This window comes from Flavobacterium sp. RSSA_27 (assembly GCF_051547125.1).
Taxonomy (GTDB): domain Bacteria; phylum Bacteroidota; class Bacteroidia; order Flavobacteriales; family Flavobacteriaceae; genus Flavobacterium.
The window spans coordinates 1-57,671 of sequence record NZ_JBPTTN010000002.1 but is presented as its reverse complement, the minus strand read 5'-3'; the positions used below and the strand labels follow the sequence as shown (position 1 = coordinate 57,671).

General features: G+C 35.6%; 57 protein-coding genes (1 of these 57 running past the window's edge). 31 read left to right on the top strand and 26 right to left on the bottom strand.

All coding sequences use genetic code 11. From position 1 onward, the window contains the following. On the bottom strand, nucleotides 1-806 hold the 5' portion of the coding sequence (locus ACSVH5_RS03170) for an MFS transporter (protein WP_438060015.1). 478 nt of this gene lie to the left of the window's left edge; only the first 806 of its 1,284 coding nucleotides appear in the window; its start codon is at nucleotides 804-806; the stop codon falls past the left edge of the window. Nucleotides 807-928: 122 nt separating this feature from the next. On the opposite strand from ACSVH5_RS03170, the gene bshC reads away from it, so the two are divergent. The 3 genes from bshC (at nucleotide 929) to ACSVH5_RS03155 (ending at nucleotide 4,329) form a co-directional block, all read left to right on the top strand. After that, entirely contained in the window at nucleotides 929-2,518 is a 1,590-nt protein-coding gene (gene bshC / locus ACSVH5_RS03165) for a bacillithiol biosynthesis cysteine-adding enzyme BshC (RefSeq protein ID WP_438060014.1), read from the top strand. A 14-nt stretch (nucleotides 2,519-2,532) separates the two neighbouring features. After that, entirely contained in the window at nucleotides 2,533-3,801 is a 1,269-nt protein-coding gene (locus tag ACSVH5_RS03160; protein ID WP_438060013.1) for an acyltransferase family protein, read from the top strand. Between the two features lie 108 nt (nucleotides 3,802-3,909). Further along, complete coding sequence (locus tag ACSVH5_RS03155; RefSeq protein WP_064715300.1) at nucleotides 3,910-4,329, top strand: nucleoside-diphosphate kinase; 420 nt, start codon at nucleotides 3,910-3,912, stop codon at nucleotides 4,327-4,329. Nucleotides 4,330-4,518: 189 nt separating this feature from the next. Here ACSVH5_RS03155 and ACSVH5_RS03150 read toward each other — a convergent pair whose 3' ends face one another. Both ACSVH5_RS03150 and ACSVH5_RS03145 read right to left on the bottom strand, forming a co-directional pair. Further along, nucleotides 4,519-4,815 carry a DUF721 domain-containing protein gene (locus tag ACSVH5_RS03150; RefSeq protein WP_438060012.1) on the bottom strand — a complete coding sequence of 99 codons (297 nt, stop codon included), beginning with the start codon at nucleotides 4,813-4,815 and terminating at the stop codon, nucleotides 4,519-4,521. Continuing rightward, nucleotides 4,796-5,236, bottom strand: a complete 441-nt coding sequence (locus tag ACSVH5_RS03145; RefSeq protein WP_438060011.1) for a lipocalin family protein — start codon at nucleotides 5,234-5,236, stop codon at nucleotides 4,796-4,798. The genes ACSVH5_RS03150 and ACSVH5_RS03145 overlap by 20 nt, the downstream gene beginning before the upstream one ends. Before the next feature lie 236 nt (nucleotides 5,237-5,472). Here ACSVH5_RS03145 and ACSVH5_RS03140 point away from each other — a divergent pair, with 236 nt between their 5' ends. After that, complete coding sequence (locus ACSVH5_RS03140; RefSeq protein ID WP_438060010.1) at nucleotides 5,473-6,546, top strand: serine hydrolase domain-containing protein; 1,074 nt, start codon at nucleotides 5,473-5,475, stop codon at nucleotides 6,544-6,546. Between the two features lie 168 nt (nucleotides 6,547-6,714). Here the strand turns inward: ACSVH5_RS03140 and ftsY are convergent, their stop codons facing one another. The 12 genes from ftsY to ACSVH5_RS03080 all read right to left on the bottom strand — a co-directional run bounded on the left by ftsY (nucleotide 6,715) and on the right by ACSVH5_RS03080 (nucleotide 15,721). Continuing rightward, nucleotides 6,715-7,668: a signal recognition particle-docking protein FtsY gene (gene ftsY, locus ACSVH5_RS03135; RefSeq protein WP_438060009.1), complete on the bottom strand. Its 954-nt coding sequence runs from the start codon at nucleotides 7,666-7,668 to the stop codon at nucleotides 6,715-6,717. Nucleotides 7,669-7,786: 118 nt separating this feature from the next. Continuing rightward, entirely contained in the window at nucleotides 7,787-7,939 is a 153-nt protein-coding gene (locus ACSVH5_RS03130) for a DUF4295 domain-containing protein (RefSeq protein ID WP_066310049.1), read from the bottom strand. Between the two features lie 47 nt (nucleotides 7,940-7,986). Next, on the bottom strand, nucleotides 7,987-8,169 hold the full coding sequence (gene rpmG, locus ACSVH5_RS03125; protein ID WP_017495179.1) for a 50S ribosomal protein L33: 183 nt from the start codon (nucleotides 8,167-8,169) through the stop codon (nucleotides 7,987-7,989). A gap of 28 nt (nucleotides 8,170-8,197) precedes the next feature. After that, entirely contained in the window at nucleotides 8,198-8,434 is a 237-nt protein-coding gene (rpmB, locus tag ACSVH5_RS03120; RefSeq protein WP_024980263.1) for a 50S ribosomal protein L28, read from the bottom strand. A 71-nt stretch (nucleotides 8,435-8,505) separates the two neighbouring features. Continuing rightward, nucleotides 8,506-9,759 (bottom strand): CinA family nicotinamide mononucleotide deamidase-related protein, encoded by a 1,254-nt coding sequence (locus ACSVH5_RS03115; RefSeq protein WP_438060008.1) that lies wholly within the window; start codon nucleotides 9,757-9,759, stop codon nucleotides 8,506-8,508. Between the two features lie 48 nt (nucleotides 9,760-9,807). After that, on the bottom strand, nucleotides 9,808-10,461 hold the full coding sequence (locus tag ACSVH5_RS03110; protein WP_438060007.1) for a hypothetical protein: 654 nt from the start codon (nucleotides 10,459-10,461) through the stop codon (nucleotides 9,808-9,810). Nucleotides 10,462-10,469: 8 nt separating this feature from the next. After that, on the bottom strand, nucleotides 10,470-11,180 hold the full coding sequence (locus tag ACSVH5_RS03105) for a hypothetical protein (protein ID WP_438060006.1): 711 nt from the start codon (nucleotides 11,178-11,180) through the stop codon (nucleotides 10,470-10,472). 10 nt (nucleotides 11,181-11,190) lie between these two features. After that, a complete protein-coding gene (locus tag ACSVH5_RS03100; protein WP_438060005.1) occupies nucleotides 11,191-11,535 on the bottom strand; it encodes an Hpt domain-containing protein in 345 nt (114 codons plus the stop codon). Continuing rightward, nucleotides 11,535-12,146: a fumarylacetoacetate hydrolase family protein gene (locus ACSVH5_RS03095; protein WP_438060004.1), complete on the bottom strand. Its 612-nt coding sequence runs from the start codon at nucleotides 12,144-12,146 to the stop codon at nucleotides 11,535-11,537. Before ACSVH5_RS03095 ends, ACSVH5_RS03100 begins: the two co-directional genes overlap by 1 nt. A 76-nt stretch (nucleotides 12,147-12,222) precedes the next feature. Continuing rightward, nucleotides 12,223-12,993, bottom strand: coding sequence for an exonuclease domain-containing protein (locus tag ACSVH5_RS03090; protein ID WP_438060003.1), 771 nt, complete (start codon nucleotides 12,991-12,993; stop codon nucleotides 12,223-12,225). A 170-nt stretch (nucleotides 12,994-13,163) separates the two neighbouring features. Then, entirely contained in the window at nucleotides 13,164-14,474 is a 1,311-nt protein-coding gene (locus ACSVH5_RS03085) for a dihydrolipoamide acetyltransferase family protein (protein WP_438060002.1), read from the bottom strand. An 83-nt stretch (nucleotides 14,475-14,557) separates the two neighbouring features. Next, a complete protein-coding gene (locus ACSVH5_RS03080) occupies nucleotides 14,558-15,721 on the bottom strand; it encodes a glycosyltransferase family 2 protein (RefSeq protein ID WP_438060001.1) in 1,164 nt (387 codons plus the stop codon). 115 nt (nucleotides 15,722-15,836) lie between these two features. Here ACSVH5_RS03080 and ACSVH5_RS03075 point away from each other — a divergent pair, with 115 nt between their 5' ends. The 11 genes from ACSVH5_RS03075 to secA all read left to right on the top strand — a co-directional run bounded on the left by ACSVH5_RS03075 (nucleotide 15,837) and on the right by secA (nucleotide 29,993). Next, on the top strand, nucleotides 15,837-16,751 hold the full coding sequence (locus ACSVH5_RS03075; RefSeq protein ID WP_438060000.1) for a T9SS C-terminal target domain-containing protein: 915 nt from the start codon (nucleotides 15,837-15,839) through the stop codon (nucleotides 16,749-16,751). Between the two features lie 228 nt (nucleotides 16,752-16,979). Beyond that, nucleotides 16,980-18,836 carry an ABC-F family ATP-binding cassette domain-containing protein gene (locus ACSVH5_RS03070; protein WP_438059999.1) on the top strand — a complete coding sequence of 619 codons (1,857 nt, stop codon included), beginning with the start codon at nucleotides 16,980-16,982 and terminating at the stop codon, nucleotides 18,834-18,836. 158 nt (nucleotides 18,837-18,994) lie between these two features. Then, the gene (locus tag ACSVH5_RS03065; protein WP_438059998.1) at nucleotides 18,995-19,456 is read left to right on the top strand and encodes an FKBP-type peptidyl-prolyl cis-trans isomerase; all 462 of its coding nucleotides are present in this window, start codon (nucleotides 18,995-18,997) and stop codon (nucleotides 19,454-19,456) included. A 147-nt stretch (nucleotides 19,457-19,603) separates the two neighbouring features. Beyond that, on the top strand, nucleotides 19,604-20,176 hold the full coding sequence (locus ACSVH5_RS03060) for a hypothetical protein (protein ID WP_438059997.1): 573 nt from the start codon (nucleotides 19,604-19,606) through the stop codon (nucleotides 20,174-20,176). A gap of 84 nt (nucleotides 20,177-20,260) precedes the next feature. Then, complete coding sequence (locus ACSVH5_RS03055) at nucleotides 20,261-21,037, top strand: O-methyltransferase (RefSeq protein ID WP_438059996.1); 777 nt, start codon at nucleotides 20,261-20,263, stop codon at nucleotides 21,035-21,037. A 17-nt stretch (nucleotides 21,038-21,054) separates the two neighbouring features. Next, nucleotides 21,055-21,684 (top strand): carbonic anhydrase, encoded by a 630-nt coding sequence (locus ACSVH5_RS03050; RefSeq protein WP_438059995.1) that lies wholly within the window; start codon nucleotides 21,055-21,057, stop codon nucleotides 21,682-21,684. A gap of 121 nt (nucleotides 21,685-21,805) precedes the next feature. Continuing rightward, the gene (locus tag ACSVH5_RS03045; protein ID WP_438059994.1) at nucleotides 21,806-22,492 is read left to right on the top strand and encodes an ABC transporter ATP-binding protein; all 687 of its coding nucleotides are present in this window, start codon (nucleotides 21,806-21,808) and stop codon (nucleotides 22,490-22,492) included. A gap of 24 nt (nucleotides 22,493-22,516) precedes the next feature. Further along, nucleotides 22,517-25,444: a M16 family metallopeptidase gene (locus ACSVH5_RS03040; protein WP_438059993.1), complete on the top strand. Its 2,928-nt coding sequence runs from the start codon at nucleotides 22,517-22,519 to the stop codon at nucleotides 25,442-25,444. A 99-nt stretch (nucleotides 25,445-25,543) separates the two neighbouring features. Continuing rightward, complete coding sequence (locus ACSVH5_RS03035) at nucleotides 25,544-26,113, top strand: cob(I)yrinic acid a,c-diamide adenosyltransferase (protein WP_438059992.1); 570 nt, start codon at nucleotides 25,544-25,546, stop codon at nucleotides 26,111-26,113. A gap of 227 nt (nucleotides 26,114-26,340) precedes the next feature. Continuing rightward, a complete protein-coding gene (locus tag ACSVH5_RS03030; RefSeq protein WP_007138072.1) occupies nucleotides 26,341-26,562 on the top strand; it encodes a DUF2795 domain-containing protein in 222 nt (73 codons plus the stop codon). An 86-nt stretch (nucleotides 26,563-26,648) separates the two neighbouring features. After that, on the top strand, nucleotides 26,649-29,993 hold the full coding sequence (secA, locus tag ACSVH5_RS03025; protein WP_438059991.1) for a preprotein translocase subunit SecA: 3,345 nt from the start codon (nucleotides 26,649-26,651) through the stop codon (nucleotides 29,991-29,993). Nucleotides 29,994-30,121: 128 nt separating this feature from the next. On the opposite strand, the gene ACSVH5_RS03020 is transcribed toward secA, so the two are convergent. From ACSVH5_RS03020 to ACSVH5_RS03005, 4 genes are all read right to left on the bottom strand, one after another. Then, nucleotides 30,122-30,784 (bottom strand): TrmH family RNA methyltransferase, encoded by a 663-nt coding sequence (locus ACSVH5_RS03020; protein WP_438059990.1) that lies wholly within the window; start codon nucleotides 30,782-30,784, stop codon nucleotides 30,122-30,124. A 106-nt stretch (nucleotides 30,785-30,890) separates the two neighbouring features. Then, the gene (locus ACSVH5_RS03015; RefSeq protein ID WP_438059989.1) at nucleotides 30,891-31,565 is read right to left on the bottom strand and encodes a copper homeostasis protein CutC; all 675 of its coding nucleotides are present in this window, start codon (nucleotides 31,563-31,565) and stop codon (nucleotides 30,891-30,893) included. Between the two features lie 251 nt (nucleotides 31,566-31,816). After that, on the bottom strand, nucleotides 31,817-32,812 hold the full coding sequence (locus ACSVH5_RS03010; RefSeq protein ID WP_438059988.1) for an isoaspartyl peptidase/L-asparaginase: 996 nt from the start codon (nucleotides 32,810-32,812) through the stop codon (nucleotides 31,817-31,819). Between the two features lie 122 nt (nucleotides 32,813-32,934). Continuing rightward, nucleotides 32,935-33,942, bottom strand: coding sequence for a 3-oxoacyl-ACP synthase III family protein (locus tag ACSVH5_RS03005; RefSeq protein ID WP_438059987.1), 1,008 nt, complete (start codon nucleotides 33,940-33,942; stop codon nucleotides 32,935-32,937). 225 nt (nucleotides 33,943-34,167) lie between these two features. Between ACSVH5_RS03005 and ACSVH5_RS03000 the strand changes: the two genes are divergently transcribed. Further along, nucleotides 34,168-36,576, top strand: coding sequence for a prolyl oligopeptidase family serine peptidase (locus tag ACSVH5_RS03000; protein ID WP_438059986.1), 2,409 nt, complete (start codon nucleotides 34,168-34,170; stop codon nucleotides 36,574-36,576). Between the two features lie 76 nt (nucleotides 36,577-36,652). Here ACSVH5_RS03000 and ACSVH5_RS02995 read toward each other — a convergent pair whose 3' ends face one another. The 3 genes from ACSVH5_RS02995 to ACSVH5_RS02985 all read right to left on the bottom strand — a co-directional run bounded on the left by ACSVH5_RS02995 (nucleotide 36,653) and on the right by ACSVH5_RS02985 (nucleotide 38,930). Further along, complete coding sequence (locus ACSVH5_RS02995; protein WP_438059985.1) at nucleotides 36,653-37,597, bottom strand: ABC transporter ATP-binding protein; 945 nt, start codon at nucleotides 37,595-37,597, stop codon at nucleotides 36,653-36,655. A 130-nt stretch (nucleotides 37,598-37,727) separates the two neighbouring features. Then, a complete protein-coding gene (locus ACSVH5_RS02990; RefSeq protein ID WP_438059984.1) occupies nucleotides 37,728-38,417 on the bottom strand; it encodes an OmpA family protein in 690 nt (229 codons plus the stop codon). A gap of 12 nt (nucleotides 38,418-38,429) precedes the next feature. Further along, complete coding sequence (locus tag ACSVH5_RS02985; protein WP_438059983.1) at nucleotides 38,430-38,930, bottom strand: lipocalin family protein; 501 nt, start codon at nucleotides 38,928-38,930, stop codon at nucleotides 38,430-38,432. A gap of 179 nt (nucleotides 38,931-39,109) precedes the next feature. On the opposite strand from ACSVH5_RS02985, the gene htpG reads away from it, so the two are divergent. The 4 genes from htpG to ACSVH5_RS02965 all read left to right on the top strand — a co-directional run bounded on the left by htpG (nucleotide 39,110) and on the right by ACSVH5_RS02965 (nucleotide 43,582). Further along, the gene (gene htpG, locus ACSVH5_RS02980) at nucleotides 39,110-40,996 is read left to right on the top strand and encodes a molecular chaperone HtpG (RefSeq protein WP_438059982.1); all 1,887 of its coding nucleotides are present in this window, start codon (nucleotides 39,110-39,112) and stop codon (nucleotides 40,994-40,996) included. Nucleotides 40,997-41,149: 153 nt separating this feature from the next. Further along, a complete protein-coding gene (locus ACSVH5_RS02975) occupies nucleotides 41,150-42,097 on the top strand; it encodes an MASE1 domain-containing protein (RefSeq protein ID WP_438059981.1) in 948 nt (315 codons plus the stop codon). 121 nt (nucleotides 42,098-42,218) lie between these two features. Further along, entirely contained in the window at nucleotides 42,219-43,052 is an 834-nt protein-coding gene (locus ACSVH5_RS02970) for a hypothetical protein (protein WP_438059980.1), read from the top strand. A 98-nt stretch (nucleotides 43,053-43,150) separates the two neighbouring features. Then, nucleotides 43,151-43,582 carry a DUF2721 domain-containing protein gene (locus ACSVH5_RS02965; RefSeq protein ID WP_438059979.1) on the top strand — a complete coding sequence of 144 codons (432 nt, stop codon included), beginning with the start codon at nucleotides 43,151-43,153 and terminating at the stop codon, nucleotides 43,580-43,582. Here ACSVH5_RS02965 and ACSVH5_RS02960 read toward each other — a convergent pair. The 4 genes from ACSVH5_RS02960 to ACSVH5_RS02945 are packed head-to-tail and all read right to left on the bottom strand — an operon-like array spanning nucleotide 43,555 to nucleotide 46,613. Beyond that, nucleotides 43,555-44,517, bottom strand: coding sequence for a sodium-dependent bicarbonate transport family permease (locus ACSVH5_RS02960; protein WP_438059978.1), 963 nt, complete (start codon nucleotides 44,515-44,517; stop codon nucleotides 43,555-43,557). The genes ACSVH5_RS02965 and ACSVH5_RS02960 overlap by 28 nt on opposite strands. 16 nt (nucleotides 44,518-44,533) lie before the next feature. After that, on the bottom strand, nucleotides 44,534-45,490 hold the full coding sequence (locus ACSVH5_RS02955) for an L-threonylcarbamoyladenylate synthase (protein ID WP_438059977.1): 957 nt from the start codon (nucleotides 45,488-45,490) through the stop codon (nucleotides 44,534-44,536). A 3-nt stretch (nucleotides 45,491-45,493) separates the two neighbouring features. Next, nucleotides 45,494-46,351: a DUF6671 family protein gene (locus tag ACSVH5_RS02950; protein WP_438059976.1), complete on the bottom strand. Its 858-nt coding sequence runs from the start codon at nucleotides 46,349-46,351 to the stop codon at nucleotides 45,494-45,496. Further along, complete coding sequence (locus ACSVH5_RS02945) at nucleotides 46,329-46,613, bottom strand: hypothetical protein (RefSeq protein ID WP_438059975.1); 285 nt, start codon at nucleotides 46,611-46,613, stop codon at nucleotides 46,329-46,331. The genes ACSVH5_RS02950 and ACSVH5_RS02945 overlap by 23 nt, the downstream gene beginning before the upstream one ends. A gap of 282 nt (nucleotides 46,614-46,895) precedes the next feature. Between ACSVH5_RS02945 and ACSVH5_RS02940 the strand changes: the two genes are divergently transcribed. The 11 genes from ACSVH5_RS02940 (at nucleotide 46,896) to ACSVH5_RS02890 (ending at nucleotide 57,325) form a co-directional block, all read left to right on the top strand. Then, nucleotides 46,896-47,819, top strand: a complete 924-nt coding sequence (locus ACSVH5_RS02940) for a LysR family transcriptional regulator (RefSeq protein ID WP_438059974.1) — start codon at nucleotides 46,896-46,898, stop codon at nucleotides 47,817-47,819. Between the two features lie 55 nt (nucleotides 47,820-47,874). Then, nucleotides 47,875-49,257 (top strand): DUF1800 domain-containing protein, encoded by a 1,383-nt coding sequence (locus ACSVH5_RS02935; protein ID WP_438059973.1) that lies wholly within the window; start codon nucleotides 47,875-47,877, stop codon nucleotides 49,255-49,257. A 9-nt stretch (nucleotides 49,258-49,266) separates the two neighbouring features. Continuing rightward, entirely contained in the window at nucleotides 49,267-50,436 is a 1,170-nt protein-coding gene (locus ACSVH5_RS02930) for a DUF1501 domain-containing protein (protein WP_438059972.1), read from the top strand. Between the two features lie 71 nt (nucleotides 50,437-50,507). Further along, nucleotides 50,508-51,401 carry an EamA family transporter gene (locus tag ACSVH5_RS02925; protein WP_438059971.1) on the top strand — a complete coding sequence of 298 codons (894 nt, stop codon included), beginning with the start codon at nucleotides 50,508-50,510 and terminating at the stop codon, nucleotides 51,399-51,401. A gap of 74 nt (nucleotides 51,402-51,475) precedes the next feature. Further along, nucleotides 51,476-51,832, top strand: coding sequence for a DoxX family protein (locus ACSVH5_RS02920; RefSeq protein ID WP_438059970.1), 357 nt, complete (start codon nucleotides 51,476-51,478; stop codon nucleotides 51,830-51,832). Between the two features lie 49 nt (nucleotides 51,833-51,881). After that, nucleotides 51,882-52,589: an aquaporin Z gene (aqpZ, locus tag ACSVH5_RS02915; RefSeq protein ID WP_438059969.1), complete on the top strand. Its 708-nt coding sequence runs from the start codon at nucleotides 51,882-51,884 to the stop codon at nucleotides 52,587-52,589. 68 nt (nucleotides 52,590-52,657) lie between these two features. Further along, nucleotides 52,658-53,260, top strand: coding sequence for an alpha-ketoglutarate-dependent dioxygenase AlkB family protein (locus ACSVH5_RS02910; RefSeq protein ID WP_438059968.1), 603 nt, complete (start codon nucleotides 52,658-52,660; stop codon nucleotides 53,258-53,260). A gap of 26 nt (nucleotides 53,261-53,286) precedes the next feature. Next, the gene (locus ACSVH5_RS02905) at nucleotides 53,287-54,114 is read left to right on the top strand and encodes a sterol desaturase family protein (RefSeq protein ID WP_438059967.1); all 828 of its coding nucleotides are present in this window, start codon (nucleotides 53,287-53,289) and stop codon (nucleotides 54,112-54,114) included. Between the two features lie 117 nt (nucleotides 54,115-54,231). Continuing rightward, on the top strand, nucleotides 54,232-54,510 hold the full coding sequence (locus ACSVH5_RS02900; protein ID WP_159686937.1) for a DUF2805 domain-containing protein: 279 nt from the start codon (nucleotides 54,232-54,234) through the stop codon (nucleotides 54,508-54,510). A 123-nt stretch (nucleotides 54,511-54,633) separates the two neighbouring features. After that, nucleotides 54,634-56,493 (top strand): peptidase M61, encoded by a 1,860-nt coding sequence (locus ACSVH5_RS02895; protein WP_438059966.1) that lies wholly within the window; start codon nucleotides 54,634-54,636, stop codon nucleotides 56,491-56,493. A 121-nt stretch (nucleotides 56,494-56,614) separates the two neighbouring features. After that, nucleotides 56,615-57,325, top strand: coding sequence for a DUF4369 domain-containing protein (locus tag ACSVH5_RS02890; RefSeq protein ID WP_438059965.1), 711 nt, complete (start codon nucleotides 56,615-56,617; stop codon nucleotides 57,323-57,325). Nucleotides 57,326-57,671: the final 346 nt, after the last annotated feature.

The following is a 57,671-nucleotide window of genomic DNA, read 5'->3' as shown; positions in this document are numbered from 1 at the left end:
GTTGCCCAACTTAAAGTAAATACCGTCATTAAATAAAAAACCAAAAAAGTAGTCACTGCTGCCAATGTTCCAAAAATCAATTGATTCTTGTAAGAGGTAAGCAAGGTGAAAAACGGAATTTTTACTTCTTTTGCTACTTTTTTAGCCTGCTCAAAAGAAGGCGTTTCAGAAATTTTAGTTCGAATATAAAAACCAACTACGACCAAAAGCGAACTGGCTATAAAGGGAATTCGCCAACCATAATTCATGAAATCTTCGTTGGACATACTATCCGTTAAAAGCAAAAAAGTCCCTCCCGAAAGCAACAAACCTATCGGAGCGCCTAACTGTGGGAACATACCATACCAAGCTCTTTTATTAGGTGGCGCATTTTCGATGGCTAGTAAAACAGCACCGCCCCATTCTCCTCCAAGACCAACACCCTGTCCAAAACGACATAGCATCAACAACAAAGGTGCAACAATACCAATACTAGCATAACTCGGCAGAAAACCAATGGCAACAGTAGAAATTCCCATAGTAAGTAATGCGGCTACCAAAGTAAATTTACGACCTATCTTATCTCCAAAATGGCCAAAAAAAGCCGACCCCAAGGGACGGGATAAAAAAGCAATAGAAAACGTAGCTAGTGATTGCAACGTAGCCATAGTAGCGTCGGTACTCGGGAAAAAAAGTTGTGGAAAAACCAATACTGCGGCATTGGCATAAATATAAAAATCAAAAAACTCGATGGTCGTTCCTATCAAACTACCAAAAAGTACGTGTTGTATTGAATTTTTTCCTTTCGAAGGAGCATCTTGGGTCATTTGTTGTGGTTTTAGTTAGTGGTTTAGAATTACAATAATAAGTTAAAATGCATTGCTATTCAAAAAGGGAAGCCATTTAATTCCGCTTTTTTTGGTAATTTAGCCCTAAATCTATTTCAATTATGCCATCCGACTGTATCAGCTTTCAAAATTCTGGGTATTTTTCATCACTAATCAATGATTATTTAGACCAAAAACCAAACGTACAGCCTTTGTACCATCGATTCCCAACTCTTGAAAATTTTGCTCCTCAAATAGATGAAAAGAAAGCCAACTTCGAAGACAAGAAAAGAGCTGTTTTAGTGGCTACTCTTGAAGCCCAATATGCCAAAATCAAGGCTTCAACGGCAACGTTAAACAACATCAAACTTTTAAATCATTCCAATACGTATACCATTACAACGGGTCATCAACTGAATTTATTCAGCGGACCATTGTATTTTCTATATAAAATCATTTCTACCATCAATCTGACCAAGGAATTACAACAAAAATACCCTGAACAAAATTTTGTTCCCGTCTATTGGATGGCTACCGAAGACCACGATTTTGAAGAAATCAATTACTTTACTTTTAAAGGAAAAAAATTCTGTTGGAACAGAGAAAGTTCTGGACCAGTAGGCCGATTATCTACAGAAGGTCTTGAAGATTTTTTAACCATTTTTGCGCTAGAATTAGGAAGCAGTACCAATGCCGAAACGCTAAAAAAACTATTTCATGAAGCTTATTTGAAGCATACCAATTTAGCAGACGCGACCAGATATTTGGCCAATGCGTTATTTGGTCACTACGGATTAGTCATTTTGGATGCTGATGATTCCAATTTAAAAAGACAATTTATTCCATTCATTAAGGAAGAGGTACTTAAGCAAACTGCTTTTTCAAAAGTGAATGAAACTATTGAGCAATTTGGCAACTATACCGTTCAGGTCAATCCTCGTGAAATCAATTTGTTTTATATAGAAGACAACTTGAGAGAGCGTATTATTTTTGAAAACGGATTGTACAAAATAAACAATACTAAACGCCATTTTTCAGAACAAGAACTACTCGCCGAACTGGAACTTCATCCCGAAAAATTCAGTCCCAACGTAGTGATGCGTCCTTTATACCAAGAAGTTATTCTCCCTAATCTAGCCTATATTGGTGGTGGTGGAGAAATAGCCTATTGGCTAGAATTAAAATCATTTTTTGAAGCAGTAAAGGTGACTTTCCCAATGCTTATTGTGCGTAACTCCGTAGTTTTGGCTACTGAAAAACAGCTAAAAAAAGCTGATGCCTTAGCCTTGACTTGGAGCGATTTATTCCAAAAACAAAACTTTTTAATCAACAACAAAACCAAACAATTATCGGAATTTGCCATTGATATGAGCGATTTGAAACAACAGTTACAACAACAGTTTCAAGTCCTAAATGAACTGACTTCCAAAACCGACCGTTCTTTTGCAGGTGCCGTAAAAGCGCAAGAAGTAAAACAAACTAAAGGTCTCGAACAGCTAGAAAAACGATTACTAAAAGCACAAAAACGAAAATTAACCGATAGTTTGAGCCGAATCACTGCACTTCAAAATGAATTGTTCCCTAACCAAAGTTTACAAGAACGTCAAGCTAATTTTGCTGAGTTTTATTTAGAAAATGGCGAGCAACTACTTCCTAAATTGGTTGAGCAAATTAAACCTTTGTCTACCAATTTTACCATTATTACCTTTTAAAACCAACTTTTTTCATGAGCAAAGACCGACTGATTTCACTGGATGTATTTCGAGGATTAACTATTTTATTAATGACTGTTGTCAATAATCCTGGAAGTTGGTCCACGATTTATGCTCCCTTACGTCACGCCGAATGGCACGGCTGTACTCCAACCGATTTGGTATTTCCATTTTTTGTTTTCATTATGGGAACCGCCATTGCTTTTGCCATGCCAACTAAAACCTACGACAGTTCAACCTTCAACAAAATCTTTGTTCGTTCGTTGCGCATGATAAACCTGGGCTTGTTCTTTAATTTTTTCGGTAAAATTCAGTTTTTAGACCTTGAAGGAATACCATTAATGATTATTCGCCTACTTATAACTGCTATTGTTGGTTATGCTTTAATGGGGAATTTCAATCAAAAAACCAAAACCTATTTGGCCATTGGATGTTTTGTCCTTTTTATGTTCCTTGCTTACAGCGGTATCCCAGCTTATGAAAACGTGCGCCTTCCTGGTGTTTTGCAGCGTATCGGGATTATATATTTCATCGCTTCGCTTTTGTATTTAAAAACTACGCCCAAAATACAACTCATCGTTAGCAGTGTTTTACTACTGGGCTATTGGGCGCTAATGACATTAGTTCCTGCGCCGGGCTTTGTAATTACCAATCTTGAAAAAGGAACCAACTTGGCGACTTGGGTGGACCAAATGGTATTATCAGGACATGTTTGGGAAGCTACCAAAACTTGGGATCCTGAAGGAATTTTAAGTACTATACCTGCCATAGTAACAGGCTTATTAGGTCTTCAAATTGGGCAATTACTCAATAGGAATATCTCCAAAAAATCAAAAGCACAAAAAATGCTTAGCATTGGAGCACTATTACTGCTCTTGGGTTGGCTTTGGAATTTTGTATTCCCCATCAATAAAGCCTTATGGACCAGTTCGTATGTACTTTATACCGCTGGATTGGCAACACTTATCTTGACGATTTTATACTATTGCATCGACCTACTCAATTTCAAAAAAGGAATCACGTTATTTCTAGTTTGGGGAGTTAATCCTATGATTGTTTTCTTTTTGTCCCAAATCATTCCTCAAGCTTTAGTAATGATTTCGATACAAAATCCAAAAGATAAAACTCCAATCGACTTTTGGACCTACAGTTATGAATTTGGAGTTTTGCCTCATTTCCAAAATCCAATGAATGCTTCGCTGGTCTTTGCTTTGCTTTATGTAGGTTTTTGGAGTCTTTTATTGTGGTATTTTTATCAAAAGAAACTATTTTTCAAAGTCTAATCTTGCATTTTTAAAGCTTAACCAAAAAATTGTCTTTAAATTGATTATTTGCTAAAATGTATTCATAAAAAAAGTCTATTTTTGCACCAAATTTTAAAAACACAAAAAATGGCTACAAATAGAACTTTTACCATGATTAAGCCTGATGCTGTAGAAAACGGACACATCGGAAACATCTTAGCAATGATTACTAACGCAGGTTTCAAAATTGTTTCTTTGAAATTAACGCAATTGACTGTTGCTGACGCACAAGCATTTTACGCAGTACACTCAGCTAGACCTTTCTTTGGAGAATTAGTAGAATTCATGACTCGTGGTCCTATTGTTGCTGCCATTTTAGAAAAAGAAAATGCAGTTGAAGATTTCAGAACTTTAATTGGAGCAACTAATCCAGCTGAAGCTGCTGAAGGAACTATCCGTAAAGCTTACGCAACTTCTATCGGAGAAAATGCAGTTCACGGTTCTGATAGCGACGAAAACGCTGCTATCGAAGGTGCTTTCCACTTTGCAGGAAGAGAGCAATTCTAAATCAGTGTTCAGTAAACAGTTTTTAGTGGACAGTAAAATGCACTAAAAACAGTTATCTCATAAAAAAATCCCATTTTGTAATAAAACAAAATGGGATTTTTTATTAACTGAAAATTACAATTCAATAAAGGGTATTTAGTCGCTACAGCAAACTGAACACTAAATTAATGAACACTGAACACTTTTACTTTATCTCAACACCACGTCTCTAACCACATCACGACGCAATTCCTCATTAATCATCGCAATTATTTTCGATTTCCCGTGGCTCAATTCTTCACGTAAAACAGAAGAAGACAATTCAACATGCAAAACGGATCCTTTCAAAATCACATTTTTGGTATAATGATTCACACCGTTCCCCATCAAATTTTTCCAAGCCTCACGTACATCAATCTGGTTTAGTCCCGTTTGCAATTTATTAACTTCAATAATATGCTTCAAAACATCACCTACCGTATTCTGATCATTTAGTCGTTTTGCCATTGTCAATAATTTTTATCGGACCTGTTTTTTTATAGTGATACTCTTTTTGCTCTGCATTCCTCAATACCAATTCCTTTGCGTCAATCTTTACCAATTCCTCTGACCATTGCGCAAAATCAGTCTTGAAATCAAGAAAAATTTGATCATTTTTTTGTCGAACACGAATCGTTTCTACCAAATCATTCGCCTGAAACGTACCGTCCAATTGCGGCATTACTTTCTTTCTAAATCCGGTATCACCTTTAATTTCAAAATAATCAAAACTATCATTGCTCGGGTATTCTTTATCTTCACCTTCTTCAAAAACCACTTTCTCAATCTCCCAATACCCATTCAACAAAGTCACCGATTCCTTCTCAACTTTAGGTTGACACCCTAAAAAAAACAAACAAAGGGTTACTACTACAACTACTTTTTTCATAGAATATATTTAATTTTTATATGGAGCCATTTCCTGCTGTCCACTATATCTTGTCGTCCCGAACCCCGGGGCCACAAGGATGCCGTTCCCATCAGGGCTAGCGTTTACGTGTAAAACCAGACGCAATTGCAAGACCACAAAGTACGAAGAAAACAAATTAGGAAACAAAAAATAGAAGGGTTTCGTTAAACTATTTTTGACTATTTTAGTCCAATCCCAAAACCAAAATAAAAATCATGAAAAAATACTTAACCGCCATAGTTGTCTTGCTAACTTTTGCCAATTGCAGTACAGAAAAAGCCGACACGCCTTCCACCAATCCAACTACGAAGACGTATTTCCCACCTGTAACAGGAACTGTTTGGGAAACCAAAACCATCGAGAGCTTAGGTTGGAAACCCACAGCCGTACAACCTTTATTGGATTATTTAACCCAAAAAAACACGAAAGGTTTTATCATCTTAGTCGACGGAAAAATAGTGCTCGAAAAGTATTTCAATGGCCATAGCGCCAATACACCTTGGTATTGGGCAAGTGCGGGAAAAACACTCACTACTGCTATTACAGGCATTGCACAACAAGAAGGCATGGTAAATAGTAATGCTAAAGTATCGGATTACTTAGGAATAGGTTGGACGAGTCTTCCCCTAGCCAAAGAAAACCTAATCACTAACAAACACCTCCTGACCATGACTTCGGGCATAGAAGACCTTATCAATGGAGATGCCGTCGACCCTACAAGCTTGCAATACAAAGCCGATGCAGGTACGAGATGGGCCTATCATAATGTGTATGTAAAACTACAAGAGGTTATAGCAAAAGCCACAAAGCAAACTTGGTCGGAATACTTCAACGCCAAGCTTAGAGACAAAATTGGCATGGAAGGATCATGGATTCAGATGGACAATAATAGTGTGTATTGGAGCACCACACGAAGCATGGCACGCTTTGGTTTGTTAATGCTTAACAATGGAAAATGGGAAAACAATACCATCCTCAACGAAGCATTTGTATCCGAAGCCACCAACACTTCACAAAATCTTAATCTTTCTTATGGCTATTTATGGTGGCTTAACGGTAAAGACAGTTACCGTCTTCCACAATCACAATTAGAATTCAAGGGAAGTATAATACCAAGCGGTCCAACAGACATGTACATGGCTTTGGGTAAAAACGATCAAAAAATCTATGTAATTCCTAGCAAAAACATGGTAGTAGTAAGAATGGGGGAAGCCGCAGACAATACTAATTTAGCTTTGTCTGACTTTGACGAAGTACTTTGGAATAAAATAAAAGCTTTATATTTATAGTTACTTACTACTAAACTTTTTATAAAGTCCTGCTAAAAAAATAACGATACCAGCGCTTAGGAAAAACCCATGTGCAAAATCTATTTTTTCTCTAAGCAAATTAGCCAACACAAAACAGATCAAACTGATAAAATAAAGAGATAACGGGCTCAAATTTTTCATACCAAACTATTTAAAGAAAGAATCTACAAATTCAAACTTATTAAAGACTTGTAAATCTTCAATGCCCTCACCTACGCCAATATATTTTACAGGAATCTGGAACTGATCCGAAATACCAATCACAACGCCACCTTTGGCCGTTCCGTCTAATTTAGTAACTGCAAGAGAAGTAACTTCGGTAGCAGCCGTAAATTGTTTGGCTTGTTCAAAAGCGTTTTGGCCTGTAGAACCATCTAAAACCAAAAGCACGTCATGTGGCGCATCGGCAACCACTTTTTGCATCACACGTTTCACTTTAGACAATTCGTTCATCAAATTGATTTTATTATGCAAACGTCCAGCGGTATCAATAATCACAATATCGGCATTTTGAGCCACCGCTGACTGTAGTGTATCAAAAGCTACCGAAGCTGGATCGCTTCCCATTTCTTGACGTACAATTGGTACCCCAACGCGATCTGCCCAAATCTGCAATTGATCGATGGCTGCTGCGCGGAAAGTATCCGCTGCACCAAGTACTACCTTGTATCCTGATTTTTTAAACTGATACGCCAATTTACCAATAGTAGTGGTTTTACCCACACCATTTACACCTACCACCATTACTACATAAGGTTTGGTATTGACTGGAATTACAAATTCCGTAGCTTCACCATTATTCGTTTCAGATAACAAACCAGCAATCTCTTCTTGAAGAATTACATTTAACTCATCAATCCCTAAATATTTATCTGTTGCAACACGTTTTTCAATTCGTGATATGATTTTCAAGGTAGTAGCTACACCTACATCCGAGGCTACTAAAATTTCTTCTAAATTATCTAAAACATCATCATCTACTTTAGATTTACCAGCAACAGCTTTGGTTAATTTAGTGAAAAAATTGACTTTGGTCTTTTCTAGACCTTTATCTAATGTTTCTTTCTTATCAGATGAAAATATACGTTTAAAAAAACTCATTGCTATGAAGGATTAGGTGGCATTCAATAAAACAGTCCTTTGACTAAAAGGACGTAAAGATATTAAATAAAAAAGCTACTTCCGAAAGAAAGTAGCTTTGATATATAGGGTTTGTGAATTATTTCTTTTTCAAGAATTCATCAACTGCTTCAGGAGCCATAATAGATTCTACGAATGTATAAGCACCAGTTTTTGGAGATTTTACCATTTTGATGGCTTTTGATAATCTCTTAGAAGCGGTTTGTAACGATGCTACGGTTTTCTTTGCCATGATTCAAATGTTATTTGAAATTTTTATAAAATAAAAATATCTAATTATTACTTAATTTCTTTATGAACAGTTACTCTTTTCAAGATTGGATTAAATTTTTTAATCTCTAATCTGTCTGGAGTGTTTTTTTTGTTCTTAGTTGTTATATATCTTGAAGTCCCTGCAACACCTGAAGTTTTGTGCTCAGTACATTCTAAAATTACTTGGATTCTATTACCTTTCTTTGCCATCTTGCTATATATTTATTTAGGAAAAAGATTATTTTATAAATCCTTCAGACTGCGCTTTTTTCAAAACAGCTGCAATTCCATTTTTGTTAATTGTTTTTATCGTAGATGCTGCTACTCTAAGAGTAATCCATCTATCTTCTTCTGGAAGATAAAAACGCTTTTTCACTAAGTTCACAGAAAACTTTCTCTTAGTTTTATTCATAGCGTGAGAAACGTTATTTCCTACCATCGCTCTTTTACCTGTAAGGTCACAAACTCTTGACATTATGCTTATCTTTTATCGTTATTCAAAATCAGGGTGCAAAGAAAAGAAAAATAAACGGATGAAACAAAAAATTATAACACATTTTTTAAAATTTCTTTTTGCAACATTTCCAAACTCTTAGTAACAGCTCTATCTATGACTTTCTCTCGGGGTTGCCCGAAATTAAAGCCCTCAACTATGACACCATCAGGAGTGGCCAGAGCAATAAAAACGCTACCAACACTAGCATCCGAATCCCCTTTTGTGGGTCCTGCATTGCCAGTTGTAGCGATGACATAATCCGATTCGAAGATTTTTTGACAATTTATTGCCATTTCTTTTGCTACTTCAGCACTAACCACACTATGCGCTTCTATAGTCGACAAAGAGACTTCTAACAACTTCGTTTTCATTTCGGTAGCATAGGCCACCACACTTCCTTTGTAATAATTAGAAGCTCCTGAAACTCCCGTGATGAGTTGTGCAATTTTACCTCCAGTACAACTTTCTGCTGTGGCAAGGGTTTTGTTTTTTTGTGTTAGCAACCTTCCTATCACGACCTCAAGGGTTTCATCCTCGTCATACCCCACGATAATATCCCCAATAAGCGAAGTCAAATGCGCTAATTGATTGTCCAATTCGCTTTCTAAAAACAATCTATCGATTCCTCTTGCAGTCAATCGCAAACGCACTCTACCAGGAGCAGGCAAATAGGCCAATTTTATAAAACTTGGCAGCTTATTCTCCCAAGCTTCAATGCGTTCTGCTACTAAACTTTCGCCTTGACCATAAGTCAAAACGGTTTTATGAATAATAAAAGGTCGCTCATACTCTTTGACAAGCTTAGGCACCAATTGATAATCTACTAAATACTTCATTTCATAAGGTACTCCGGGTAAAGAAACAAAAACGGTTTGTCCTTTTTGAATCCACATCCCAGGAGCAGTACCTACTGCATTATGCAAAACAGTACACTTTGAAGGCACCAAAGCCTGATCTTTATTCATTTGAGACGCTTCCCGCTGTAATGCTCTTTCAATTAAAGCAATTACATGAGCCTCTACTTCTGCATCACGAACAAGCTCGTCTTCAAAATAATCACAAATGGTTTTTTTGGTAATATCGTCTTTAGTCGGTCCTAAACCACCCGTAATAACAACTATATCAACAGTATCTTGTACTAATGCAAAAGTGTTTAAAATAGCCAACTTGTCATCACTAATAGATATCATTTCTTTGATCTCAATTCCTATTCGATCCAAAGCTTTGGCAATATAACCCGAATTGGTATCTACAATTTGACCAATCAGAATTTCGTCACCGATAGTAATTATGATTGCTTTCATTTCTATTTTCTATTAGAGTTTGTACATGCAAAGCGGTTTTGAAAGTAGTTAATTTGGCAGCACTATATATTTTGGTTTAATTTCTCCATAAAGTATCAATTTCCTCTTATACTGTAATTTACTATTATCAGCATTATAATAAAGCATCTCAGTCGCTATTCCTTTTGGAAATAAACGACTTGACACATGGACATCAAAATAGGATGAAAAAATTGGCAATGACGAATAGGATTCAGTACCAGGTTCTACTATATATAAAGCTTGACCTCTATCATACAATTTAGCTTCATTTGATCTTCTATACTTCATACCATACACAGTGTGTGGTTTTGAATCTAGCAACGTATCTGACTTAATCGCAAAATCAAAGCGTTTTACATCATATTTAATTGTTTCAAATTGTTTTTTACTTTTTTGTTTTGGAAAAATGATTGTCTCTGCTTTCAAAAAAGAACTACTCTGAACTTCTGCAGTGATAATATCTCCATTATTATAATATAAATACATTAAACAGCTATCATCATCTTTAAAAAGCACAAAACAATAACAACTATCATCCTTACTATTACTCAAAAAATATTGTTTTTTCAAATTAACCTCACCAACCACCTCATATTCAATCATTCGATCAAAACTAATCTTTTTTTGAGCAAAAACGGTGCTGCAAAAAAACAACACAAATAAAAAAAAACGGATGGTCATTGGTACTGCTAAGGTTCATTTATTATTTTAGTAGATAGATTCTTTCCGGATTTTTCAGAATCACATTCATCAGGAACTAATAACTGCATACTAATTGCTTCCCTCTTCACCAACTTTCTAACAGTAGACACTTCCTGATTAACAGTACTAGCTACAAATTCAACAAAAGGAATACCATTCAAAACACTTCGTTCCCTTTTCCATACCTCTACATCTAAAGTCCTAAAGAAAACAGGCAAATGAAAAGAACTTCCTTTATCAATTATATAATGGGCTCTACTTAGTTTTTTTCGTTTTTCCCTTTCTATCGACTTACTCTTTAGTACATAATGATAATAAGAAACTCCATTAATAACGGTATCACTCAAAGAAGCAAAACCATAATCTTTAGTTCGTAAATTACTAGTAATATGATATTTAACAAACTTGCAAGGAACTGTGATTGATGTCGCTTTTAAAAAATCAGCCTTCGAGAAATAAACTACCGCATGATTGCCTAGAACATCGAAAAAGTTTACTGTAAAGTTCAAAGAATCTTTCTCAACAACACGCATTTTATAACTATTATCCTTAGAATTGGTATAAAAATATTCTTTTAGGACTAAATCTCCTTTCTTGACCTGCAAATCATACGCTAACACATAGTCAAAATTATACGTTTTTTGACTTAATACTGAACCGGATAAAACAAAAAACAAGCCTAAAAAAAAAAGCTTCATATGGAGTAATTTACAAATCAAAATCTTTCTTAATTTCCTTTACCGCTTCTTTTACGCGTTTTTTGACGCTCTTGAATGTTTCAATAATATCTTTTTTTCTTCCTTCTACTTTTGTCCAAGCTTCCACTTGAAGGATTTCTTCAAAAGCCACGTTTAAACCGATCAAATCCAGGGTAGGCTTGATTTTGTGCGCATAAGCATAGGCTTTTTTATGGTCTTTAGTATCAATTCCTTCTTTGATTTTTTTCAAATCCTCCGGAACTTCTGTAACAAAAAGTGTCAAAATTTGTTGCACAAATTCGGGATCATTATCTGAAAGTGCATACACTTTGGAAAGGTTGTATTTTAATGCCATTATTTTACTTGTATTCTAAATAGTTGTTGTCCTTCTAAAAATCCTTCTAAAATATCATTCGGATGAACTGACGCTACTCCCGCTGGGGTACCTGTAAAAATAAGATCTCCTATTTTCAAAGTAAAAAACTGAGAAACATATGCAATCAATTCATCAATAGACCATAACATATGACTAGAACAGCCTTTCTGAACTGTTTGTCCGTTATTGGTTAACTCAAATGTAAGATTTTCTAACGAATTAAATTGCGTTTTAGGTAAAAATTCTCCAATTACTGCTGACCCATCAAAGGCTTTTGCTTTTTCCCAAGGCAACCCTTTTTGTTTTAATTTTTCCTGTAAATCTCTAGCGGTAAAGTCGATTCCAACACCAATTTCATCATAATATTTATGTGCAAACTTGGGTTCTATGTATTTTCCAACTTTACTAATTTTTACAACCAACTCAATCTCGTGATGAATATCTTCCGAAAATTCTGGAATCACAAACGGATGTTGTTTGAGCAAAATAGCTGAATCTGGTTTCATAAAAACCACTGGCTCGGTTGGACGTTCGTTTTTCAACTCTTCTATATGGTTGGCATAATTTCTGCCAATACAAATTATTTTCATATTCTTAGTGAATAGTAATTAGTGAATAGTAATTAGCAAACAAAGCCTATTCACCAATTACTCTTCACTAATCACTCTATTTAGTATTTAACTTTCTTAATTTAATGGCAGTAAGCACTTTTTTGGTATACAAAGGGAAATCGGCATTTTGAATCCAACTAAAATAACCAGGCTCGGTCTCCAAAACCTTTTCGACTTTAGCCCCTTTGTGTTTTCCAAAAGTAAAAATCTCTTCGTTGTCCTTATCAAAGGCTATCATTCCAGCAAAATCAGCAATTTTTTTTCTTGTTGTAAATTCAGACAACACTTTCATGTCGTTTTCCAATTCCGGATATCGATCCAATTGTGCTTTTAAAATCTCATAAGTAGCCATAGTATCGGCTTCTGCAGAATGGGCGTTTTCGAGTGATTTTCCAGTATAAAATTTCAACGCCGCCGCTAATGTTCGTTCCTCCATTTTATGAAAAATAGTTTGAACATCAATTGACACCCTATTTTTCATATCAAAATCAACTCCAGCTCTCAACAATTCTTCTGCTAATAAAGGTATATCAAATCGATCTGAATTGAATCCCGCCAAATCACTATCTTTAATCATCAAATGCACTTGCGAAGCCAATTCTTTGAAAGTTGGCTCATTAGCCACTTTCTCATTGGTTATTCCATGAACCGCAGTAGATTCTGCTGGAATTGGTATTGTGGGATTTACCAACCAAGTTTTGCTTTCTTTGTTCCCGTTGGGATACACTTTAAAAATTGAGATTTCAACAATACGATCTTTACCAATATCAATCCCAGTTGTTTCAAGATCAAAAAAACAAATTGGTCTATTTAATTTTAGTTCCATTTTTGATTATTAAAAGAATACAAATATACTTTTTTAAGCGCGAATACGCACATGCTTTTGTGTCAATTTCAATGAAAACTGATGACTTACAAGGAATTGCATTCCTGCAAATAAAAAACCGACAATTGAAAACATCAATGTCGGTTTTAAAATATTTATTGTAGGGACAATTAAAAATCTCTATTTACGTCAAAAGCTTCTAAATATTCAGCTACTCGTTTCACAAAACTTCCACCTAAGGCACCGTCAACTACTCTATGGTCGTAAGAATGAGACAAGAACATTTTTTGACGAATTCCTATAAAATCTCCTTCTGGTGTTTCGATAACCGCAGGCACTTTTCTAATTGCACCTAAAGCTAAAATTCCAACTTGGGGCTGATTGATAATTGGAGTTCCGAAAACAGAACCAAAAGTTCCTACATTCGTCACTGTGTACGTACCACCTTGTGTATCGTCTGGTTTTAATTTACCAGCTTTAGCGCGATTTCCTAAATCATTTACCGCTTTCGCCATGCCTACCAAATTCAATTGATCGGCATTTTTGATAACAGGAACTATTAAATTTCCGTTTGGTAAAGCGGCAGCCATACCTAAATTGATGTTTTTCTTTTTGATAATAAAATCACCATCAACCGATATATTCATTCCTGGAAAATCTTTCAACGCCTTAGCTACAGCTTCCATAAATATAGGCGTAAAAGTCAGTTTCTCGCCTTCTCTTTTTTCGAAAGCAGCTTTAACTTTGTCTCTCCATTTTACAATATTCGTCACATCAACCTCAATAAATGACTGAACGTGAGCTGAAGTTTGAACAGAAGCTACCATGTAACCCGAAATCAACTTACGCATTCTATCCATTTCAACAATTTCGTCACCTCCATTGACAGAAACTGGCGCTGCTTTTGCCGCTACTGGTACCGCCACAGGAGCGATAGTATCCACCATTAACGATGGGGTTGCAGTAACTTTAGGTTGATTTCCTCTGTTTTTTATGTATTCTAAAATATCTGCTTTGGTAATTCTTCCTTCTTTTCCTGTTCCAGAAATCGTTTGTAGTTCAGCAACAGAAACACCTTCTTCTTTTGCGATATTTTTTACCAAAGGCGACAAAAACTTATCCGATTCGTTAAATTCTACAGCAGCAAGTACCGTTTCTTTAGCTACTTCAATCGCTTTTTCTATAGCAACGGCTTCGTTTGGCACTTCATCAGCTACAACAGTTACTGCGCCCTCCCCTCCTTCGGTTTCAATAATAGCAATCGTTTGCCCAACTTGAACCAAGTCATTTACTTGAAACAATTGTTCTACAAGAACTCCAGAAACTTCACTAGGCACCTCACTATCCACTTTATCCGTTGCAATTTCTAATACTGCTTCGTCTGCTTCAATTTTGTCACCTACTTGTTTCAACCAATTGGTAATGGTTGCTTCTGCAACACTTTCTCCCATTTTCGGAAGCTTTAATTCAAATCTTGCCATATTATTAACCTAAAAGGTGTTTTTTATTTTTCGTTTGCGAAATTAATAAATAATTTAAATATAAATTACATTTAATGTAATTTTTACCGAATTTTTAAAATCATACCTCTTTCGTTATTATTATTACTTCCAATCAAAAAATTAGAACTTTTTGGTATAATTTTAAAAGTAAATCCTTGGTTTTTTAACAATTCTAAAATAACTATACATTCTTTAAAAGAAACAACCTCATTATCTAGTATGATTTCGGCACCATGCTTTCTCTTAAAAAGACACGAATTTACCATTTTTTCTCCTTCATAAGGCTGAAAAAGCACTTTTTTTCCTAAAACCAATTGCAACTCCTTGACTAATTTTTCATTAGAAGAATACAGTAAATAGGTATTAGGCTCTTTTTGATTCATGGTTTTTCCTTGAAGTGTTTTGAATAAAGAAAAAAAGAAAATTCCCAATTGCATAAAAGTTTCAAAGAAAAACGAAACCTTAAAATGTTTTTGATAAAAAAAACGCATCGCTTCCTGAAAGCGTTTCATATATATACCGTCTTTTATAGTGCTTTCTCCTTTGTAATGCAGAACGGTGGTTTGGTGAAAATAAAAATTATCTTTTCCTTTTTGCAACACTTGATAGGACAAGTCGATATCATCGGAGTACATAAAGCAATTTTCATCAAAACCACCCACTTCAAGGTACAATTCGCGGGGGAGAAACATAAAAGCCCCTACAAGTATATCCACTTTACCCGTTTGATCAGGACGCAAATGCTGTGCATAATATTTTGTAAAAATAGAAACAGTAGGAAACCATCTGTACAAGCCCATAACTTTGGTAAAAGCCACCCAAGGGGTAGGAACACCGCGTTTGCTCTCGGGCAAAAAATTACCTGAACCATCAATGAGTTTTACACCCACAATACCTAGATTCTCTTGAGTTTTAGCAAAATTCAAAACCTTTTCAAAAGTATCTTCAGCCACGACTGTATCAGGATTCAAAATACAAATATAGTTACCCTTAGCGGCAGCTACTCCAATGTTATTCCCTTTAGGAAAACCCAGATTTTTGGTATTCTGAATGAGTTTCACTTCTGGAAAGCGAGTGTGCATCATAGTGCAACTATCATCAAAAGATCCATTATCGACAACGATGATTTCTCCTTCAACGTTTTCTAACGCTTTTTGAACGCTAAGCACACATTGTTCTAAGAAAAAACGAACGCTGTAGTTGAGAATGATAACTGATAATTGCATGATGCAAATATAATGAGATAATATTCTCTCAAAAACTCTAATGATAATTCTTATAATTAAAATAATGGCACCAAAGTAATTCCTTATTTTTACGATTCCATTTGCATGAAAATCTATGAAATTCTTATTGTATACATTGTGTTGTTTTTCGATAGTTTATCCACAAGCGAATAAACCTACTGTTGATGCTATGGTAAAAAACAAAAACTGTGTATATCTCAAGACCAAAACAAAAGCCCTATTTTCAGTTCCGCTATCAGATTCTCTGAAAGAAACTTCGGGCCTTGTTTATTTTGACGGTTTGTTTTGGACACACAATGACGATCATGACACCACCCTTTATGGTTTGGACGCATCGGGTAAAATCAAAAGAAAAATCAAACTAAATAACGTGGTGAATCAGGATTGGGAAGAAATCACCCAAGATGATTCCTATTTATATATTGGAGACTTTGGCAACAACTATTCGGGAAATCGGACCAACTTGAACATTTTAAAAATTGACAAGACCACTTTATTACAACAACAACCTCGTATTGAAACCATTACTTTTTCGTATGGAAATCAAACCAATTTTAGTTCGCAAAAACCCAACACAACAGTTTTTGATTGCGAAGCTTTTATAGCAACGAAAGACAGTATTTATCTGTTTACTAAAGAATGGAAGTCTGCCACTACAAGTCTTTATGCTTTGGCCAACAAAACAGACCATCAAGTAGCACAACTACAAACTTCATTGGATTGCAAAGGCTTGATTACTGCTGCGACCTATTTGAAATCTGATAAAAAAATTGTGCTATGTGGGTATACCAAAAGCGGAAATCCTTTTTTATATCTTTTGTATGACTTTGTGGGAAATCACTTTTTCGCGGGTTGCAAAAAAAGAATCGATCTACAACTGCCGTTTCATCAACTAGAAGGGATTACAACAACTGATGGCAAGACTTTTTATCTAAGCAATGAAGCATTGATCAGAAAACCTTTCTTGAAGATTCCGCAACAATGGCATGTGGTGGAATTGAAAGATTAAATAATAAAGAAGTTCTTTGCCAAACAATAACAAGAAACATATAAGTTGCATCCTTTTTTTCTAGACCTTACAGGTTTCAAAAACCTGTCAGGTCTAGAAAAAAGATATAACAGGACCCATACTTGCTGAAAATGCCTTTTGAGGCTGTTCCTAAAAACCCCACTTGTCCTTAGAGAAATAATTCACAAATGGCATAGAATAGTTTACTTTTGCAAAAAAATAAGCACTGTGAATTACTTATCTGTCGAAAACATCTCGAAGTCTTTTGGAGAAAGAACCCTTTTTGAAAACCTTTCGTTTGGAATTAATAAGGACCAAAAAATTGCCTTTATTGCAAAAAATGGATCGGGAAAAACCTGCATCATGAAAATTATTAATGGCGAAGACGAGCCCGATACAGGACAAGTGATAATTCGTAAAGACATAAAAATGGCGTTTTTGTCGCAAGACCATAATTTGCAAGACGAATTGACGATTGAGGAAAGTATTTTCGCTTCGGATAATGAAATTTTGAAAGTGATTGAACGCTACGAAAAAGCATTGGAAAATCCTGAAGATGAAGAAGCGTATCAAAAAGCGTTTGACCAAATGGATCAGTACAATGCATGGGATTTTGAAACGCAGTTTAAACAAATTTTGTTCAAATTAAAGTTAGAAGACTTTAAACTGAAGGTTAAAAATTTGTCGGGTGGACAGAAAAAAAGATTGTCTTTGGCTATCATTTTGATCAATCGACCAGACTTGTTGATTCTAGACGAACCTACCAATCACTTGGATTTGGAGATGATTGAATGGTTGGAAAGTTATTTTGCGAAAGAAAACATTACGTTGTTTATGGTGACGCACGATCGTTTCTTTTTGGAGCGCGTATGTAACGAAATCATTGAATTAGACAATGGTAAATTGTACCAATACAAAGGCAATTATTCCTATTATTTGGAGAAAAAAGAAGAACGTATCGCCTCCGAAAATGCAAGTATTGACAAAGCTCAAAACTTATTTGTAAAAGAATTGGAATGGATGCGTAGGCAACCTAAAGCCCGTACGACCAAGTCGAAATCGCGTCAGGACGATTTTTACATCATCAAGGAAAAAGCCCAAAGTAGACGACGAGAGAATAAAGTGGAACTCGAAATCAACATGGAACGCATGGGCAGCAAAATCATTGAATTGCACAAAATCTCTAAGAAATTCAAAGATCGGGTGATTTTGGACAACTTTAGTTTTGATTTTCAACGAGGTGAACGCATTGGGATAATTGGAAAAAACGGGACTGGAAAATCTACTTTTTTGAATGTACTTACTGGTACTTTACCAGCAGATAATGGAAAAGTAATTGTGGGTGACACCATTAAAATTGGGTATTACACCCAATCAGGAATTAACCCAAAACCCAATCAAAGAGTTATTGACATCATCAAAGAATACGGTGAGTACATACCACTAAGCAAAGGACGAATGATTTCAGCATCACAATTGCTGGAACGCTTTCTTTTTGATGCCAAAAAACAATATGATTTTGTAGAAAAATTAAGCGGTGGCGAATTAAAACGCTTGTATTTGTGTACTGTTTTGATTCAGAATCCTAACTTTTTAATTCTCGATGAGCCTACCAATGACTTAGATATAGTGACCTTGAATGTCTTGGAAAATTTCCTTCTGGACTACCCAGGTTGCTTGCTAGTAGTATCGCACGACCGTTATTTTATGGATAAAATTGTGGATAATTTGTTTGTTTTTAGAGGCCAAGGAGCGATAGAAAATTTCCCAGGCAATTATTCCGATTTTAGGGCTTATGAAGACAGTGCCGATGTTGCTCAAAAAGAAGAAAATAAAGCCGAGAAAAAAGATTGGAAACAAAATAATCCCACTGGAAACTTATCCTTTAACGAGCAAAAAGAATATCAAAAAATAGAAAAAGAGATTAAAGAACTCGAACAAGAAAAAGCCAAAATAGAACAACTTTTTGTGGATGGTCAAGTCGTAGAAATTGAAAAGAAAGCCAAAGAGTTAGAAAACATTATCAAAAAAATCGAGACCAAAGAAGAACGTTGGTTTGAACTGTCGGCAAAATTAGAAGGGTAATATGAGCTTCATTTTCAGACGACATTATTGATTTTTCAAAAATGGGTTGTTCAAATGAAGTCATTACAACTAACAAATCTTTAATAAAACATTAACCCTTCCTTAAGTTCTTTTGCTTCATTAAATAGTAATTTTGTGCTCGTTAAAAAAATACTTTTATGAAAAACTTTTTATTATTCCTTTTTGTTTTACCACTATTCGTTTCTTGTTCAAATGAGCCGCTAGAAGCAATAGATTATTCAGCTAAAAATGATGAACAAATCAATGAATATTTAAAAAAGAATGACTTAACTGCTCAAAAAACAGAAAGTGGCTTATACTACATTATTACTCAAGAAGGAACCGGTGATGCGTTTCCTACAGACAACTCAAATGTGACAGTTGCCTACAAAGCTACTTTTTTAAATGGTTCTCTTTTAGATCAAAGCACTTCTACTGGCATAACTGTTCCTTTAAAAAGCACCATTAATGGTTGGAGAGAAGGTATTAAATATTTCAAAAAAGGAGGTAAAGGTATGCTTTTAATTCCTGCCCATTTAGCTTATGGCAGTTTTAATTATGGCTCAATTCCTGGCGGTTCCGTACTCATTTTTGAAATAGAATTGATTGAATTCAATTAATCGAAATACAGTTTACAATAAAAAGCCACTATCGCCTCTGTGATAGTGGCTTTTTTTATGCCTAACAACCAATACAATGGTTTTCTTACAGAAATTCAACTTGTGAAAACCATATTTTTAAAATACTTTTATAGGAAAACAAATTGAATGAAAAAACCACTTTTTTTTCTAGTGTTCTGTTGTTCCTTTTGCCTTCACGCTCAGCATGATGATGAAAAAATATCCAACAGTTCATCCGCTTCAAAAAAATACAATTTCGGCATTGAACTCGATGGCTTACCTTATGCCACAGGAGGTTACTTTGCAGGAGCTTGGATAGGAAAAAACCAATGGCGAACTCGTGCACTTTTAGCCGATGTAAACTTACCCGATTTTACTACCAAAAAAGGATTTACAAACCATCACGTTCGCGCTTATGCGGTGCTTCTGGATCGCTTTCTTACTCAAAATTGGAAAGGTTGGTGGGTGGGTGCAGGACCTGTGTATTGGAAAAGCACGATTGAGGATGAATACCGAAAAGCAACCAAAAACTTTGAAAACATCCTTTTAAACGGCAGTATTGGCTACAATTTTATCCTCTATAAAAATCTTTATGTATCACCTTGGGCTGGGATGAGTTGCAAAATTGGAGGTAATGACCATTTTACACTTGAAAACAAAGCCTATAAACTACCGCTTTTAAACCCAGAGCTATCATTAAAAATTGGTATTTTCTTATAAATTCAATCACTTTCAGAAGTAATCAAACTAAAACTTTTGGCTTTCCTATAAAGTGTATTCATAACTCATTTGCACAATCAAATCATGCTTTTCCAACTACAATCATTTTTGTCCTTTTTATGGCAATCTAAAAACGAACACGGGGTGCATTCCCCTTTTGTATTCGCGTTAGTAACTCGTTGCTTTTATGATAAAAAAAAGAAACCAGAATATACCCATTTAAAAAACTACAGAAAAGAATTACTTGACAACAAAAACACTATCACTGTTACCGATTTTGGTGCGGGTTCAAGGGTATTCAAATCACCCCAAAGACAGGTTTCAAAAATTGCACAAACTGCTGGAATTTCTCCAAAAAGAGCCGAGTTATTATGTAGAATTGTTCAGTTTTTCCAGCCAAAATCAATTTTAGAAATTGGCACTTCGGTTGGATTAGCTACTTCTGCACTGGCCTTAGGGAATCCAAAAGCCAAAATTACAACATTAGAGGGTTGTCCAGAAACTTCAAAAATAGCCAAAGAGCAATTACAGCAAAGTAATTTTGAAAATGTAACTACAGTCACCACCCAATTTGAAACGTTTTTTACTTCAGACCAGCTCGATAGCGACTACGATTTCATATATTTTGATGGAAATCATTCTAAGGAAGCAACTTTGCATTATTTTGAACATTTAGTACCCACTATAAACAACGAAACCGTTTGGATTTTTGACGATATTCATTGGTCATCTACCATGGAAGAAGCATGGGACATTATAAAAAAACACCCAAAAGTAAAAGTAACTATAGACACCTTTCAATGGGGCATGGTTTTCTTCAGAAAGGAACAGGCTAAAGAGCATTTTGTTATTAGGGTTTAACTAAAAAATAAAACAATATGACAATTCAACAACTTTTCACAAATAACAAAGAATGGGTCAAAAAGCAATTGCATAGTGATCCTTATTTTTTTGAAAATTTATCAAAAAAGCAAGAACCTGAATTTTTATATATTGGTTGTTCAGATAGTCGTGTTACAGCAGAGGAACTCATGGGATTGCATCCAGGAGACGTTTTTGTACATCGCAATATTGCCAATTTAGTTCCTAATACCGACTTAAATTCGATGTCAGTAATCAACTATGCGGTAAACCATCTGAAAGTAAAACACATTATAGTTTGCGGACATTATGGTTGTGGTGGTATTGCGGCAGCGATGAAACAATCGGATTTAGGGCTTTTAAATCCTTGGTTAAGAAATATTAGAGACGTGTACCGCTTGCATTTCAAAGAACTAGAAGATATCTCTGATCAAGAGGCTAGAAATCGTAGATTAGTAGAACTCAACGTGCAGGAACAATGCATCAACATTATAAAAATGGCCGAAATTCATAAGGCAAATCAAGAACGACAATTGATAGTGTATGGATGGGTATTTGATATCGCTACTGGCAAACTAATCGATTTAAAAATTGATTTTGAAAGTATTCTAAAAAAAATTACGACGGTTTACAAAATCACACCATAATTTGTAAGCAAATTACAATTGAAATAGTGTAACAAAAAAACACCCTTGAAGACCAACTACTACCGTAAAACGATTTACATTTAATGCAAAAAAAAAGAATCATTAATTTTATTCTATACAAATGGCAAAACCACTGATTAAAATAACCAATATCAAAAGAAATTTTCAGCTAGGAAACGAAACGGTTTATGTATTAAAAGGCATTGATTTAGAAATAAACAAAGGCGAATACGTGGCTCTTATGGGACCTTCTGGATCTGGAAAATCAACATTGATGAACCTTTTAGGCTGTTTGGACACTCCTACTTCGGGCAATTATGTTTTAAACGGCAAAGATGTGAGTAAAATGCGAGATGATGAATTGGCAGAAATCAGGAATAAAGAAATTGGTTTTGTCTTTCAAACCTTTAACTTGTTGCCTAGAACAACTGCCTTGGATAATGTTGCTTTACCCATGATCTATGCAGGCTATTCAAAAAAAGATCGTGTGAATCGCGCCACCGAAGTGTTGACACAAGTTAATTTATCCGACCGAATGGACCACCAACCCAATCAACTATCTGGAGGTCAACGTCAACGTGTAGCCATTGCTAGAGCTTTAGTGAATAAACCTTCCATCATTTTGGCCGATGAGCCTACCGGTAACCTAGACAGTAAAACTTCGGTTGAGATCATGAAATTGTTTGGTGACATTCACGCTCAAGGAAACACCGTTATCTTAGTTACTCACGAGGAAGATATTGCTGCATATGCTCACCGTGTAATTCGTTTGAGAGACGGATTGATAGAAACTGATACTACAAAATAATACAGACTAACTAAGACTATACCTATGTTTAAGAAATCCCTTTTATCGCTATTATTCTTATGTTCTATTTCAACTGCTATAGCACAAGACCTCATCCAATGGAAAGAAGCTTCAAGCAATGGTTATACCTATAAATATGTCACAAATGACGCTACCAAAGCCCGTTTCTATACGTTAAAAAACGGCTTAACCGTTATTTTAAGTCCAACAAAAAAAGATCCTAGAATTCAGGCATACATTGCTATTAAAGCAGGAAGCAAAACCGATCCGGCTACCAATACTGGATTAGCACATTACTTAGAGCACATGCTTTTTAAAGGAACGGACAAATACGGCACCTTGGATTGGGCTAAAGAAAAAGTAGAATTAGACAAAATTGATGCTTTGTATGAGCAATTCAACAAATCAAAAGACAGCATCGAAAGAAAAGAAATCTATAAGAAAATCGATCAAACTTCGGGAGTTGCCAGTAAATATGCTATTGCCAATGAGTACGACAAAATGATGTCGGCTATGGGCGCACAAGGAACGAATGCTTTTACTTCTTTTGAGCAAACTGTTTATACTGATGATGTTCCAAGTAGTTCTTTGGACAAATATTTGGCAGTACAGGCGGAACGTTTTAGAAATCCAATTCTAAGAATTTTTCATACCGAGCTAGAAGCCGTCTATGAAGAAAAAAACAGGAGTTTGGATAATGATGGTCGAAAAGTTTCTGAAGCGTTATTTGCCAACTTATTCAAAAAACACAATTATGGTTTACAAACCACTATTGGAACAGTTGAGCATTTAAAAAATCCATCTTTACTAGAAATCAGAAAGTATTTTAACAAATACTACGTGCCTAATAATATGGGTATTATCTTATCAGGTGATTTCAATCCAGACGAAGTAATTGCAAAAATAGACAAGGCTTTTGCTTATATGCAACCTAAAGCAATCGAAAAATACACTTTTGAACCAGAAGCACCAATAACAGCACCAATAGCGATTGAAGTTGTTGGCCCAGATGCGGAGAGTTTTGCCATCGGTTACCGTCTTCCTGGCAACAAAGACAAAGATGCCTTATTAGCGAATTTAGTTGGACAAGTGCTTACTAATGGCAAAGCCGGTTTATTGGATTTGAATTTAGTTAAGAAACAAAAAATGCTTCGCGCGAGCGCATTCAACTACAGCCTGATCGATTATAGTGTTCTTTATTTATCTGCAGCACCTACTACTGGTCAAACCTTAGAAGAAGCAAAAGCATTAGTCTTAGCTGAGATTGAAAATTTAAAGAAAGGAAACTTTGACGATGATTTAATTCCTTCAATCATCAATAACATTAAAAAAAGTAAAATCTACGAAACTGAAAAATACGGAGATCGCGCTAACAATTTAATGAGCAACTTTACTTCAGAATTAGACTGGAGAGATCAAGTAGCTTATGTAAACGATTTGTCAAAATTAAAAAAAGAAGATATTGTAGCCTTTGCTAACAAATATCTTGGAGACAATTATGTAGTCGTTTTCAAAAGAAAAGGAGAAAACAAAAACAAGATTAAAATTGAAAAACCACAAATTACTCCTGTTGAAACCAATGCGGACAAACAATCTGAGTTCTTAAAACAAGTCAACGCAATTCCAAGTATGGCTTCAACACCAGTATTTTTGGATTACAACAAAGACATTCAGAAATCTAAAATCGAAAAAGCAGAAGTACTTTATGTTCAAAACAAAGACAACTCTATTTTTAGATTAAAATACCGTTATAAAATCGGCACTCTAAATGACTCAAAACAAGCCTTAGCAACACAATACATTCAATTTTTAGGTACCGATAAAATGAGTGCCGAACAAATTTCAAAAGCATTCTATAAAATTGCGTGTAGTTTTAATATCTCAAGCGGTGAAGAATACACCACTGTGAGCATTGAAGGATTACAAGAAAATTTTGAAAAAGCAGTTCAATTGTACGAAGAAGTGATTTCAAATGCCAAAGCTGATGAAAACGCTTTGAAAGCTTTAAAAGCAAGGATTGCAAAATCTAGAAAAGATGTAAAAGCAAACAAAAATGCAATTTTACAAGGACTAACTAGCTATGCTACTTATGGTCCAGTCAATAAATTCAACTCTATTTTAACAACAGCTGAATTAGAATCCTTGACAACAGAAGATTTAATGAGTCGTTTGAAAAATATGAACAATTACGAACAAACGATCATTTATTATGGTCCAGCACCATTAACTACTTTTGTGAATCAATTAAAAGCCCTACACAAAGTTCCAGCAACTTTTACTGCAACACCAGCAGCGAAAGTTTTCAAGCCATTGGTACAAACTCAAAATCAAGTGTTTTTTACCAATTATGATATGGTACAAGCTGAAACGCGTTGGGTAAGAAATACGGAAACCTATGATGCCAATAAAAATGCAATCATTAATGTATTCAATAACTATTTCGGTGGCGGTATGGGATCAGTAGTTTTTCAAACTATCAGAGAAAGTAAAGCCTTAGCTTATAGCACCTATGGATATTATGTAGAACCACAAAAGAAAGAAGACAACTACCTTGTATTGAATTACGTTGGAAGTCAAGCAGACAAATTCAAAGAAGCTACAACAGCGATGAATGAACTTTTGAACAACTTACCTGAATTACCCGAAAATTTAAATTTAGCCAAAGGTCAAGTTAAAAAAGACATTCAAACCGAGAGAATCACTCAAGACAACATTATCTTTAATTACCTAGCTGCTAAACAATTGGGATTAAAAGACGATATTAGAAAAAAGACATTCTCAACTGTAGAACAAATTTCTATGAAGGACCTCAAAACTTTTCACAATACCTTCATAGCCAATAAACCATACAGTTATGCTATTGTAGCATCTGAAAGTAAGATTGATATGAATGAAATGAAAAAACTAGGAGAAATAAAGAAAGTATCTTTAGAAGAAATTTTCGGATTCTAATCTTTTTATCCACTAAAGAAAGACTGCTTTTAGCGGTCTTTTTTTATATTTACAGCCATCAACAACCATTGATAAAATAAACTAAGAACACTTACCCTAATGAAAGTATATACTAAAACTGGTGACTCAGGAACCACATCCCTATTTGGAGGAACGCGAGTACCAAAAGATCACGCTCGAATTGAAAGCTACGGCACAGTCGATGAGCTGAACTCCTACATTGGCTTGATTCGGGATCAAGAAATGGACAACCATTACAAAAACACACTTATAGAAGTGCAAGATCGCTTATTTACCATCGGCGCCATTCTTGCCACTCCACCAGAAAAAGAGGTGCTAAAAAATGGTGAGTTGCGTCTAAAAAAATTAGGCATTACTGATCAAGATATTGAGTTCCTTGAAATAGAAATTGACACAATGGAAGCTTTATTGCCTCCAATGACGCATTTTGTACTTCCAGGCGGACACACCACCGTGTCATATTGTCATATTGCCCGTTGTGTATGCCGACGTGCAGAGCGCTTAGCGGTACATTTAAGTCATAATGAGCCAGTAGCTCCAATAGCAATTCAGTACTTAAACCGACTTTCTGACTACCTTTTTGTATTGGCACGAAAGTTGACCCTAGACTTAAACGCAGAGGAAGTAAAATGGATTCCTAGAAAGTAAAAACTTTCTTAAAATTCCATTTTTAAATCCCAAATTCCAATCCTTCAAAGTTAAAATTTAGCAATAGAAATTTCTTTTTTGGAACTTGGATTTTCTTGCTTGGAATTTGGAATTTCTTCTTTAGAATTTTTAAAAATAACGTTCTTAACTTTACGCAAAATTAAATTGCATTTTACTTGTTTTATTCCGTAAAAAAATTATTTTTGCACAAATTAAATCGACAAAATATGTATTGGACATTAGAATTAGCATCTTATTTAAGTGATGCACCATGGCCTGCTAACAAAGACGAACTTATTGACTACGCTATTAGAGCTGGTGCTCCATTAGAAGTAGTAGAAAACCTTCAATCTATTGAAGATGAGGGCGAGATATATGAATCAATGGAAGAAATTTGGCCAGATTATCCTACGGACGAAGATTACCTTTGGAACGAGGATGAGTATTAAAAAGTAACCCAAGAAAAAGTCTCAAAAAAGAGGCTTTTTTTTTGTTAGAAATAACACAAAATAAAAAACAGAAATACAACTAAATCATGAGTTTCATAAACAGCATATTAAAAGTATTTGTAGGTGACAAGTCTCAAAAAGATGTCAAAGCTTTACAACCTTATCTAAATAAAATTAAGAGTTTTGAAAGTACTCTTCAAGCTCTTTCACACGATGAATTGAGAGCCAAAACTGCTTTCTTTAAAGAAAAAATCAAGCAAGCAAGAGCCGAGAAAGATGCCAAAATTGCTGCTTTAAAAGAAGAAGTAGAAACTATTTCGGATATCGACAAAAGAGAAGATATTTATATCGCTATTGATGCTTTGGAAAAAGAAGCTTATGATATTTCTGAAAAAACTTTACTAGAAATTCTTCCTGAAGCTTTTGCAGTAGTAAAAGAAACAGCTAGAAGATTCAAAGAAAATACAACAATTAGTGTTACTGCTACTCCAAAAGACAGAGAATTATCAGCTACTAAAAGCTATATCAACATTGTTGGCGATACAGCTAATTGGGCTAATTCATGGAATGCCGCTGGTAAAGAAATCACTTGGGACATGATTCACTACGACGTTCAGTTGATTGGCGGTATGGTGTTGCACCAAGGTAAAATTTCTGAGATGCAAACGGGTGAAGGAAAAACATTAGTTGCTACGCTTCCTTTGTACTTAAATGCTTTGACAGGAAACGGAGTACACTTAGTAACCGTAAATGACTACTTAGCAAAACGTGATAGTACTTGGAAAGCTCCTTTGTTCGAATTTCATGGTTTGACTGTTGATTGTATTGACAACCACGAACCTAATTCTGAGGGTAGAAAAAAAGCCTACGATGCAGACATCACTTACGGAACCAATAACGAATTTGGTTTTGATTACCTAAGAGACAATATGGCACATTCGCCTGAGGATTTAGTGCAACGTAAACACAATTACGCCATTGTCGATGAGGTGGATTCTGTTTTGATTGATGACGCTAGAACGCCTTTGATTATTTCTGGCCCAGTTCCTCAAGGAGACCGTCATGAATTTTTAGAATTAAAACCCAAAATCGAAAACTTAGTCAGTTTACAACGTCAAATAGCCAATGGATTTTTGGCAGAAGCTAAAAAGCTAATCAAAGAAGGAAACACCAAAGATGGTGGTTTCAATTTATTGAGAGCCTACAGAAGTTTACCAAAAAACAAAGCATTGATTAAATTCTTGAGTGAAGAAGGTATCAAACAATTGCTTCAAAAAACCGAAAATCAATACATGCAAGACAACAATCGCGAAATGCATATTGTTGACGAAGCTTTATATTTTGTAATTGAAGAAAAAAACAATCAAGTAGAATTGACAGATAACGGAATCAAATTCCTTTCTGGTGATACTGATGCAGACTTTTTTGTGCTTCCAGACATTGGAACTGAAATAGCCAATATAGAAAAACAACACTTGGACAAAGATGCCGAAGCAGAAGCTAAAGAACGTTTGTTCCAAGATTTTGGTGTAAAAAGCGAACGTATCCATACTTTGACACAATTATTAAAGGCCTATACGCTTTTTGAAAAAGATGTAGAATATGTAATCATGGACAATAAAATCCTTATTGTTGATGAACAAACAGGACGTATCATGGACGGACGTCGTTATTCTGACGGATTACATCAAGCCATTGAAGCTAAAGAAAATGTAAAAATTGAAGCAGCCACTCAAACTTTTGCTACTGTTACTTTGCAAAATTACTTCAGAATGTATAATAAGCTGGCTGGAATGACTGGTACAGCTGTAACAGAGGCTGGCGAGTTATGGCAAATCTACAAATTGGATGTTGTTGAAATTCCAACAAACAAGGGAATATCCAGAATTGACAAAGACGATTTGATTTACAAAACCACTCGTGAAAAATTCAATGCTGTAATAGAAGATGTTACCGAATTGTCTAAAGCAGGAAGACCAGTCTTGATTGGAACTACTTCTGTTGAAATCTCAGAATTATTGAGCAGAATGCTTAAAATGCGTGGTATTACTCACAACGTATTGAATGCCAAAATGCACAAACAAGAGGCTCAAATTGTTGAAGAAGCAGGTAAACCAGGTGTGGTAACTATTGCTACGAACATGGCGGGTCGTGGAACGGATATCAAATTGACTCCAGAGGTAAAAGCAGCTGGTGGATTGGCTATTATCGGTACGGAACGTCACGATTCGCGTCGTGTGGACCGTCAGTTACGTGGTCGTGCAGGTCGTCAAGGAGACCCAGGAAGTTCTCAATTCTATGTTTCTTTAGAAGATAACTTAATGCGTTTGTTTGGTTCTGAAAGAGTAGCCAAAGTAATGGATAGAATGGGCTTACAAGAAGGTGAAGTAATTCAACATTCTATGATGACCAAATCTATTGAACGTGCACAGAAAAAAGTAGAAGAAAACAACTTTGGAGTTCGTAAACGTTTATTAGAATATGATGACGTAATGAACGCACAACGTGAAGTGGTATACAAACGTCGTCGTCATGCTTTGTTTGGCGAGCGTTTGAAATTAGATATCGCCAATATGTTGTATGATACTTGCGAATTGATTGTTACCAACAATAAATTAAGCAACGATTACAAAAACTTCGAGTTTGAATTGATTCGTTATTTCTCTATTACATCACCAGTTAGCGAAAGTGATTTTGCCAAACTGAATGAAATGGAATTAACTGGAAAAGTGTACAAAGCTACTTTGGATTTTTACACCGAAAAAACAGCAAGAAGTGCTAGAGAGGCCTTCCCTATTATCAAAAGTGTATATGAGGACCCAAACAACCAATTCGAGCGCATTGTAGTTCCTTTCTCTGACGGCATCAAATCCTTGAATGTGGTGACCGATTTGAAAAAAGCTTATGATACTGAAGGAGCACAATTAGTAGCTGATTTTGAGAAAAACATCACTTTAGCGATTGTAGACGAAGCTTGGAAAAAACATTTACGTAAAATGGACGAATTGAAACAATCGGTTCAATTGGCAGTTCACGAACAAAAAGACCCCTTGCTTATTTACAAGTTAGAAGCCTTCAACTTATTCCGCTCTATGTTGGATAATGTGAATAAAGAAGTGATTTCATTCTTGTTTAAAGGTGACTTACCAGCTCAAGAAAATCAAAGAATTCAAGAAGCTAAAGAAGTTGCTCGTCCAAAAGACGACTACCAATTGAATAAAGACGAAATCGAGAACAGCGAAAGTATCAATCGTGAGGCAGGACAAACACAAGCCCGTCAGGTGACTGAAACTATTGTTCGCGACCAGCCTAAAATTAATCGTAATGACACGGTAACTATTCAAGAAGTAGCTACTGGTAAAACCGAAACGATGAAATACAAAAAAGCTGAAAGCTTATTAGCAGCTGGAACTTGGGTTTTAGTAAGCTAAACCCAATTTTATATAACAAAACAAAGGCTACCCAAAAAGTAGCCTTTGTTGTTTTTATGCCACTTGTTACTTTTCAACGGATTAAAATCGGTTGCTACAACATGTGTTGTTCCTACGGAACAATAATATTATTTCCCATTCTCCTCAAAGTAACGCGCCTCGATGCGTTTGATATCTTTGATGGATTTTCGTGCCCAATCGAGTCGTTTTTCGAGAATTTGGGCTTCGGTTAATTGCCAAGGAATATCGGAATTGCGCAATCGATTGGTTAGATTTTGCAAAATAATTGCAGCGGATACTGAAATATTCAAACTTTCAGTGAAACCTACCATAGGGATTTTGAGAAATCCATCGGCTTTTTGCATAATCTCTTCTGATAAACCTTCTTTTTCGGTACCAAAACACAAAGCGCTGGGTTTAGAAAAATCAAAATCCTCCAAATCACAATCGTCTGTGTGAGGTGTGGTGGCTATGATTTGGTAACCTTTACTTTTTAGCGTATCGATACAATTGCTTACCGAATCAAATGGGGTAATATCGACCCATTTTTGAGCGCCCATAGCGATTTGTTTGTCGATTCGTTTTCCAAAACGCTGCTCGATTACATTCATATTTTGTACCCCAAAAACCTCGCAACTACGCATAACCGCACTTGCATTGTGCATTTGAAAAACATCTTCGACCACCACTGTAAAGTGATTGGTTCTGTTTTTGAGTACTTTTAAAAAATTTTCTTTTCTATTGTCGGTTAAAAATCCTTCCAAATAGTCTAGGTAATCCAAATTTATCATTCCCAATTTTTTCGGCAAAAATAAGAAAAGATTAGAATATGGAATTGGGATTTGGGATTTTGGGATTTGGGATTTGGGATTTGTCCCTACAGCTATCGAGACAATTTTAAAGGGTATTCAATTGTTGTTTTAGTAGGGCGACTTCGGTGGGATTGGGAAGTTCGCTGTGGTCGGTAATCGCGGCGGAATGGTAGTACACGGCTCGGGTGGTTTGGCTCAGCCAGTGGGCATTGCTCGAGCGCAATCCGCCTCCAGGCATCACCGTAATGCGGTCACTAGCGTGTGCGACCAATTGTTGTAGGAGGTCAGCGCCTTCGGTCACATTGGTGCGCACACCAGAAGTGAGGACTGTTTTGAAGCCACAAGCCACTAACGTTTCTAACCCTTGCAGCGAATTAGCAATGCCATCGAAAGCGCGGTGAAAGGTGCAAGGCAACGGATGCGCCAAGTGCACCAAAGCCGCATTGGCCTCGGTATGAATGCTGCCGTCGGGATGGAGTATCCCAAACACAAAACCATCGACGCCGAGATTTTTGAAAGCGGTAATGCTGTTTTTCATCGCTTGGAACTCGGTTTGGGTGTAGACAAAGTCGCCTTCGCGTGGGCGAATCATCACGTTGAGCGCTACGGTGGTCAGGGCACGTGCGGCTTGGACCATTTCGGCGGGAGGTGTGATGCCACCAGCGGCTCGGTCGAGACACAATTCGATTCTGTCGGCACCATTTTCTTGGGCGATGGCAATGGCGTCTAAGCTAAAACAGGCGATTTCTAATTGGTTCATTTTTATTCTTAGTTACAGGCTTTACTTTTTACTATGAAGAGGGTTACTTCGGTTGCTATCGTCTTTTTTGTCACCTCGAGCGCAGTCGAGAGGCTCTTCTGGTTATCGACTGTACTTTGGCTTCGCTCAGAATGACCGCTCAACTTGACAAAGTAAACATCATTTTATATTGTTTTTTAGCATAAAAATTATACTTAGAACTGACACTTGGTTTTTATTATCCTATATGTTCTTAATGATTCACTACTGTTTTATTTTAAAAAGTAGTTCGCATCGATGAGTTGGTTGCCCGAAGCATCGTGCACCGCGTAATTGAATCCACCTTGAATGCAATACGAGCCATACTCGCCTTGCTTGTTCAACGCAATAAATCCAACTTGGATGTCTTTGAGGTTTTTGCCACGGTTTTGGGTGAGTTTTACAATGCGTGCCACGGCTTCTTCGCAGGCTTCTTGTGGAGATTTTCCTTGTCGCATCAACTCAACCACCAAATGACAACCCGAAATACGCACGACTTCTTCGCCATGTCCTGTGGCGGTTGCGGCTCCAATTTCGTTATCGACATACAAACCTGCTCCAATAATGGGCGAATCGCCCAAACGGCCGTGCATCTTGAACGCCATACCGCTAGTGGTACAAGCGCCAGACAAATCTCCGTGACTGTCCAAAGCAATCATTCCAATGGTATCGTGGTTTTCGATATTGGCGATGGGTTTGTACTCGCTGGTTTTGAGCCATTCTTTCCACTCTTTTTCGCTGGCTTCGACCAATAAATTTTCTTTGGTAAATCCTTGCGAAAGGGCAAACTGCAAAGCCCCATCGCCTACCAACATCACATGAGGCGTTTTTTCCATCACTGCACGCGCCACCGAAATAGGATGCTTAATGTGTTCCAAACAACCCACGGCACCAATATTGGCTTTTTCGTCCATAATGCAAGCGTCGAGCGTAACACGTCCGTCGCGATCGGGTCGTCCACCGTAACCCACACTGCGCTCGTTGGGATCGCCTTCGGGAATTTTGACCCCTGCTTCTACTGCGTCTAAGGCTTTGCCATTATTTTTAAGGACTTCCCAAGCAGCGGCATTGGCTTGAAGACCAAAGTTCCAAGTGGACAACACTATAGGTTTTCGGATTTTGGAAGGGGTTGGAATAGGTGTTTCTTCTGAAGTAGCAGCAAACGAAGGCAAAACCACAGCGGCTGAGGCTATAGTAGCGGTTTTTAGAAAATGGCGACGGTTGGTCATGGCACTATTTTTTTGGTTGTGACCAAATTAGGAAAATTTAGAAGATCTAATGATATGAATAAACAAAAAAAGGTCTAGAACATTTGCTCTAGACCTTTCTTATCCTTAGTCGTAACTTTAATTTACCATTTGATAATCGCGCTTGCCCAAGTAAATCCACTACCAAAAGCAGCTAAAACAACTGTATCACCATCTTTGATTTTTCCTTGTTCCCAAGCTTCAGTCAAGGCGATTGGCACAGAGGCCGCGGTTGTGTTTCCGTATTTTTGAATGTTGTTGAATACTTGATCATCATTCAATTTGAATTTGTTCTGAATGAACTGAGAAATTCTCAAATTCGCTTGATGTGGAATCAACATATCAATATCTGAAACTTCTAAATTGTTCGCTTGTAATCCTTCATTGATTACCTCTGCAAAACGAACTACAGCATTTTTGAATACAAATTGTCCGTTCATGTAAGGGAAATAACTTTCGTCATTCGGGTCATTATCGGCCAAAATATCATTTACCCAACGACCACCCATTCCCGGCGCAATAAGCGATAATTCCTCAGCATGTTGTCCTTCTGAATGCAAATGCGTAGACAAAATTCCTTTGGTCAAATCTTCTTCTCTTGACAAAACAGCGGCTCCTGCCCCATCACCAAAAATTACTGATACACCACGACCACGTGTTGTCATGTCCAATCCTGAAGAATGTACCTCAGAACCAATTACCAAAACGTTTTTGTACATTCCAGTTTTGATGTATTGATCAGCCACTGACAATCCGTACACAAAACCTGAACATTGATTTCTAATATCAATAGCGCCAACAGTTTTTAAACCTAAATCGCGTTGCACCAAAACTCCTGGTCCTGGGAAATAATAATCAGGACTTAGAGTAGCAAAAACTACAAAGTCAATATCTTCTTTGGCAATACCGGCACGCTGAATAGCAATCTCGGCTGCTTTTACTCCCATTGTAGTGGTCGTATCTTCCCCTTTGATAATGTGGCGACGCTCTTTGATTCCGGTACGCTCTTGAATCCATTCATCATTGGTTTCCATTATCTTTGACAAATCGTCATTTGTAACCACATTTGAAGGAACATAAAATCCTAATCCTGCTATTTTAGAGTGATACATAAGTATTTGTTTTTCATTAAAAATTGATTGACAAAATTAAACATCTTTTAAAAAGACGCCACACAATTTAGTCTTTTTTTTGATATATTCATTTCAACAACAGTAAAATTATGACTTAACTACATTTTTACTTTGAAAAAAATTAATTCTAAACCCTTGTAACATTTTGCTCTAAATACTGTCTAATTCTCTTTGAAACATTTCTTTAACTAACTATTTACATTCATGAAGTTAAAACTCACACTCCTGTTTCTAGGTTTCGGTTTTTCTATCTTGGCTCAAGAAAATCTGAGCTATCAAAAACCTTCTAAATCCATTTTGGATTTAGCCGATTACGAACGCGCTCCTTCGGTTTCGATGGACACCAAAAAAGAATTTCTTTTGCTTTCTTACCGAAACACCTACAAAACGCTTGACGACCTCAACCAAGAAGAATTGCGTTTGGGTGGATTGCGTATCAATCCAATTACCAACATTTCGAGTACAGTAACGTACATCAACAATTTAAAACTTCGAAAAATAAAAGACAAAAACGAAGTTCAAGTGGCAGGATTACCGGCTAATGCAAAAATTAGCAATCTGTCTTGGTCGCCGAACGACACTAAAATTTTGTTTACAAATACCGCTGCCAATGGTGTAGAACTTTGGGTAATTGATGTCGCTTCGGCACAAGCCAAAAAACTAACTGAGGCGAATTTGAATGCTAACCTAGGTACTCCGTTTAGCTGGTTTGGCGACAACGAAACAGTATTGGTCAAACTATTGCCTAGCAACAGAAAGCCTTTATTGGATGCCAAAAAAGATTTGCCTGCGGGGCCAATCATCTCGAATGCTAGTGGTGCAAAATCCCAAAACAGAACCTATCCAGACATGTTGAAAAACAAAAATGACGAGATCAATTTTGAAAACATCATCACTTCTGAATTGTACAAAATCACATTGAGTGGTAACAAAACCCTTTTCAAATCGGCTGATATGTTTGCTGGTCAAAGTTTATCTCCTGATGGGAATTATATTATGATTACTACGATTCAAAAACCGTTTTCTTATATCGTGCCTTTGAATCGTTTCCCAATGAAATCTGTAGTGTATGACAAAAGCGGAAAGGAAGTAAAAGTCGTAAACGAAACTCCTTTGACCGAAATTATGCCAAAAGGATTTATGGCGGTTCAAAAAGGAAAAAGATCCCTGATGTGGAGAAACGACAAACCAGCTACTTTGGCTTTTGTAGAAGCGCTTGACGAAGGAGATCCAGCAAATAAAGTAGCGTTTAGAGACGAAGTGTTCTTATGGGAAGCTCCGTTCACTGCAAATCCAACTTCGTTAGTAAAAACACCTCAACGTTTTAGTGATATTACTTGGGGGAATGACAACGTTGCCATCGTATCGGATGAATGGTATGACACCAGAAATACCAAAACTTACTTGATCAATCCATCGAATCCATCACAACAGCCAAAAGTGATTACCGACAGAAACTCACAAGACGTATACGCTGACCCAGGTAATTTTGAAACTAGAAAAAACAAATACAACCGCTATGTTTTGGCTATCGAAAACGACAAAGCTTTCCGTATTGGAGATGGGTACACCAAAGAAGGACAATTCCCATTCATTGACGAATTGAACTTAAAAACGTTACAAAGCAAACGTTTGTATACCTCAACTTACAAAGACAAAAAAGAAGATTTGATTGAAGTAGAGGATTTCAAAAAAGGAACGGTTTTGGTACAAATTCAGTCCAAAAACGATTACCCAAATTACTTCTTTAGAAACATCAACCAAAAAGACAAACTTACTCCTATCACCGATTTCAAAAATCCATTTGAAAGCATCAAAAATGTGAGCAAAGAGGTAATCAAATACAAACGTAAAGATGGTGTTGAATTATCTGGAACCTTGTACTTGCCTGTAGGCTATGATAAAACCAAAAAAGAAAAATTGCCGTTATTAATTTGGGCCTACCCTGCCGAATACAAAGACAAAAACAGCGCGGGACAAAGCACTCAAAATCCTAACGAATTTACCTTTCCTAACTATGGCTCTTTTGTGTATTGGGTAACCAAAGGCTATGTGGTTTTAGACGACGCTTCGTTCCCAATTATTGGAGAAGGAAAAACCGAACCTAACGACAACTTTATTTCCCAACTAGTAGACAATGCTGAAGCTGCTATCAACGCAGTAGACGCTTTGGGTTATATCAACAGAAAAAAAGTTGCTGTGGGTGGTCACTCTTACGGTGCTTTCATGACGGCTAATTTGTTGACACATTCCAATCTTTTTGCTTGTGGGATTGCACGAAGCGGCGCTTACAACAGAACGTTAACGCCTTTTGGTTTTCAAAGTGAGCAACGCAATTACTGGGAAACCCCTGAGGTATACACGACCATGTCGCCTTTTATGCATGCGGATAAAATGAAAACTCCATTACTACTAGTTCACGGAGAAGCTGACAATAATCCTGGTACTTTTACTTTACAAACAGAACGCTATTTCCAAGCTATAAAAGGATTGGGTGGCCCTGCTCGTATGGTTATTCTACCTAAAGAAAGTCATGGTTACGCCGCCAAAGAAAACATCTTGCACTTACTTTGGGAACAAGATCAATTCTTAGAAAAATACTTAAAAAACTAAGTCAAATTAGTTCCACCAAAAAAAAGAGACAACCTAAAAAAGTTGTCTCTTTCTTGTTATGTTTTCACCATAAAAATTATAAAATTTTCAAATAGACTACTTGATTCACTTCTAATGCTGTTTCATGCTCAAAGAAAATAGCTTTACGATCAAATGCCGCCTTAATTAAAAATCGGCTCCCTTTAAAATAGGACTGTTTTACAACCGCTTGAATGGTGCCCACAGGGGAAACTTTTAATTGATGCGGATACAGCAACACCATTTCATCCTCACCCTCAATCGGCATTAATTGTGACATTCTCAATTCGTTGACTTCTCCAAACAAAGAAGCAACATATTTGTTAATTGGAAATTGATACACTGCTGCAGAAGGAGCTTTTTCAATCACTCTTCCTTGTTGTAAAACTATAGTTTCGTCTGAAAAAGAGAGTGCATCGGTACTATCGTGTGTGGCAATAATACACGTAATTCCTTTTTTCTTTAAATAAGCAAATAAATTACGACGCAGTGCATTTTTTCTAAAATTATCAATATGGCTAAACGGTTCATCTAGTAATAACACCTGAGGTTCTACGGCCAAAACCTTAGCTAATGCAACGCGCTGTTGTTGACCTCCACTCAAATCTTTGGCTCGTACTTTGGCAAACTCAGTCATTTCTACCATTTCAAGTAATTCTTGAACCCTTAATTTTTTTAATGGCATAAAACCGTTGGTTAAAAACTTACCTACATTTTCAGCAACCGTTTCAAAAGGCATCAAATCAAAATCTTGTGCAAGATATTTCATAAAAGGCATACCCGGAATCAAATTGTATTTGGGCCCTAAAACGCGTGTTTTATTAAAGAAAATTTTCCCTTCATTCAAATCATACATTCCATAAATGAGTTTCAGTAAGGTACTTTTACCACAACCGCTCTCGCCAATTAGTGCAATATTTTGTCCTTTTTCTACGGTAAAATCAACATTCTGAATTATCGCTTTGTCTGTGTAAGCGAAGGAAATATTTTGAACTTCAAGCATTATTTATTGTATCATTAGTAAAAAACAAAGATAGTGGCTTTATAAAAAATAAGCTGTTGAAAATTTCATTTTATATAAAAAAAAGCTGCTTCCAATGAAACAGCTTTCTAGCTTTATTTTCTATTTCGAATTATTGACCATTTTTAGCATCTTCAATCATTTTGGCATTGGCAGTTATGGCAAATTCTACTCTTCGATTTTGAGCCATTCCTTCTGGTGTGTCATTTGGCGCAATTGGATCAGCAATCCCAAAACCTGAAGTTTTAAATCGGCTCGCCACTAATCCTTTTCCAATTAAATACGCTTTTACGGATTCGGCTCTTTTTTGGGATAGTGTCAAATTGTACTCTGGTTTTCCGGAACTATCGGTGTATCCAAAAATTTCAATATTGGTATCGCCATATTCTTTAAATACAGGTATCAATTTATCAAGATTGGCTTGTGCTTGGGGAGTCAAACTTGATTTATTGGTATCAAATCGAACGGCATTTTCATTTAAAGTTAAATGAATGCCTTCACCTACACGTTGTACATCAGCGCCTGGTAAGGCTTGACTGATTTCACGTGCTTGTTTGTCCATCTTTTTCCCAATCAAGGCTCCTGCTCCACCTCCTATTGCTGCACCTATTGCTGCACCAAGAGCTGCATTGCCACCATGACCTATATTATTCCCTAAAATCCCACCAATTAGTGCCCCAGCCGCTACGCCAATACCGGCTCCTTTTTGTGTGTTATTAGCATTTTTCACAGAGTTACAAGCGGAAAATAAACTGCTAAATAAAAATACCACTGTCAAGCTTAGAATTGTGATTTTTTTCATGAGTTCTAAAAATTAGTTTGTTTTTTTAAAATAATAAACAATGTTTTTCTGTTGCCCCGCAACATCAATTTTATCGATAAGTTCAAAGCTAGTCTCGGTTTGATTAGCGACTTTCAATAAAAATCCTGATTGGACAGTTTTAGACTTCACACCAGCCTCAACAATTTTGAGAACAAACATTCCTTCATTATTGATGCTCCAAACTATGGGCGAAGAAAACGCGGGACATCCAGCTCCAGTCAATGCCATACTGCCTTTGTTATTGTTAGAAATAAAATTCCAAGTACTACCAATAAAGCATTTAGAATCTGCAATGTTGAATGAATTTACTTTAAAATACTCAGAACCAGGATAGGTTACATCCGTAATTTGCCAATTTCCTTTGATGGCAACTTGTGATTTTTTATCCAATTTGGTTGCTGCAACGGGAGCTGTGGGGGCAACTGCTGGGGCACTTGATTTACAGGCAAATAGCAAAAAAACAAAGGTACCCAATAGAATAAATTTCCTCATAACTATAACTAGTTTAAAATTAATAGATTAACAAAGATACAACACAAAAAAATTGCTTTAACCCGAAATCAATTGTTTTTTTTATATAATCGTTGCGACATTTTGTCATTTTCTAGTCAAATGGTATTCTATTTGAAGCAAGGCTTGCATCAAATTCAACTTAAAATAGTATTATAATTATGACAACAGGTAAAATTAATGTTTCAGTAGAAAACATCTTTCCTCTAATCAAAAAGTTTTTATACAGTGATCACGAAATTTTCTTGCGTGAATTGATTTCAAATGGAACCGATGCTACTCTAAAATTAAAGCACCTAACCAGTATAGGAGAGGCTAAAGTAGAGTATGGCAATCCAATCATTGAAGTTAAAATTGACAAAGAGGGAAAAAAAATTCACATCATTGACCAAGGTCTAGGAATGACTGCTGATGAAGTTGAAAAATACATCAACCAGGTCGCTTTTTCTGGTGCCGAAGAATTCCTAGACAAATACAAAGATTCAGCTAAAGACTCCGGTATTATCGGTCATTTTGGTTTAGGATTCTACTCTGCCTTTATGGTGGCTGAAAAAGTAGAGATTTTCACCAAATCATACAAAGACGAACCAGCCGCTCACTGGACTTGTGATGGTAGCCCAGAATTTTCATTAGAACCTTGCGAAAAAACCGACCGCGGTACTGAAATAGTGTTGCACGTTGCGGAAGATTCTTTAGAGTTTTTGGAAGAAAGCAAAATCAGAGAGTTGTTGAACAAATACAACAAATTCATGCCAATTCCAATTAAGTTTGGAACAAAAAAAGAAACACTTCCTAAACCTGAAGATGCTCCAGAAGACTACAAACCTGAGACTATTGAAGTTGACAACATCATCAACAACCCAAATCCAGCTTGGACTAAACAACCTACGGATTTAAAAGAGGAGGATTACAAAAACTTCTATCGTGAATTGTATCCAATGCAGTTTGAAGAACCGTTGTTTCATATTCACTTAAATGTTGATTATCCTTTCAACTTAACTGGTATTTTGTACTTCCCAAAATTAGGTGCCGATTTACAAATCCAAAGAGATAAAATTCAGTTGTTCCAAAACCAAGTTTATGTAACCGACAACGTAGAAGGTATTGTTCCGGAATTCTTAATGATGCTTCGTGGAGTAGTTGATTCTCCAGACATTCCGTTGAACGTTTCTCGTTCTGGATTGCAAGCTGATGGTGCTGTGAAGAAAATTTCAAATTATATCACTCGTAAAGTTGCCGATAAGTTGAAATCATTATTCAACGAAAACAGAGCTGATTTTGAAGCCAAATGGAATGATATCAAAATTGTATTAGAATATGGAATGCTTTCTGAAGACAAATTCTATGAAAAAGCAGGAGCCTTCGTATTGTATCCAACGGTAGAAGATAAATACTTTACACTTGATGAATTGAAAGAGGCTATCAAGGAAAACCAAACGGATAAAGATGGTAAATTGGTGGTATTGTATGCTGGAAACAAAGAAGCACAACACTCTTATATCGAAATTGCAAAAGATAAAGGATACCAAGTATTGTTGCTAGATTCTCCAATCATTCCTCATTTGATTCAAAAATTAGAATCAGACAACAGCGGACTAACTTTTGTTCGTGTAGATTCTGACCACATTGATAATTTAATCAAAAAAGAAGAAACTGCGATTTCTAAATTATCTTCTGAAGAACAAGACAGTTTGAAATCAGTAGTAGAAAACATTGTTCCTAAACAAACGTATACCGTTCAGTTAGAAGCTTTGGATAGTAGTGCGGCGCCATTCATCATCACACAACCTGAATTCATGCGTCGTATGAAAGAAATGAGTCAAACCGGTGGCGGTGGAATGTTCGGAATGGGTAATTTCCCAGAAATGTACAACTTAGTGGTGAACACCAATTCTGATTTGGCTACCAGCATCTTGAACAATGAAGACAAAACCGTTCAAGAGAACTTGGTAAAACAAGCTCTAGATTTGGCCAAACTCTCTCAAAACTTATTAAAAGGAGAAGCTTTGACAGCTTTTGTAAAAAGAAGTTTTGAAATGATTAAATAATTTGGATTATCTAAAAAAAACTAAGACCTGCAAAATTCGTTTTGCAGGTCTTTTTTATAGTTTTTATTTTGAGCGAATAGAACTTTTACAACTACTAGATTGAATCACAAAAATTTGTGTATTTTTATTGAGAAATTCCAAAGGTATCTCATTATGTACAAACAAGCAACCAACGACTATTTTCTTCCTTCTTTTTTAAAATCTACACCAATAAAGATTTTCATAGTCGCATTTATTTATAATGCTCTTGCTTTCATTAGCTATCAAATTACTGTTACTCCAGACAATATTGCACCTATCTATCCGGCAGCAGGGTTTGCACTTGCTTCGGTTTTAATCATGGGGCGAAAAACGCTCATAGGGATTTGGGTTGGCTCAATAGTTGCCAATTTGTTTGCTTTTTGGGACACTTGTCAAATGCTAAAAATAGCATTAACCAATACTATTATGACTGCTGTTTTAGTGGCAACTGGAGTTACATTGGGAGCAGCTTTGGGCGCCTATTGCATAAATATTCTGAATAAAGGAGAATATCCTTTAAAAACAGGTTTTAGTGTGATACTATTTTTGGCTGTAAGTGTCTTTTACTGTGCCATCTGTTCTTTATTGGGTGTAAGTGCCATTTCGCTTTTTGGATTAAGCGATTCAAATCAATTCATTTTCAACTGGACAACTTGGTGGCAAGGTGACTTGATAGGAACCATTATATTAACACCTTTTTTAACCTCTTGGTTATATCGATATCATATCAAAATTATTGCTACATCACTTTTTGAAGCTATAGCATTGGGTCTAGCCACTATTTTAATATGTGTGTTGGTCGCTTTCGATCATGCTGATGACCAGTACCTATTGCTAATTGTTTTACTCTGGGCTACCTTCCGTTTTAGAATCCGGGGTGTTTCTATTATAGCCGCTTTGTTTGCTTTGCTATCTACCCTTTACGGTAGTTTAGGCTACGGTACCTTTGCCATATTAACACCTGAAGAAGCATTGACCTATATTAATTCTTTTTTTGGCCTAAGTACCATAATTGCTTTAATAATGGCAGGCTTCTATTCGGATTATTTACATAAAAAGCTCGACAAAGCAAAAGCCTAGTGTGTAAAAATAAAAAAACTACTTTCTTAAACATTTGTTAAGATATTTTTCGTTTTTTATTATGGCGCTCTCAAACATTTTATTATTTTTGAATCGCACCAAATTTAAAACTTAACTTCTTATGAAAAATTTAAAAGTAGTATTCTTATCCGTTATTGTAATCGCTCTATCGGTTACTTCTTGCACCAAAGACGAAATAGTAAATGCAACAGACACCAACGCAGTAGTAGCTTCTGCTACAATTGACGCAATGAATGAACTCGATTTCAAAACTGGAACTCAAGTCACATTCGATTATTCTTTATCTAAATCAACCAACAAGTCTTCAGTAAATTCTTTGGTAGGAGCTTGTGCTATTGTCTCGGTGGATAACCTAACACCAAATGTTTTCCCAAAAGTTATTACGATCGACTTTGGAACTGGATGCACCACTAACAACATTACTCGAAAAGGAAAATTAAAAATCACTTTGTCAGGCTTAGTAAGCACTCCAAAAGCTACTATGAAAATAGAACGCGAAAACTATTATGTAAATGGTTTTAAAGTAGAGGGTACTATCGTATATGTTAATGAAACTGTAACCCCCAATATACCACAATGGAGTAGAACAGTTACAAATGGAAAATTAACCAATTTAGAAGGAATGGTGTTCTTGAACGCTGGAACACATACCATCAAACAAACTGAAGGAGTGGGAACCCCATTGATTCTTTCTGATAATACCTATGAAATGATTCAAGGCACACATACAGTTAGCAAAGAGAACGGCCCTAGCCTAACCCTAACTGTGGCAGAAACATTAGTAAAAAAATACGACTGTGATTATGTTTCAAAAGGCAAACTTACAGTAAAAAGTGATTTACTCAATGGAACTATTGATTACGGTAACGGAGATTGTGATAACAAATTTACTTTTACCCATGAAAATGGTTTAGTTTTTAATTTGACCATGTAATTCCTTTTCACTTTAAAAAAAAAACTTCGTTTCAGCTGTGAAACGAAGTTTTTTTTTGGAAGTAAAGGCAAAGTTATTCGACCTTTGCAAAAAAAAAGATGATCCTAAAAATAGAAACTCCGGCACTACTATTCTCTGCAACTTCCTTGATTTTATTGGCATACACCAATCGTTTTTTAACATTAGCCACAATCATACGTGGTTTAAAAAAAGCCTATAAAGAGAAAGAAAACAGTATGATCTTGTTAGAAATCAAAAATTTAAATTTGAGACTAACGCTTATTCGTTACATGCAAATGGCAGGCGTTTTGAGTTTATTCCTCTCTGTTTTTGCCATGTTGCTATTGTATCTTGATCAACAAATTGCTGGGATTTATCTCTTCGGACTAAGCCTTTTCACCTTACTTGTTTCCCTTGGATTATCTTTTTGGGAAATCAATATCTCAGTAGGAGCATTGCGATTGCATTTAAGTGATTTGACTCATAAAGAAAAAACAAAAGACTATCCTGCTAAAACAATCGACAAATAAATAGGCATCCCGAATGTAATGTTAAATGGAAAGGTAACTGCTAGGGCCATCGGTAAAAAAATCCCAGGATTGGCCTTGGGTACCGCAATTTTCATTGCAGCTGGAACAGCTATATAAGAAGCGCTCGAGGCTAAAACAGCAAAAATAAATCGATTCCCCACATCTTCGGTAACAAATTGGCTCAAATAGGCAACTATACATCCGTTAATTAATGGAATGATAATAGCAAAAGCGAAACTAAACCAACCACTTTTAAAAAAATCACCTAATTTTCTACCGCTTACAATTCCCATATCCAAAAGGAAAATCGCTAAAAATCCTTTAAATATATCGGTGGTAAATGGTTTAATTCCTAACGCAGCTTTATCACTAGCCAACAAACCGATGATCAAACTACCGATGATCAACAAAACACTTCCATTTGTAAAAGAATGCTTGATGATTGGGCCAATTTTAGAATCAACAGCTGATTTTTTAGAGAACATTTGAATTAAAATCACACCAACAATAATGGCTGGGGCTTCCATCAAAGCCATAACCGCTACCATATGCCCACTAAAGTTTAGGGATTGCATTTCTAAAAAGGAAATAGCTGTCACAAAAGTCACCGCACTTACCGAACCATAAGCAGCTGCTATAGCCCCAGAATTTTCGATGCTGAATTTTTTCTTTAAAATAAAGAAGGTATACAATGGAATCAAAATGGAAACAACCATTCCGAAAACGACTGACCAAATGATTTCAATCGAAAAATCACTATGAGCCAATTCTTGTCCCCCTTTAAATCCAATGGAAAAAAGAAGATAAAGCGAGATAAACTTTGAGGTGTTGTTTGGTATTTCTAAATCACTTTTAAGATAAACAGCTATAATTCCTAATAGAAAAAATAATAGTGCGGGATTGGTAATGTTTTCAATTAATAAGTCTAAATTCATTGTTATGGTTTTTAATTTATAGTACTGAAGCTCTTTTAAGCTTATCATTTATGGCTATACCTATTCCTTCATTAGGGAATTGTTCTACAATCAACAGATCCAATTTTTTACTGTCTAATTCATGCATAGCGGCATACAACTGGCTAGCTGCTTCATCTAAACTACCTATTCTCGACAATACTTCTTGGTGTACAATTTTCGAGTCATTGTAAAACTGACAAAAGGATAACACCCCTATTCGTTTGTTATTGTGTTGCAAAAGGCTTGTTGCTACATCCGACGAAAAAATAGTAGGTGTCGATGGTGCATAATGTTTAGTCAACATTCCAGGAGCCACTGGTGCTACATCATCTTTAGTAACTATTTTTAAGGCCCCAACTAAAGCTTCAATAGCCGCTATTGAAGTTGCACCTGCTCGATACAAAACAGGCTGTTCCTCTTCGAATCCTACAATAGTCGATTCAATGCCTTTGGCACAAGCTCCACCATCTAATACAAATAATTGATTGGCATTAAAATAGCTAGCAACATGTGCAGCCGTAGTTGGACTAATCGAGCCAAAAGGATTGGCACTTGGAGCGGCTAATGGGAAATCCAACTCTTGTAACAATGCTAATGTCAAAGGATGATTGGGCACACGAACAGCCACTGTATCTTTTCCAGCAGTGATCAGGTCGGATATGTTTTTTTGTTTTTTGAGCACCAAAGTAAGTGGGCCTGGCCAAAACGCTTCTGCCAATATTTTAGCTTTTTCAGGAATAAAAGAAGCTACTTTATCTAATTCATTATAGGATTTTATATGCACAATCAAAGGATTATACAAAGGGCGTTTTTTCAATTCAAATATTTTCTTAATTGATGTATCACTGTAAATGTTTCCACCCAAACCATAAACGGTCTCAGTAGGAATCGCTACAAGTGATTCATTATTTAGTAAAGTGACCGCTTTCGCGATATCAGAAGTAGTACTCATTCTTTAAGGATTACAATAATTACAAAAACCCGGATCTTCAGTTTTTTTATGATTTGGATACAAATGCTCCTTCGTAAAATTACATTTTTTACAACTGTAAATATGACACAAAACAGAGGGGGTTGCATTCCCACACCATGAACAAGGCAAGCCAGTTTTCATATCAGTAATAGTAAACCCGGGTGTTTGACATTCAGGACACAAAGACTGAACATGCTGTACCAATTGCTTTGTAGCCATACTAATAATTTCCATACGAGTAGGATTGTACATAGCCCTCATATCGGTTTCTACAAATACGGCTGGGTGTTTTACTTTTAAATAACGAAACTGTTCCAATAAAACATCAGGAGAAACAATGCCTTTGAGCATATCTTCAGTACTGTTGGCACTAGGTCTAAGAATCAATCCGTGGCTCGGAAATTTTGCCTGAGCAGCAAAATTCATGAGCTCTGTTTCACTGTTAATGTATGAACCTGAAAAATTCGTTTGAAAACTTATTGATCGACCGATAATTTCAAGTTGATTTTCTCGATCCATCAACATGACTAGCTCATCATTTGCAGACGCAAAATAAGCGGAAGGATGTGGACCGAATGATCCTTCGGAGGCAACTGCCAAGTCACAATCTGTGGCAACAATTGCCGCCAAACATTTTTGTCGTGCAACAGTCAAAGCATCAGAAGTTCTAGTTATTTCTCCAGAAAAAGTACCAAAACTATCGGTATCAAAATTTTTTGGTATGGTGCAAATTACCCCTAAACCTTTTTCTAAAATTGGAGCCATTACCTGCTCTTTCTGATGCATAGTGGCAATCACAAGTTGACGCCCTTTGAAACTATTTAGCGTTCTCGAACTCAATTTTAATCTGACTAGTTATTTTTAACTTTAATCCGTTTTCTTCAGCTTTTTCTAGTAATTCTTGAATTAACAATTGAACTTCTTGCAATTCCGCAATTCTTTTTTTGGAGTTCGTTACATCTTTATCGAACCGAATTTCATTACTAAAACTCTCTAATGAGTGGTAATTAATCTTATTATTAATCAAAGGAAACAATACCTTAGCTGCTGCTATTGGAGTGAATTCCCCATCGATCAATTGAAACTGGAAGTTTTTTTCCATAATGTGATTATTAAATTAAAGTTTAAAGTTTAAATCTTTCAACATCTGAGTACCACAAAGAATTCCAATGACCAACAATACACTATAAAAGGAATTCTCAGGTTTCAAAAAAGCAAAAGTTAACAAGACTATCAATACCAATAGAATTGCTGTCAATTTCACTTTCTGTTTAAGAGTTAATTCTTGTGTGTTCATTTTTTTTTTATTTTTCCGTGGCAAAATTCATCAAATCAATTCATTAATTTTTATTTATCTTTGTAATAAACACTATTAAATATTTTTATGAACTACACACTCCATCAATTACAGGTATTTCTAAAAGTAGCGCAATATCAAAGCATTACTAAAGCAGCTGAGGAACTGCATTTAACCCAACCCGCTGTATCCATTCAACTCAAAAATTTTCAAGACCAATTTGAAATTCCGCTAACAGAAATTATTGGCAGAAAACTGTATGTGACTGATTTCGGGAAAGAAATTGTACTAGCTGCCGAAAAAATCATTAATGAAGTACACGCCATCAATTATAAAATGCAGGCCTATCAAGGAAAATTGAGCGGAAGGCTTAAGATTTCGATCGTCTCTACTGGTAAATACATTATGCCTTATTTTCTAGCCGACTTCTTAAAAATGCATCCTGATGTAGAATTAATTTTGGATGTAACCAATAAATCTAAAGTGATTAAAAGTTTAGAAAAAAATGAAGTTGATTTTTCTTTGGTTTCTATTTTACCCGAGACTTTATCAGTCAATCGCATTGAGTTAATGCCCAATCGTTTGTTTCTGGTTTCAAACTCAGAGACCAAGTTTCATGAAAAGATATACGACAAAAACATTATAGAGAACATTCCAATTATTTTGCGAGAAATGGGATCTGGTACCCGACAAAGTATGGAGCAATTCATGCTTTTGAACAATTTGAACGTCAAGAAAAAACTTGAACTGACGAGTAATGAAGCCGTAAAACAAGCCGTAATTGCAGGATTAGGATGCTCCATTATGCCTATTATTGGAGTAAAAAATGAAATCTCGACAGGCATCCTCCAAATCATCCCGGTGCGAGGCTTACCCATTCAATCTACTTGGAATTTAATTTGGCACAAAAACAAAAATTTCTCTCCAATTGCCAAGGCTTATCTTGCTTTTTTAGAAGTACACAAACAAGATATCATCAATAGTAAATTTGATTGGACCAATTCTATTTAATGCTGAATTAAACTTTTAGCAACTAATTGAGTCTTAACTTGAAATAGATTATACTATGAAAAAAGAGTTTCTTTGGTCTCAACGACTAGGTTTTAGCAATCAACAAGCCCTTGCGATTCAAAAATTAGGAATGGAACATTTTCTTCAACAATCGTTTCAAGCACCTTTCAATAGCAGCACACCTGCCTTACTTTCAGATAGTCCAAAGTCATTAGAGGATCTCAAAAAAATCAGACAAACTCGAAAAGAAGATTCTGAAGCGGGTAAAGAATTACTAAAAAAAGAAATCCAAACCTCGAATGCATTAAAAGCTTGGTGGATAGATGAAATGAAAACAGCCGATTTTCCGTTGAGAGAAAAGATGACGCTTTTTTGGGAGAATCATTTTGTTACCTCCTACCAAAAGGTTAAAGTAAATTATTGGATTTTCCAAAAGAACCAAATGCTAAGAGAAAATGCATTTGGCAATTTTAAAACGTTGACCAAAAAAGCAATGCAAACCAACGCAATGGTGCGCTACCTCGATAATGTTGACAACAAAATAGGGAAATTGAACGAAAACCTGAGTAGAGAACTCCTAGAACTTTTCACTCTCGGCATAGGGAATTACTCTGAAGCTGACATAAAAAATGGAGCCAAAGGATTGGCTGGATTAGGAATTGGAGAAACCACTGCGGTCTATCGCCGTTTTTTAGAAGACAATGACCCCATGGAATACCTTGGCAAAAAAGGTGTTTTAAAACTGGATGAAATGGTCGATGCTATTTTTGATCACCCAAAAATCCCCTATTTGCTCACACAAAAAATGCTAAAATGGTTCCTTTATGACGAACCAAAACAAGAATTAGTAACTTACTATGGCGATTATTTTAGAAAAGTCAATTTTGAAATTAAACCTTTGTTGGTCAAAATATTTTCGGAAGAATATGCTAAAAACGATACTGGAGGTTCGAAAATTAAAAATCCATTAGAATACATCCTATTACTTACTAGTGAATTAAAAACTCAAAAACCAGAATCTACTACTATTGCTTTTTTCTTAAAACAACAAGGAATGGATTTATTCAATCCTCCCAATGTAAAAGGATGGGATAGCGGAAAAAGTTGGCTTACCTCTCAAATTTACTTGCAACGAACCAATGTTGCCGATTTACTTTGTAGCGCAAAAAACATTCCGAGGCCAAAACTAGAGAGAGAAAATACATTAGATAAAAAACAGTCCTTATCTATTTCATTAGAATGGAACAACAAAGGAACCAACATTGAAATCATAAAAGAACTAACAGACCGATTGCTGTTTTCTACCGATAACACTCTACAAAAAGACCTTGAAAAAATACTAAAGTACGACTTTGACCCTCAGTCTCCAGGAGCAGATAATGCAGTACTTAGGCTTTTTAATGCTATTATAAAATCACCTGAATTTCAACTTATTTAAATCCAAGTTATGAACAGAAGAAATTTTTTAGCGCTAACAGGAACTTTTACAGGAGGAACATTGATTCTGCCTCAGTTTCTTCACGCCTTTGGCACACAACAACAACTTGTTACAGGAAATGAATGCGTGATTTTTGTTCAGTTGAATGGCGGAAACGACGGGCTCAATACGTACATCCCCTATCAAGACGAACTGTACTATCATCATCGTCCAGCAATAGGGATAGCAAAACAAAACGTTATTACTGGAAACAATGGAATGGGCTTTCACCCTATGTTAAAGGATTTTGCTAAAATGCAACAAAATGGTGATTTAACGGTCATCCAAAATGTAGGATATGCTAATCCAGTTCGCTCTCATTTTAGAAGTCAAGAAATTTGGCAAACGGCTCCTACGAATCAAGAATACCTCAGTCAAGGTTGGCTTGGACGCTACTTGGATTTGCAATGCAATGACCATCAACCCACAGCAGGAATCAACATCGATACTATTGATACATTAGCATTAAAAGGAGAAGAACCCAACAGTATTACAGTGAAAGACCCCAATCGGTTCAACAGCCGTAACTTGTCTGAAACTAAAGATCTATTATCTGAGAATCCCCAATTGGATTTTGTTCGAAAAATTGCCAATTCGGTTACAGAAGGCGCCGATGCCATTCAAGATGCTCTCAAAAAAAGTACGCCTTCTGAAGTTAGCTATCCAAAAACTGGCTTAGCCAAAAATTTAGAATGGATTGCCAAATTGATAAAAGGAAATTTAAATTCTAAAGTATACTATACCTCACTCGGAGGATTTGATACGCACGACAATCAATTGGCCATTCATCAAAATAAACTTAGCGAGCTCAATGATGCTATTTTTAGTTGTTATTCCGATTTGAAAAAAGCACAAGTATTGCAAAACACAACCATAGTAGTGTTTTCTGAATTTGGTCGAAGAGTAAAAGACAACGGAAAGGGAACCGATCACGGAACGGCAGCACCGCTTTTTGTAATTGGCGGTACTACAAAAGGTAAGGTACTTGGAAAAAATCCAAACCTAACAGATTTAGATGAAGGCGATTTAAAATACCAAATCGACTTTAGAAGTGTGTATGCCTCTCTTTTACAACAAAAATTAGGCTTTGATCCAACAAGAATCGGCATCAAAAATAGTCCGCTTCAAGGTTTATTCTAAACCTATTACCTACTTAAGCATCGATTCAAAAAGAAATGCTATATCTTTGCCCGCTTTTTAAAAATTAAAAAATGACAAAGAATCAAGTAATAAAAGGAGTTTTTTTGGTAGGATTAGGTGCAACTAGTTATGGTATGTTGGCTACTTTTGTAAAAATGGCCTATGATCAAGGTTATTCAACTCCAGAAGTAACGACTGCTCAATTCGTACTTGGTATTCTTGGTATGTTATTGATTAATTTATTTCAAAAAAACAAAAAAGGAAATACGGTTGTAAAAGCATCTCCCAAAAACATTTTCCAACTCATAGCAGCAGGAACTTCACTTGGTATGACGAGTGTTTTTTATTATTTAGCTGTAAAATACATTCCTGTTTCTATTGCTATTGTACTGCTGATGCAAACCGTTTGGATGGGCGTTGTTGTGGAGATGGCCATCGACAAAAAATTACCAGCACTCAAAAAAATAATCGCAGTCATCATTGTCTTACTAGGAACTTTTTTGGCTACCAACGTAATAGCTACAACCGTTTCTTTGGATTGGAGAGGAATTGCACTAGGTCTGCTTGCAGCTGCATCTTTTACAGCTACTATGTTTACCGCAAATCATATTGCTAATCACATTTCATCTGCTCAACGGAGTTTATATATGTTGCTTGGTGGTGACATCATCGTGTTTGGTTTTGCACTTTTAACTCAAGTAGGTCCTTTTCAAATGGGAATTTTTATGAAATGGGGAATTGTTTTGGCTCTTTTCGGAACGATTATTCCACCTCTGTTGATGAATGCAGGTTTTCCTCTTACTGGAATTGGGCTTGGCAGTATAGTTTCTGCTCTTGAATTACCCGTTTCTGTAACAATGGCTTACGTTCTTTTGAATGAAGACGTTAACGTTCTTCAATGGTTTGGTATAATTTTTATCATCGTTGCCATCATAATAATGAATACCAATTTTTCAAAAAAGTAAACAAACCCAAAATATTTCTCAATAACACCACCAAACTGTTAATTTTTTTATAAATTCGTAACAAACAACTTGTTATGAATTCACCTTGGCATTTGTATGTAATGGCTTTTCTCTATATAATTGCTGGAATCAATCATTTTAGAGTCCCTCGTTTATATCAAAAAATCATACCTACAAGTTTTCCCAATCCGCCTTTATTGAACATTATAAGCGGAGCTATCGAAATTATTCTAGGGGTTTTATTACTGTTTTCACCAACTACCCAATATGCTGCTTGTGGAATTATCTTGCTCCTAATTGCTGTTTTTCCAATACATATTTTTATGTTAACCAATCCAAAAGCAAGTATGGGACTTCCCAAATGGTTGCTATTCCTGCGTTTACCCTTACAATTCCTGCTGATGTTTTGGGCTTACACTTATACTTTATAAATTTTAAGAATTCACCACAAATTAGTAACTATATAAAAACTAAATACTTATGAAAAAACTATTTGCAGAATTTTTTGGGACATTTTGGCTTGTTTTTGGAGGTTGTGGTAGTGCTTTATTCGCTGCTGGCATACCTGATTTAGGAATTGGCTTTGCTGGAGTATCTCTAGCTTTTGGATTAACGGTACTAACAATGGCTTATGCTGTTGGACACATTTCTGGAGGGCATTTTAATCCCGCTGTTTCTTTTGGTTTATGGGCTGGTGGGCGATTTTCAGCCAAAGATTTGGTTCCATACATCATCGCACAATGTGTTGGTGCAATAGCTGCCGCAGGAACATTATATACTATTGCTACTGAAAAAGTAGGCTTCGTGATTGACAATACCAAAGCTGGAGCTTTTGCCTCAAACGGTTTTGGAGCTTTCTCGCCAGATGGTTATTCTATGCAAGCCGCATTTATAGCAGAGTTTGTTTTAACCTTGTTCTTTCTACTAGTTATACTTGGCGCTACCGATAAATTTGCAAACGGAAAATTTGCTGGAGTTGCCATTGGTTTAGCACTGACGCTAATTCATTTAATCAGTATTCCAATTACCAATACTTCTGTAAACCCTGCTCGTTCATTGTCACAAGCTATTTTTGTGGGAGGAGAACCTTTGGGGCAAGTTTGGTTATTTTGGGTAGCTCCCATTTTAGGAGCAGTGGTTGCAGGTTTTATCTATAAAAATCTATTACAAGACCATTCAGAAGCATAAAAAATAATCTTTTATCAAAAAGAGAAAAAGGACAAAATTGATGTTCTTTTTCTCTTTATTTTTACCAAATGAAATCCCTTTTTGATTCTGAACCTATTGTTTTTGATGTCCCAGATGCATCCATTATTTATTATCCTAATTTCTTCTCAACTGAAGAAGCAACGATTCTTTTTGACACTTTACAAAAGGAAATTTGTTGGCAACAGGACGACATCAAAGTCTACGGAAAAGTGTATCCACAACCGCGGTTAACAGCACTTTTTGGTAACGAAGGAAAATCCTATTCCTACTCGAATATTACTATGCATCCTCATAAATGGTCACCACTGCTAATGAGCATTAAAGAAAAAGTAGAAAAAACAACAGAAGCAATTTATTCTACGGTATTACTTAATTATTATCGTGACGGCAAAGACAGTAATGGATGGCATGCCGACAATGAAAAAGAATTAGGAACCAACCCCATCATAGCATCATTGAGTTTTGGAGCAGAAAGAATGTTTCAACTCAAACACAATGTTATTCCAAATCAAAAAATAAATATACCTTTAGCACACGGCAGTCTTTTAGTAATGAAAGGGACTACCCAGCACTTTTGGAAACATCAAATTCCAAAAACAACAAAACCAATTGGCCCTAGAATTAACCTAACTTTCAGAATTATTCCATAAAACCAAAAAACTTAACCAAATTGATTATGAATGAAATTGTTTCTTATTTTACCACTATTCCTTCTTCGCATAGGAGCCTAATTTTAGTTGGAGGAATTACGATTTTCTGGCTTATCGAAAATGCATTTCCATTGTTCCGTTTTGATTATAAAAAATGGCAACATGCAGGGATCAATATCTTTTTTACACTAACAACAATTATCATAAATTTTTGCTTGGCCTATCTTTTACTAAAAACAGCCGATTGGACTGTTGAAAATAATTTTGGAATACTTCAAATTCTTCCAAAAATGCCATTGTGGTTGTATGCAATTATCGGATTATTGCTATTGGATTTGATTGGAGCTTATTTAGTACATCTCATCGAACATCGAACAAAAGTATTGTGGCGTTTTCATCTTATTCATCATACAGATACGTGGATTGATACTACAACGGCCAATAGACATCATCCTGGAGAAAGTGTCATTCGATTTGCATTTACACTATTAGGAGTTTTTATAGTTGGAAGCCCAATGTGGATGGTGTTCTTATACCAAACATTATCGGTTGTGGCGACTCAATTCAATCATGCTAACATCGCCATGCCAAAAAAAATAGATGTTTTTTTAAGTTACTTCATTGTTTCACCTGATATGCATAAAATTCACCATCATTACAAACTCCCATATACGGATAGTAACTATGGTAATATTTTTTCGGTTTGGGACCGCCTGTTTGGAACCTTTAAAACCATGCCAAGAGAAGAAATAATCTACGGAATTGACACCCATCAAGACCCAAAAGAACACAATGAATTAAAAAACTTATTAAATATTCCGTTCCAAAAACATAGGTCTCCAGAAATAAATTAAGCTCGAAAAAAAAAATTACAATTCAATTAAAGTAATTATTATTTTTATTAATATTGGTATATCGTTAGATACCTATTTTATTAATCATTAACACCAATTTGAATTAATTTTCATGTGATGAAAAAGAGTAACCGCAAAGAATTGAACTGGGAACAAACAGAAAAGCTTGTTACGTTGGCCTTAGAAGAAAGAAATCCCTTCGAAATAATAAAAAAAGAATTCGGACTTTCTGAAAAAGAAGTATTAGAGTTTATGAAAAAGAAAATGCCTGCTGAAAAATATGAAATGTGGAAGAAGAAAGCAATTGCTAGTAAACCTAAACCTAAACCATTAAAAATAGACGATTTTGATGAAGATTTAGATGGTAAATATTATATAAAAAACAAATTAGATTAAACTATACCAACTCCTACTTATCGTAGGAGTTTTTTTTGACTTTAGTATTAAACATCGCAGTCTCTAACTTCATGTAACAAATACATGACTGTTTAGTCTAACTTGAAACCTAAATAAAAAAACATGAAAAAAATAATAGTATCCTTAGCTTTGGCTTCTATACTACTAAGTTGTAAATCTGGTATTTCAACGACAAACATAAGCAAAGAAGAAGTTAAAGTTGCCATTAATCTTACAGATGTAAAAGAAGACAAAGTACAAGTAACTGTTTACGCACCCAAACTATCTTCTGATCAAATTACTTATAGTATTCCAAAAATAATTCCAGGCACTTATTCTAATGACAACTACGGACGTTACATAGAAGATCTAAAAGCATTTGACGAAAAAGGAACACTATTAGAAGTCAAAAAAACAGATGAGAATACTTGGTCTATCCAATCAGCAAAAAAATTAAATAAAATTACATACTTAGTAAACGACACTTACGATACCGAAAAAGGTAGAGGTTTTGGACAAGAAGATATTTTTTCTCCAGCTGGGACTAATATCGAAGCTGGAACCAATTTTGTAGTAAATATGCATGGTTTTGTGGGGTATTTTCAAGATAAAAAAGAAATCCCATACCGAGTAAACATTACTCACCCTGAAACACTTTGGGGAGCTACATCGATGGTTGATTTGGACACAAAAAACAATTCTGATGAATTTGTGGTTTTAAGATATGGTGAACTTGTTGAAAATCCTATAATGTATGCTAAGCCAGATTATACCACATTCACTGTTGATGGAATGGATATTACTATTGCTGTTTTTTCTCCAAATGGAAAAATTACAGTCGAAAGCATCACTCCAGAAATGAAAAAAATGATGATTGCTCAAAAAACATTTTTGGGCAAAATCAATGCAAATAAAAAATACACTGTGTTATTGTATTTATCAAGTATGAAACCAAATGATGCAAAGGGTTTTGGAGCTCTAGAACATCCAACCTGCACAACAGTTGTAATGCCTGAAACAATTCCATTAAACATGCTTCAAGAACAAATGAAAGATGTTGTTTCACATGAATTCTTCCATATTGTTACACCACTTACCATACATTCAAAAGAAATTCAATTCTTTGATTATAACACTCCAAAAATGTCACAACATTTATGGATGTACGAAGGAGTAACAGAATACTTCGCTAATTTATTTCAAATCAATCAAGGTTTAATTACTGAAGAAGCATTCTTTGAAAGAATTGCCGACAAAATCGAGCAAGCCAAAAGAATGAATGATACAATGCCTTTTACTACAATGAGCGCTAATGTATTACAAGAACCGTACAAAGCACAATATCTAAATGTGTACCAAAAAGGAGCTCTTATTGGGATGTGTATTGACATTATTATTCGTGAAAAATCGGAAGGAAAAAGAGGAATTCTTGACTTAATACACAAATTATCAAACGAATATGGTGTTACAAAAGCATTCGATGATAAAGAATTATTCGACAAAATTGTAGCTTTAACTTATCCTGAAGTTGGTGAATTCCTAAAGACATATGTAGCTGGACCGACACCTATTCCTTATGACTTATTTCTAAACAAAGTAGGAGTAGCGAAATCCGTTACTAATGTACCCGGAGGCATTTTCCTAAAAGGACAATCTCCATACATTACTATTATTCCTCAAACAGGTGAAATCGCAATAATACCAAACATTGAATTAAATGAATTCTTCAAAGGATTATCTTTAAAAGGTGGAGACCTTATTTTAGCGATCAATAACAAAGTCTATAATAAAGAAAATATCTTTGAATTAATCACAACCAGTCAAGAATGGAAAGAAAATGACAACATTTCTTTAAAAATAAAGAGAGAGGGTAAAGAAGAAAATATTACCGGAAAAGTTTCTTTACCCTATGAAGAAAAAGAAACTTTCAGTGCCAAAGATGCTTCAAAAAGTGCTTTAAAAGAGGCTTGGTTAAAAGGATAACTTCTATTGACTACTATTCAATCCCAATTTAGAAATAGATTGGGATTTTTTATGAATTAACAGTAGGAGATGGTATTGCAATTCAACATTTTTCTTTATTTTGCGCCAAATTAAAATTCAAATGAAAAAAACTATTTTTGCTCTAGTAGCTCTTTCAACACTACTGGCTTGTACCAAAAACGAGTCTAAAAACAATTTGCATCTCACAGGAAATGTGGCAGGATTAAAAAAAGGAACATTATACATTCAACGATTAAAAGATACCATTCTTGTTACTGTAGATTCTATTAAAATTGATGGCGACTCAAAGTTTGAAACCAACATTCCATTAGAATCTCCAGAAATGTTTTACTTATCTTTAAACAGAGGAGTATCCAATTCATTGGATAACAATCTTCTTTTCTTTGCTGAACCTGGCAATATTACAATTGAAACCAATCTTGATCAATTTTCATATAGCGCAAAAGTAACTGGTTCTGTAAATCATGATTTGTATCAAGAATATAAAAAAATAGATTCACAGTTTAAGGAAGAAAACTTAAACCTAATTGAACAAAAATTTAAAGCTACTAAATTCAATAACATCAAAAAGCTTGATAGTATAAGAATCAAACAAGAGTCAAATATTAAAAGAAGATATCTTTATGCAACCAATTTTGCTGTAAATCATAAAGATCACGAAGTAGCTCCATATATTGCTCTATCTGAAATTTATGACATAAATATCAAATTTTTGGATACTATACAAAAATCAATGACGCCAAAAGTAGCTCAATCCCTATACGGCAAAAAATTGACGAAATTCGTAAACGAAATTAAAAAACAAGAATAAAAGATTATATATTTTATAAAAAGGCTGTCTATATGTAGGCAGCTTTTTTTTTAGATAAATTTAGTGAAACAAAATACTAAAAGTAACTAATATCAATCTGTGACAGAAAAACATTGAGCAGATCCTGTCACTAAGTTATTATTTTAAAAACCTCAAGTAAATGATAAAAAAAAAAAAAACTACTTGAAGTAAACAGAAACAAAAGAGTACTTGAAAAAGCAGTTATCCCAAAAAAATAAGATAATCTGATAAAAAAACAATGATTAAATAGCACAAATGCAGCTGCAGAATCTTTTAATGCAAAAACAAAAGCCTTTAGAAGTCAATTTAGAGGAGTGAGAGAAAA

What these genes read in the sequence shown, in the direction of transcription:
- bshC (WP_438060014.1), top strand. Translation starts at nt 929, where the DNA reads ATGCCATCCGACTGTATCAGCTTTCAAAATTCTGGGTATTTTTCATCA.
- ACSVH5_RS03160 (WP_438060013.1), top strand. Translation starts at nt 2,533, where the DNA reads ATGAGCAAAGACCGACTGATTTCACTGGATGTATTTCGAGGATTAACT.
- ACSVH5_RS03155 (WP_064715300.1), top strand. Translation starts at nt 3,910, where the DNA reads ATGGCTACAAATAGAACTTTTACCATGATTAAGCCTGATGCTGTAGAA.
- ACSVH5_RS03150 (WP_438060012.1), bottom strand. Translation starts at nt 4,815, where the DNA reads ATGGCAAAACGACTAAATGATCAGAATACGGTAGGTGATGTTTTGAAG.
- ACSVH5_RS03145 (WP_438060011.1), bottom strand. Translation starts at nt 5,236, where the DNA reads ATGAAAAAAGTAGTTGTAGTAGTAACCCTTTGTTTGTTTTTTTTAGGG.
- ACSVH5_RS03140 (WP_438060010.1), top strand. Translation starts at nt 5,473, where the DNA reads ATGAAAAAATACTTAACCGCCATAGTTGTCTTGCTAACTTTTGCCAAT.
- ftsY (WP_438060009.1), bottom strand. Translation starts at nt 7,668, where the DNA reads ATGAGTTTTTTTAAACGTATATTTTCATCTGATAAGAAAGAAACATTA.
- ACSVH5_RS03130 (WP_066310049.1), bottom strand. Translation starts at nt 7,939, where the DNA reads ATGGCAAAGAAAACCGTAGCATCGTTACAAACCGCTTCTAAGAGATTA.
- rpmG (WP_017495179.1), bottom strand. Translation starts at nt 8,169, where the DNA reads ATGGCAAAGAAAGGTAATAGAATCCAAGTAATTTTAGAATGTACTGAG.
- rpmB (WP_024980263.1), bottom strand. Translation starts at nt 8,434, where the DNA reads ATGTCAAGAGTTTGTGACCTTACAGGTAAAAGAGCGATGGTAGGAAAT.
- ACSVH5_RS03115 (WP_438060008.1), bottom strand. Translation starts at nt 9,759, where the DNA reads ATGAAAGCAATCATAATTACTATCGGTGACGAAATTCTGATTGGTCAA.
- ACSVH5_RS03110 (WP_438060007.1), bottom strand. Translation starts at nt 10,461, where the DNA reads ATGACCATCCGTTTTTTTTTATTTGTGTTGTTTTTTTGCAGCACCGTT.
- ACSVH5_RS03105 (WP_438060006.1), bottom strand. Translation starts at nt 11,180, where the DNA reads ATGAAGCTTTTTTTTTTAGGCTTGTTTTTTGTTTTATCCGGTTCAGTA.
- ACSVH5_RS03100 (WP_438060005.1), bottom strand. Translation starts at nt 11,535, where the DNA reads ATGGCATTAAAATACAACCTTTCCAAAGTGTATGCACTTTCAGATAAT.
- ACSVH5_RS03095 (WP_438060004.1), bottom strand. Translation starts at nt 12,146, where the DNA reads ATGAAAATAATTTGTATTGGCAGAAATTATGCCAACCATATAGAAGAG.
- ACSVH5_RS03090 (WP_438060003.1), bottom strand. Translation starts at nt 12,993, where the DNA reads ATGGAACTAAAATTAAATAGACCAATTTGTTTTTTTGATCTTGAAACA.
- ACSVH5_RS03085 (WP_438060002.1), bottom strand. Translation starts at nt 14,474, where the DNA reads ATGGCAAGATTTGAATTAAAGCTTCCGAAAATGGGAGAAAGTGTTGCA.
- ACSVH5_RS03080 (WP_438060001.1), bottom strand. Translation starts at nt 15,721, where the DNA reads ATGCAATTATCAGTTATCATTCTCAACTACAGCGTTCGTTTTTTCTTA.
- ACSVH5_RS03075 (WP_438060000.1), top strand. Translation starts at nt 15,837, where the DNA reads ATGAAATTCTTATTGTATACATTGTGTTGTTTTTCGATAGTTTATCCA.
- ACSVH5_RS03065 (WP_438059998.1), top strand. Translation starts at nt 18,995, where the DNA reads ATGAAAAACTTTTTATTATTCCTTTTTGTTTTACCACTATTCGTTTCT.
- ACSVH5_RS03060 (WP_438059997.1), top strand. Translation starts at nt 19,604, where the DNA reads ATGAAAAAACCACTTTTTTTTCTAGTGTTCTGTTGTTCCTTTTGCCTT.
- ACSVH5_RS03055 (WP_438059996.1), top strand. Translation starts at nt 20,261, where the DNA reads ATGCTTTTCCAACTACAATCATTTTTGTCCTTTTTATGGCAATCTAAA.
- ACSVH5_RS03050 (WP_438059995.1), top strand. Translation starts at nt 21,055, where the DNA reads ATGACAATTCAACAACTTTTCACAAATAACAAAGAATGGGTCAAAAAG.
- ACSVH5_RS03045 (WP_438059994.1), top strand. Translation starts at nt 21,806, where the DNA reads ATGGCAAAACCACTGATTAAAATAACCAATATCAAAAGAAATTTTCAG.
- ACSVH5_RS03040 (WP_438059993.1), top strand. Translation starts at nt 22,517, where the DNA reads ATGTTTAAGAAATCCCTTTTATCGCTATTATTCTTATGTTCTATTTCA.
- ACSVH5_RS03035 (WP_438059992.1), top strand. Translation starts at nt 25,544, where the DNA reads ATGAAAGTATATACTAAAACTGGTGACTCAGGAACCACATCCCTATTT.
- ACSVH5_RS03030 (WP_007138072.1), top strand. Translation starts at nt 26,341, where the DNA reads ATGTATTGGACATTAGAATTAGCATCTTATTTAAGTGATGCACCATGG.
- secA (WP_438059991.1), top strand. Translation starts at nt 26,649, where the DNA reads ATGAGTTTCATAAACAGCATATTAAAAGTATTTGTAGGTGACAAGTCT.
- ACSVH5_RS03020 (WP_438059990.1), bottom strand. Translation starts at nt 30,784, where the DNA reads ATGATAAATTTGGATTACCTAGACTATTTGGAAGGATTTTTAACCGAC.
- ACSVH5_RS03015 (WP_438059989.1), bottom strand. Translation starts at nt 31,565, where the DNA reads ATGAACCAATTAGAAATCGCCTGTTTTAGCTTAGACGCCATTGCCATC.
- ACSVH5_RS03010 (WP_438059988.1), bottom strand. Translation starts at nt 32,812, where the DNA reads ATGACCAACCGTCGCCATTTTCTAAAAACCGCTACTATAGCCTCAGCC.
- ACSVH5_RS03005 (WP_438059987.1), bottom strand. Translation starts at nt 33,942, where the DNA reads ATGTATCACTCTAAAATAGCAGGATTAGGATTTTATGTTCCTTCAAAT.
- ACSVH5_RS03000 (WP_438059986.1), top strand. Translation starts at nt 34,168, where the DNA reads ATGAAGTTAAAACTCACACTCCTGTTTCTAGGTTTCGGTTTTTCTATC.
- ACSVH5_RS02995 (WP_438059985.1), bottom strand. Translation starts at nt 37,597, where the DNA reads ATGCTTGAAGTTCAAAATATTTCCTTCGCTTACACAGACAAAGCGATA.
- ACSVH5_RS02990 (WP_438059984.1), bottom strand. Translation starts at nt 38,417, where the DNA reads ATGAAAAAAATCACAATTCTAAGCTTGACAGTGGTATTTTTATTTAGC.
- ACSVH5_RS02985 (WP_438059983.1), bottom strand. Translation starts at nt 38,930, where the DNA reads ATGAGGAAATTTATTCTATTGGGTACCTTTGTTTTTTTGCTATTTGCC.
- htpG (WP_438059982.1), top strand. Translation starts at nt 39,110, where the DNA reads ATGACAACAGGTAAAATTAATGTTTCAGTAGAAAACATCTTTCCTCTA.
- ACSVH5_RS02975 (WP_438059981.1), top strand. Translation starts at nt 41,150, where the DNA reads ATGTACAAACAAGCAACCAACGACTATTTTCTTCCTTCTTTTTTAAAA.
- ACSVH5_RS02970 (WP_438059980.1), top strand. Translation starts at nt 42,219, where the DNA reads ATGAAAAATTTAAAAGTAGTATTCTTATCCGTTATTGTAATCGCTCTA.
- ACSVH5_RS02965 (WP_438059979.1), top strand. Translation starts at nt 43,151, where the DNA reads ATGATCCTAAAAATAGAAACTCCGGCACTACTATTCTCTGCAACTTCC.
- ACSVH5_RS02960 (WP_438059978.1), bottom strand. Translation starts at nt 44,517, where the DNA reads ATGAATTTAGACTTATTAATTGAAAACATTACCAATCCCGCACTATTA.
- ACSVH5_RS02955 (WP_438059977.1), bottom strand. Translation starts at nt 45,490, where the DNA reads ATGAGTACTACTTCTGATATCGCGAAAGCGGTCACTTTACTAAATAAT.
- ACSVH5_RS02945 (WP_438059975.1), bottom strand. Translation starts at nt 46,613, where the DNA reads ATGGAAAAAAACTTCCAGTTTCAATTGATCGATGGGGAATTCACTCCA.
- ACSVH5_RS02940 (WP_438059974.1), top strand. Translation starts at nt 46,896, where the DNA reads ATGAACTACACACTCCATCAATTACAGGTATTTCTAAAAGTAGCGCAA.
- ACSVH5_RS02935 (WP_438059973.1), top strand. Translation starts at nt 47,875, where the DNA reads ATGAAAAAAGAGTTTCTTTGGTCTCAACGACTAGGTTTTAGCAATCAA.
- ACSVH5_RS02930 (WP_438059972.1), top strand. Translation starts at nt 49,267, where the DNA reads ATGAACAGAAGAAATTTTTTAGCGCTAACAGGAACTTTTACAGGAGGA.
- ACSVH5_RS02925 (WP_438059971.1), top strand. Translation starts at nt 50,508, where the DNA reads ATGACAAAGAATCAAGTAATAAAAGGAGTTTTTTTGGTAGGATTAGGT.
- ACSVH5_RS02920 (WP_438059970.1), top strand. Translation starts at nt 51,476, where the DNA reads ATGAATTCACCTTGGCATTTGTATGTAATGGCTTTTCTCTATATAATT.
- aqpZ (WP_438059969.1), top strand. Translation starts at nt 51,882, where the DNA reads ATGAAAAAACTATTTGCAGAATTTTTTGGGACATTTTGGCTTGTTTTT.
- ACSVH5_RS02910 (WP_438059968.1), top strand. Translation starts at nt 52,658, where the DNA reads ATGAAATCCCTTTTTGATTCTGAACCTATTGTTTTTGATGTCCCAGAT.
- ACSVH5_RS02905 (WP_438059967.1), top strand. Translation starts at nt 53,287, where the DNA reads ATGAATGAAATTGTTTCTTATTTTACCACTATTCCTTCTTCGCATAGG.
- ACSVH5_RS02900 (WP_159686937.1), top strand. Translation starts at nt 54,232, where the DNA reads ATGAAAAAGAGTAACCGCAAAGAATTGAACTGGGAACAAACAGAAAAG.
- ACSVH5_RS02895 (WP_438059966.1), top strand. Translation starts at nt 54,634, where the DNA reads ATGAAAAAAATAATAGTATCCTTAGCTTTGGCTTCTATACTACTAAGT.
- ACSVH5_RS02890 (WP_438059965.1), top strand. Translation starts at nt 56,615, where the DNA reads ATGAAAAAAACTATTTTTGCTCTAGTAGCTCTTTCAACACTACTGGCT.